This window comes from Neisseria dentiae, from assembly GCF_024580525.1.
Taxonomy (GTDB): domain Bacteria; phylum Pseudomonadota; class Gammaproteobacteria; order Burkholderiales; family Neisseriaceae; genus Neisseria; species Neisseria dentiae_A.
This window is the reverse complement of the sequence record NZ_JANIKQ010000003.1, coordinates 54673-111649: the sequence shown is the minus strand read 5'-3', so window position 1 is coordinate 111649 and position 56977 is coordinate 54673. Positions and strand designations below refer to the sequence as shown.

The following is a 56977-nucleotide window of genomic DNA, read 5'->3' as shown; positions in this document are numbered from 1 at the left end:
GGATTAACAGGTTGTTGTCGCAAGCTGACAGGGTGTAAGCCGCCCCGCTTTTATATAGTACAGGTAAGCGCATTTTAGCTGCAACGGTGGCTTTATCCATGCCGTTCGTGTTTTATTTGTGTATCGCTTTTGAAAAGGAATTGGTATGCCAGCCTACATCAAGAAGCTGAAATCGATAAAGCCGGATAACCCCAGGTTGTGTAACGATGATTTGCTGCCGGCCAAGCAAAATTGGAACTGGTATAACATTTTTGCGTTTTGGATGTCGGATGTGCACAGCGTAGGCGGTTATATTTTCGCCGGCACGCTGTTCGCGTTGGGTTTGACGTCATGGCAGATTTTAATCACGCTCGTTGCCGGCATTTCCATCGTTATGGTGCTTGCCAACTTGCTGGCCAAACCGAGCCAGTCGGCAGGTGTGCCTTACCCCGTGATTGCGCGGATGTCGTTCGGCGTTTACGGTGCCAATATTCCGGCACTGCTGCGCGGTATTATCGCTATTGTTTGGTACGGCATACAGACTTACCTGGCATCGGTTGCCTTAACTATTATTCTGCTTAAGTTTTTCCCGCATTTGGCGGCGTGGCAGGAACCTTTGTTTTTAAATCTTTCCTATTTGGGATGGTTCAGTTTTTTCATTATGTGGACGGCGCAAACGGCTTTGTTTTTAATGAAAATGGAAGCCATCCGGGTGTTTTTGGATTATTCCGGCCCTGCTGTTTACATCGTGATGTTTCTGTTGATGCTGTGGATTGTGTATAAGGCGGGTTGGGAGAACATCAGTTTTTCGCTTTCTTCCGAAAAGCTCGACTTTTGGCGCACCATCGGCGCGATGCTGGTGGGTATGTCGCTGATTGTAAATTATTTTGCCGGGCCGACCTTGAATTTCGGCGACTTTTCGCGTTACTGCCGCAGCATGAAAGATGTGAGAACCGGTAATATATGGGGGCTGCCGGTTAACTTCACTGCTTTTGCACTCACGGTAATCATCACCATAACGGGAACGCCTGTTATTTTCGGCCAAATGATTATCGACCCGCTGGGCATCGTGGCCAAAATGGATAATATCGGCATTGTGCTGTTGCTGGCGTTCACTTTTGTTACTGCAACGGTGGGCACCAATATTGTGGCGAATTTCGTTTCGGCCGCCAATGATATTTCCAACCTTTATCCCGGCCGCATCAGCTGGCGTATCGGGGGAATGATTGCCGCCGTTTTGTCTGTGATCATCACACCGTGGAATCTCTACAACTCGCCCGAAGTTATCCACTACACCATCGACCTTTTGGCCGGTACGCTCGGGCCGATGTACGGCATCATTTTGGTGGATTATTACCTGCTGAGGAAACGGGTGATCCAAGTTGATGATTTATTCGACGACTCGCCCAAAGGCATTTATTGGTATCAAAACGGCTATAACCGTGCAGCGGTTAAATCCATGATTCCTGCGTCATGTCTCAGCATAGGCATCGTGCTGCTTGCCGATTTCGGGCAAGGCAACCCGATAATGCGTGCCATAGGCAGCTTGGCGCCTTTTTCGCTGGTGATCAGCGCCATAGTAGGCGGGATTCTTTATTATCATCTCAGTATAAGAAACATATCTGAATAAAATATATAAACGGGGCCGTCTGAAAATATTTTTCAGACGGCCCCGTTTATATCGGCAGCGGCTTACTGGCGTTGGGCATCTACCGCAGTCAGCGCAATCATGTTGACGATGCGGCGCACGGTGGAAATCGGCGTAACGATATTCACCGGTTTGTTCATGCCCATCAGAATCGGGCCGACGGTGATGCCGTTGGTGGCGTTAACGCGCAGCAGGTTGTAGCTGATGTTGGCTGCCTCCACGTTGGGCATCACCAACAGGTTAGCCGAGCCGGTGAGCGTGGTTTCGGGGAAGATGCTCTTGCGCATTTCTTCGTCCATCGCCACATCGGCCTGCATTTCGCCGTCGATTTCCAGTTCGGGGTCTGCCTGGCGGATAAGCTCGAGCGCGCGCTGCATTTTAACGGCGTCTTTGTCGCGGCGGGAGCCGTAGTTTGAGTTGGAAACCAGCGCGGCTTTGGGTTTGATGCCGAAGCGTTTCATTTCGTTGGCGCACATCAGCGTGCCTTTGGCCAGTTGTTCCGCGTCGGGGTCTTCGTTGATGTAGGTGTCGGCGATGAAGAAGTTGCCTTTGTTGGAAATCAGCGCGTTCATGGCAAAGGCGTGTTTTTCGGGGTTGTTGTAGCCGATAACTTCTTCAAAAATGCCGAAGTGGTCGTAGAAGCGGCCCATGGTGCCGCACAGCATACCGTCGGCATGGCCCAGGCGCACCATCAGCGCGCCGATGAGGGTGCTGTTGGCGCGCACGCGGCGGCGTGCCATTTCTTCGGTAACGCCTTGGCGTTTGCGCAGTTGGTAGTATTCTTTCCAGCTTTCTTCGAAATGCGGGTTGTCTATGATGTCGATAAGCTCGAAATCTTTACCCGGCTGAATCGTCAAACCTTGTGCCTGAATGCGCTCTTCGATGGTTTGGCGGTGGCCGACCAAAATCGGAAAAGCCAGTTTTTGCGACACAACCTGCTGGGCGGCGTGCAAAATGCGCTCGTCTTCGCCTTCGGTGAGCACGATGCGTTTGATCTGTTTGCGTGCCTGGTTAAACACGGGGCGCATAAACAGGCTGGTTTTATACACGAACTGGGTGAGTTTTTCGATATAGGCTTCCATATCGGTAATCGGGCGGGTGGCTACGCCCGAATCCATGGCAGCCTGCGCCACGGCGGGGGCGATTTTGGCAATCAGGCGCGGATCGAAGGGTTTGGGAATCAGGTATTCGGGGCCGAAAGTCAGGTCGGCGTCGCCGTAGGCGCCGGCCACTTCGGCGCTGGATTCGGCCATGGCCAAATCGGCAATCGCGCGCACGCAGGCGAGCTTCATTTCTTCGTTGATGGTGGTGGCACCCACATCAAGCGCGCCGCGGAAGATGAAGGGGAAGCACAATACATTGTTGACTTGGTTGGGGAAGTCGGAGCGACCGGTGCCGATAATGACATCAGGGCGGGCTTCCTTGGCTTCGGGCGGCCAGATTTCGGGGGTGGGGTTGGCCAGGGCGAACACGATGGGGTGTTCGTTCATGGTTTTGAGCATATCGGTGCTCAAAACGTTGGGGCCGGAGAGGCCGAGGAAGATGTCTTTTCCGGGAACGGCATCGCCGAGCACGCGCTGACCGTTGTCTTTAACGGCATAGCGCAGTTTGCTTTCGTCCATGCGTTCGCGGTCTTCGCGGGTGGCGAAAATCACGCCTTTTGAGTCGCACACGGTGATGTTTTCACGCTTCATGCCGAGCGCCACCAGCAAGTCGAGGCAGGCAATCGCGGCGGCGCCGGCGCCGGAGCACACCAGAGAAACTTCGTCGATTTTCTTGCCGGTAACGCGCAGGGCGTTCAACACGGCGGCGGCGGTGATGATGGCGGTGCCGTGTTGGTCGTCGTGGAACACGGGGATATTGCAGCGTTCGCGCAGTTTTTTCTCAATATAGAAGCACTCGGGGGCTTTGATGTCTTCGAGGTTGATGCCGCCGAAAGTAGGCTCGAGCGAAGCGATGATTTCAACCAGTTTGTCGGGGTCGGTTTCGTTGACTTCGATGTCGAACACGTCGATGCCGGCGAATTTTTTAAACAATACGCCTTTGCCTTCCATCACGGGTTTACCCGCCAGCGCGCCGATGTTGCCCAAGCCCAAAACGGCGGTGCCGTTGGAGATAACGGCCACGAGGTTGCCGCGGGCGGTGTATTTGTAGGATGCGAGCGGGTCGTTGTAGATTTCCATACAGGGTGCGGCTACGCCCGGGGAATAGGCCAACGACAGGTCGTATTGGGTGGCCAGCGGTTTGGTGGGGGCGACTTGGATTTTGCCGGGTGTGGGAAATTCGTGGAAATGAAGGGCGGCTTCTTTGATTAGTTCATCCATAATGTATCCTGACTGGGCTTGATAGGCCGTCTGAAAAAGGTTTTGCGGCTTTCAGACGGCCTGTTGTTCGAAAGCGCAATGTTATCATGTTGCCGCGTGTAGTGCACCGTTTGTATAGTTTGCTTTATCCGGTTTTTAACGGCAGCGGGAGCGGATAAAGATAAAGGCCGTCTGAAAGTTCAGACGGCCTTTGTTATAGCGGAAAAACTTATTTTTGCCACAAAGCGGCAAGCCGCAAACAGTACAAATAGTACGGTAAGGCGTAGCAACGCCGTGGCAGACATAAAGTTTTTTCGCTATAAACGCGTTAACCTTTCAATGCTTCGCCAACGGCGCGGTATGCTTGGTCGACAGCGCCGTGCACATAGGGCATCCATGCGGCGTCGGAGCCGGCGATGAAGATGTTGCCCACGCGTTTCTGCATGGTTTCGGTGGCCTTCTCGGCGCTGCTGTCCGAATCGTAGAGGCCGGTTTGCTCGTAGCTGTAACCGTGCGCCCAGCGGTTGAGGGTAACGGCAACCAGCACGTCGTCGAGCTTTTCGCCTGCCACGGCATAAATGCTGCGCAATTGGTCGAGCATTTCTTTTTCGAGTGCTTCGTAGTTTTGGGCAGCCAGATGGCGGCGGCCGGCTTTATACATTTCACGGGCGGTTTTGCCTGCAAAATCGGTTGCGATTTTAACCATGTGGATAATCATGGGTTCGTCGGCGGTTTGCGGGAATTGGTAGCCGCCCATGCTCACGGGGTCATCGAGCTTGATCAAACAGTAGGGCGCATCGGGTGCGTAGAGCGAGTGCACGCCGAGTTTTTGGAATGCCTGCGAGTTTTTTACGGCCGCTTTGCCGTAAATCATCGGCACTTTCACGTTGGTTTTGGCGGCGGTTTTCTGTGCTTCGGGCATTTGCGGAATCACGCGGGCGGCCAGTGCGCTGTGTCCGGCGAAAATAGCCTGTTTGGCCTGAACCTGTTTGAGGCTTTCGCCGCCGTGGGGCATATAGGCCACGGCCACGCCGTCGTTGTTGTTTTCCAGCCGCAGGGCGGTGCTGTTCAGGCGCAGGCGCACTTTGTTTTCGGGCGCATCGAGCTTGCTGTAGTCGAATTTGGCCAAAACGATGTCTTCCATGGTGTTGCCGGCAGCAACGGCGGGAATCATTTTGCGCACGAGCATACGGGCAATCGAGGCGTTGCCGTCGGGAAAGTGGTAGATATACGGCTCTTCTTCGTGGCTGTCTTCTTCCAAGCCCAGATTCTGCACGCCGGGATAGCCGTCGTCTAAGGCTTCCTGCACGGAAATGGCGTTAATCGCATGGCCCCAGTATTCCGAGCTGAGGTTTTTCAGGTATTTGAGCGCGCCTTCGGGTAGTTTGGCGTAGTTTTTCAGAAAATCGTAATAGCTGGTTTCTTCGGCGGTTTCGGTGCGCTGGCGTTTGTTTTTGCCCTTGAAATAATCGGCCGGATCGGTGTAGAGCTTGGTGAGCGCGGCTTTGTCGGCATCGGTGAGCGGAAATTTTGCGATGATTTCCGCGGCGCTTTCTTCACCGGCTTCGGGCAGGCCGGCCACAACGGCATCTTTGCCGAAAGCGGCTTTGCCGAAAAATACGCCTTCTTTCAGTTGGCGGGTTTTTTCGTATAAATCTTGGTGGAAATAAGTTTCGAATTTGGTGTAGTCGATGCCCAAATCTTTCAGCAGCGCGAGTGATTCTTCGGAATATTCGGATTTGGGCGAGTCGATGGATTCGCTGCCTGCATAGGAAATCAGCAGGCGGCCGTCAACGGTGAATTCGTTGCGCTGGGCGTGGCCGCCGAAATCGTCGTGGTTGTCGATTAACAGGATTTTGGCTTCGGGGCGTTGCTTTTGGTAAAGATAGGCGGCAGTCAGTCCGCTAAGGCCGGCGCCGACCACAACCAAATCGTATTGTTCGTCGGCTTTGCCGGGCAGGGTGTAGGTTTTCCCTTGCAGCGCCACGCTGTGGGCGGCAGTTTGCACGCCTTCGGAGTCGCCGCGCAGGCCGAGCAGGGCGGGCGGATAGTAGGCGGCATTGACGGCGCGGCTTGCGGTGGATGCGGATTCGGGAGAAAAAATGCGGTAGATTTTTTCACAGCCGCCGAGCATCAGCGTGGAGGTAACGGCAGCGGATCCGCCGAGAAAGACGCGGCGGGAAATTTTGCGTTTCATAAAAAGTCCTGATTGGTATGGCCGGTGTTGCAGAAAGAACGGTTAAGGCCGTCTGAAAAATGCTGGCGGTTGTTTATTTTCAGACGGCCTAAGCGGCATAATTTATTTGCCAAGCGGTAGTGATTTTATCAAAGTTAATCTTGATTGTGAATAATCTGTAAAAATAGCATTATCTTTGTTAAATGAATGGCATAAAACTGTAAATGCATAATGAGTAGAAAGGCCGCCTGAAAAATATTTTTCAGACGGCCTTTTGGGTGCGGACGAATTTGTTTTGATGCGGGTCGGAGCGGCTGTTTCGGGTTTATTGTGCGGCCGAAGCGGAAAGCAGTTTTTCCATCGGTTTCAGGTTGACGGCGTTGCCTTGGCTCACCAGCCATTTGTCTTCCACGCGCCATTTGCCGCCGGCGTCTTCCACGCGTACATACCAGTGGTGGGTGGCGGGAAGGGGTTTGAAAACGGCGTTGTATTCTGCTTTGTCGCCCGAGAGCACGCCGCCCTGGGCCGGTTGCAGTTTCACGGTTTGGTCATCGGCTTTTTTGGCCGGATGCATCAGCACCAGGTTGAGCGGCTCCTGCGGGTTGAAGTTGCCGCTTACCAATACTTTGGCGGCGTTTTTATCGGGATTAATCAGCACTTGCGCGTGAATATTGCGTTTGAAGGCTTCTTCGTCGCGGTGCAGTTGCAGGTCGATGTGTTTGCCGTCTTTGTAGTAGTCGTCGCTTACCAAGTCGGCCGAATTGCTTTTGGCCAGATAAAAGGTGTAGATGGCGGCGAACACCACAATCACCGGGCCGGCCATCAGGAGCCACGGCCAAGGTTCTTTATACCAAACTTTTGATTTCTGCGGTTGTTGGGGCACTTTGGTTATTCTCCGATAAACGATGCTTTTTCTGTGAGGGTGTGGGTGTCGCCGTTGTTTTCACGGTAGGTGAACTCAAACACGATGGGGTGGCTGCCTTTGTCGGCGTATTCGGGTATGGTCGAAACCTGAACGGGCACGGTGATGGTTTCTTTCGGCGGCACTTTGATGCCGTCTGAAGGCAGGCCGGTGAGGGAGATTTCATCGAAGCCGCTCACTTTGGCGGTTAACACCTGTTCGTTTTCGCTGTCGTTGATGATGCGCAGGTTGTAGGCATTTTCAAGCCAGCCTTGGTTGTTTTCGCGCACCATCACGCCGCGGTCTTTGATGATGTCCACGCTCAGGGTTTCGCGGGTGGATATGCCGGCAATCATGGCAATCACGGCGGCGGACAATACGGCGCCGTAGCCGATAACGCGCGGGCGCAGCAGGCGTTTTTTGATGTCTTTGTCGGCATATTCGTGTGCGAGCACGCTTTCGGTGGTGTAGCGTATCAGGCCGCGCGGGTAGTTCATTTTATCCATGATTTCGTCGCAGGCGTCGATGCAGGCGGCGCAGCCTATACATTGGTATTGCAGGCCGTCGCGGATGTCGATGCCCACGGGGCACACCTGCACGCACATGGTGCAGTTGATGCAGTCGCCGAGGTTGGTTTCTTCTTTGCTGGCGGTTTTCTTGCGGGCGCCGCGCGGTTCGCCGCGTTCGGCGTCGTAAGAGATAATCAGCGTGTCTTTATCGAACATCGCGCTTTGGAAGCGGGCGTAGGGGCACATGTGCAGGCACACTTGTTCGCGCATTTGATGGGCAAACAGCCAAGTCATAAAGCCGTAGAACGCGGCGGCAAACAGCGCGCCGCCGCTTGCGGTGAGGGTGAACACGGCGGGAACCAGCCCGCGTATCGGTGTGAACCAGCCGGCGAAGGTGATGCCCGTCCAGGCGCACACGGCGAAAATCAGCAGGTATTTGGTGGTTTTGATGCGGATTTTGCGGAAGCTCCACGGCTCTTTGTCGAGCTTCAAGCGTTTGTTGCGGTCGCCCTCAACAAGGTGGTCTATCCACAGCATGATTTCGGTGTAAACCGTTTGCGGGCAGGCATAACCGCACCACAAGCGGCCGGCGATGGTGGTCCACCAAAACAGGCCGAAGGCCGAAATAATCAGCAACAGGGCCAGATAAATCAAATCGCCCATGCCAAGCGAAAGGCCGAAAATATAGAAATGGCGCTCGGGTATGTCAAACAAAACGGCTTGGCGGCCGCTCCAGTTGAACCACGGCACTACATAAAACACGAACTGGGTGGCCAGAATCATCAACAGGCGCAAATTGGCAAAACGCCCTTTGGCCATTTTCGGGTGGATGCGTTTCGCACTTTGGTAAAGTTGGATAACTTGTTCTTTGGGTTGGGTTGGGCCTTTGGGTGCGCTCGGCATGGCGGAGTTCCTCAGCTTGGTAATGGCTTGCGTTATTTTCGTTATGGCGCGGCATTATAACAGTTTCCGGTTTTCAGACGGCCTGAAAATAAGGAGAGGCCGTCTGAAAAAACTACCAATAAATGCTTGCCAACTTTCTGAAAATCCTTTAGATTAGTTTGAACTAGAACAAAAAGGATTTTGTATTGTGGAATTAAAACCCAAAGGAAGCACCGCTGTCAATATCGCCCAATCCATTGCGGGGCTTATCCGCGAAGAAGTGTGGCCTGCCGGCTACCGGCTGCCCACCGTGCGCAGCCTCGCGCAAGAATTGGGGGTTAACCCCAACACCGTATCGGCGGCCTACAAACAACTGCGTGATGCAGGCATTATCGACACCGACGGCAGGCGCGGCAGTTTCGTGCCTGAAAAAACCGAAATTCTGCATACCGAAAGCGCCGTTCCCCAAGGTTTGGTGGATTTGGCTTCGGGCAATGTCGACCGCCGCCTGCTGCCCGAACTGCCGCCCGATTTGCTCGATGGTTATCATTTAGCCACCGATGTGGGCAGCCACGGCGACAACCCCGATCTGATGGCGTTTATCCGCAATTGGCTGCGGCAGAACACCGGCATCGAAGCCGACCTCATGCTGCTTTCAGGCAGTTTGGACATCATCGAACGCGCACTCAGCCAGCGTTGTATGCCCGGTGCAAAAGTGTTGGTGGAAACGCCGTGTTGGCTGCCGCTGCTGCCCTTGCTCGCCAGTTTGCGCCTTGAAGCCGTGCCGGCCGAAATGGACGAAGAGGGCGCAAAAATCCCCGAAAATATCGATTTCGGCCAAATTTCCGCTGTTATCCTCACCGCCCGTGCCCACAGCCCCACCGGCATCTGTTACAGCCGCGAACGCTGGCAGGCATGGCAGCGCGCGCTTGCGCCGCATAAAACATTGGTGATTATCGACGATCATTGGGCAGCACTCAGCCTGAAACCGTTTCACGGCATGGAAGGATTTGCCAACGAATGGATATACAGCACATCCACCAGCAAATTTCTCGGCACCGATATGCGCACCGCCATTGTCGCAGGAAACGGCAACACCCTAAAAGCCATGAAAAAACGCTTTTCGCTGGGGCCGCGCTGGATCAGCAAACTATTGCAGCACATCACGCTGCAATTGTGGCAGCGGCTGGGTGAGAGCGGGTTGGCCGACATCGCCGCAAGCTACCAAACCCGCCGCCAAAAGCTGCTTGGCCGTCTGCAACGGCACGGCATCCATGTGCCCGGCCAACACGGCGAAGGCCAGCATATCTGGCTGCCGGTTCACAACGAAGCGCAGGTGATCCAGTTTCTTGCCGCCAAAGGCTGGGCGGTGCAAAGCGGCGCGACTTTCAATTTATCGAAACAAAGCGCGGTCCGGATTACGATAGGCAACCTGAGCGAGCATGATTGCGAAACGCTGGCAGACGACATTGCTGAAACCCTGTCGGCAAGCGGCAAGGCAAGTTATTGAGCGTGAGGTGTCAAAGTGTTGCGAAAGGCAGAGAGTGTAGAAAATTACAGCGTTGTTTACACTTTTCGCTTTTTGCTTGAAGACCCATTTTGGGATTTTTGAGGGTTGTCAAGAATGCCGAAAGGCACGGCGAAGCCGCATCGTTCTTGAGAATGCTCAAAAATCACGAAACCATCATTCCAGCAAAAAACAAAAGTCGTTTAGCATAAAAAGTGTAAACAACCCGACCTTTTCCCACATTTTTCAGACGGCCTTTCGCTGTTTCTACACAGTCATCGCGAAGTGGAAAACAGGTTATTCATCGTCTTCTGGATGGTTGTTGATGCGTATCGCCGTGTGGATGGTGCCGGTAAGTGCGGCGGGCAGGGATTTGTCGGCGGAGAGTTTTTGCAGGTAGGCTTCGTCGATATCGCCGGTGGGATAGCGGCCGCTGAAGCATGAGGTGTCGAACGAAACGATGGCGGGGTTGAGTGATTTCACCACTTGTTCCAGCTCGGCCAAATCTTGGAAAACGCAGCCGTCGGCACCGATTTCGCGGGCGATTTCGTCTTTATCGCGGCCATTGGCTATCAGCTCTTCGCGGGTCGGCATATCGATGCCGTACACGTTGGGATAACGCACTTCGGGGGCAGCCGAGGCGAAATAGACTTTACGGGCGCCGGATGCGCGCACCATTTCGACGATTTCACGGCTGGTGGTGCCGCGCACGATGGAATCATCTACCAGCAGCACGCTTTTGCCTTTGAACTCGGATTCCATCGGGCTGAGTTTCTGACGCACCGATTTTTTGCGGGTAGCCTGGCCGGGCATGATGAAGGTGCGGCCGATGTAACGGTTTTTAATCAGCCCTTCGCGGTAAAGTTTGCCCAAATGATGGGCCAGTTCCATTGCACTGGGGCGGCTGGTGTCGGGAATCGGCATTACCACGTCGATATCGTCGATGGGCAGTTCGCGCTTCACTTTTTCGGCCAGTGTTACGCCCATGCCCAAGCGGGCACGGTAAACGGAAACGTTGTCGATTACCGAATCGGGGCGGGCGAAGTAAACGTATTCGAACAGGCAGGGGCTGAGCTTGGGGTTTTCGGTGCATTGGCGGGAGAAAAACTGCCCGTCCAAAGAAATGAACACGGCTTCGCCGGGGGCGATATCGCGTGCCAAATCAAATTCGATGGCATTAAAGGCAACCGATTCGGAAGCCACGGCATAGGCGGTGCGGCCGTCTGAAGCGGTTTGCGTGCCCAGTACCAGCGGGCGGATGCCGAGCGGATCCCGGAATGCCACCATGCCGTAGCCGGCTATCATGGCCACCACGCCGTATGCGCCGCGCACGCGTTTGTGCAGTTTGGCGACGGCATCAAAAATATTGTCGACGCTGAGCTGCGAAGAGCCGGAATCGGTGACTTCTCTGCGCAGTTCGTGGGCGAATACGTTTAGCAGCACTTCCGAATCGGAGCGGGTGTTGATGTGGCGCAAGTGTTTGTGGCACACGTTTTCATACAGCTCTTCGGTGTTGGTGAGGTTGCCGTTGTGCCCAAGCACGATGCCGAACGGCGAGCTGACGTAAAACGGTTGCGCTTCGGCGGTGCTGTCGGCATTGCCTGCGGTAGGGTAGCGCACATGGGCGATGCCGGCGTTGCCTGTCAGGTCGCGCATATTGCGGGTACGGAATACGTCGCGCACCATGCCTTTGCCTTTGTGCATATGAAAAATGCTGCCTTCCACGGTAACGATGCCGGCGGCATCCTGACCACGGTGTTGCAGCATTTGCAGGCCGTCGTAAAGGCTTTGGTTTACAGGTTGGTAGGCTACCATGCCCAATACGCCACACATTTTTCTCTCCGAACTTTAAAGGGGTTGATACTGTATTTTATCTGCAACGGCACCGGGCAGATAGGGCACGGCAAATTGTGCCAGCGACTCGAAATAGCCGGCGCTGATCGATTGGCGCCAGCCGTCGGTTTGCGGCAGGTCGGTAAACGAGCAGACGATTACCGCCAGCGTAACCAGCAAAATGCCTTTGAGTGCGCCGAATGCGCCGCCGAGCAGGCGGTTGACGCCGCCCAAACCCGTGGCCTGCGCGGCGCCGGTGAGCAGCGAACGTAAAAAACGCTGCACAAGCCATGCAGCGGCAAACAGAACGATAAACGACAAGGCCACAGCCACGGGGCGCGATTCGAACGATCTGAAGGCGATTTCCGAAAACGGCACGGCAAACGTTTTGGCCGCGATAAACGCCACGATCCAAGTGATTAAAGAGGCTACTTCGGCGATCATGCCGCGCATCATCGAAACGATAACGCACAGGCCGATCAGGCTGAAGGCGAGCAGGTCGAAAGTTGCCATCAGGGTTGTCCGATTACGATGCCGTCGGCACTTTTTTTGCGCAGCCGCTCCAAAGCCTTGCCGGCGGTTTCCCGGTCGGGGTAGTGGCCGGTGCGCACGCGGTAAACTTTGCCTTTACTGGTTTCCACTTCGGTGATGTAGGCGCTCACGCCCGCATCGGCCAGTTTCTGCTGCATTTGTTTGGCTTGGTCGCGGTTGCTGTATGCGCCGGCTTGGATAATGGCTTTTTTGGAAGCGGGCTTGCCTTCTAAAATGGTTTTGGGATCGCTTTTTTCAACCGATGCCTGCGCAGATTTGTTGTTTAAGGCGTCTTGTGCGGCTTTGCGGTTGGTTTCCTGCTGTTTTTTCTTGGCGCTTTCGGCAGCGCGTTTTTCGGCTTCGGCCTTGGCACGGGCTTCTTGTTGCGCTTTCAGACGGCCTTTTTCCTGTTCGGCCAAACGTGCCGCTTTCTGGCGTTCGGCTTCTTTGGCTGCGGCCTGTTCGCGCGCTTTGCGCGCTTGTGTTTCCTGTTCGGCTTTTTGTGCCGCCGCTTTTTGCTGCTCTTGCTGTTTCAAGCGTTCGGCCGCTGCTTTTTGCTGTGCCTGCCGTTTCAGGCGCTCGGCTTCGGCCTTTTTGGCGGCGGCTTTGCGTTCGGCTTCGGCATCGGGTTCGACACGGTTGTTAATCACCACCACGGGCGGCGGGGCGGCTTCTTCGGGTTTGGGCTGCGGCTTGGGCTGCGGTTTGGGTTGGGGTTTGGGCGCTTCGGCCTGAACGGGTTTGGCGGCAGGTTTGGCTTCCGCCGCTTTTTTTTCGGCCGCTGCTTTTGCGGCTGCGGTGGCAGCGGCGGTTTGGGCGGCGGATTCGGATACCGTTTGCTCTGCGGGCGCGGGCTGTGCCGGTGTTTGTGCGGGCGGGTTGGCAAGCGGGTTGCTCAGTTCGGTGGTTTGGGTGTCGGCCGGAGCGGGTTCCAATACGGCTGCGGGCGATAAATCGGAAGCATCGTCGGAAGAGGCGGCCTGATTGGCCTGCTCTACCTGCGGCGCAGTTTCCGATGCGGCTGAAGCGGCTTTTTCGATGCTGATGTTTTCGGCGGCTTCGTCTCCGCCGCCCCGGTTCAGAACATTGGCCAGCAGAATGCCTGCAAATATCACCAGCGCGGATGCGCCTACCAAGCGGCGGCGGTTTTTGCGCTTCAGTTTTTCGTATTCGTTCAGTGAATGGAAACGGTTGTTTGACATGAATCTGCCTTGTTACAAAATGGCCATGACTTCGGCAACGGTGTGGAAAGAACCGAAAACGGTAATTCTATCATTTTCCCCGGCCTGCGCCAAAGCGGCTTGATAGGCCGCTTGAATATTTTCAAAGCTTTGCACGGCATCGATGCCGCAGCGGTTGAGTTTTTGCGCTATTTCTTCGGCACTCATGCCGCGGGGCAGGTGCAGCGGGGCGATATACCATTGGTCGAACTGGTCTTTCACAATGTCGATAACGCTGTCTGAATCTTTGTCGGCCAAAATGCTGAATACGGCGGTGCGCTTTTCGGCGAAAGGCAGGGCAATCAGCCCTTGGCGCAGGGCGCGGGCGGCGTGCGGGTTGTGGGCGACGTCGAGAATGGTGAGCGGCCGGCCGGGCAGCACTTGGAAGCGGCCGGGGTTGTGAACCAGCAGCAGCCCGCGCTTGATGGAGCCGATGTCGATGGGCAGGCGCGGGTTGAGGCATTCGATAACGGCCAGCGCACAGGCGGCGTTGCCCAGTTGGTAGGCGCCGCGCAGGGCGGGCACGGGCAGGGCGTTGCGGTTGCGTTTGAGGCCGTCTGAAAGCCCCGATGCGGCAGTGGGGTGGAAGTGGAACGACCATTGCTGCTGTTCCATGCGGCTGAAATCGAAATCGCGTTTGGCCAAGAGCAGGTTGGCGCCTATGCTTTCGGCGTGCCGGCGCAGCGATTCGGGCGGCGGGTTTTGGCCGCAGACGGCGGGTTTGCCGCTGCGGAACACGCCGGCTTTTTCGTAGCCGACCGCTTCGACGGTGTCGCCCAGAAATGATTGGTGGTCGAGATCGATGCTGGTTACGGCGGCGCAGTCGGCATCGAAAACATTTACCGCATCCAAACGCCCGCCGAGGCCGACTTCCAGCACCATCACGTCAACGTTTTCGCGCATAAAGATATCGACGGCGGCCAGCGTGTTGAACTCGAAATAAGTGAGGGAAACACCGCCGCGCGCCGCTTCGATGCGCTCGAACGAGGCCGTAATCGTTTCGTCGCTTACAGGCCCGCCGTTGATACAGATGCGCTCGTTGTATTTGAGCAGGTGCGGGCTGGTGAGCGTGCCGACTTTAAAGCCGGCCTGCTTGTAAATCTGGGTGAGAAACGCGCACACCGAGCCTTTGCCGTTGGTGCCCGCCACCACCACTACGGGGCATTGCGGCTCGAGCCGCATGGTGTTTTTCACTTCGCCCACGCGCGACAAGCCCATGTCAATCAGTCCCGCGCTGTGGGCGGTTTCGAGATGCGATAACCAGTCGTTTAATGTTTTCATTTTGAAAGTGATAAATGTGTGTAGAGGCCGTCTGAAAACGGGGAATGCGGAAACGGTGTTTCAGACGGCCTTGAAAGGAAAGGTTAATCTTTAGGTTGCCCCCAGCGTGCCCAAACCAGCAGGCGGCGGAAGTTTTCGCGCTCCGCCATATCGGGCAGCACAAACTGCCATACCGTGCGGCCGCCCAAATCCCATTTCAAAAACAAGGCATAAGGCGAAACCAAGCTGCCCGGGCACAACACGGCTTCGAAAGCGGTTTGCGGCCTGCCGACAAACACCACCGCCCGCCCCTGCGGGCTGACGGCGATTTTGTGCACGGCATCGGTACGGCGCAGGTTTTGGCTGTGCCACGCCCAGAAAAAAGCGGCCGCCAGCAACAGCAAACCGATGATACGCGCCGCGCCGTGAAACGCGGTAAGGCAGAGATAAGCCGCCCAAAGGTGCAAAAACACCGTTAGGGCTTTGCCGGTGCGCGAAGGTTTGAAGGCCGTCTGAAAAGGGCGCATCTTACATCATATTGTCGAATACGGGGGTGATGTTCAGCTCGGCTTCTTCCATATCAAGCACCATGTCGTGGATTTCCACTTCGAAGTATTCCCAGAAGGCTTTCAGGCTCATATCGGCCGGCCATTGGCTGCGGGGGATGTCCCAGCCGGAAATTTCGGCTTCGAAAATGGTTTGGTAATGCTCGTCGAAATAGGAAACCACCGCTTCGGGTTCGTCGAACTGCGGCACGAGAAACACCGAGCAGTTGCTGCGGATTTGTTCCAGCGTTAAATCGGGCATATTTTCATCGGCCTGTTTGAGCCAGGCGAGAAAGTTTGCGGTGGGTTTCAGCACCACGGCGGTGCGGTCAACAAAATACATGGTGCGTCCTTACGGGTAAATTTCAGACGGCATTGTACTGAATATCGGCGGCAAACCGAAAGGCCGTCTGAAAAAATCTTTTCAGACGGCCTCTTGCGTCGCAGCCGGGCTTACAGCCGCACTTTCTCGATGCCGCCGTTATTGGCTTTTTCAACGAATTCGTTCTGCCAGTTGTCGCCGAGGATATGCTTGGCCATTTCCACTACGATGTAGTCGGCGGGCAGTTGGTTGTCGTCGGTGTAGCGGCTTAAACCTTGCAGGCAGGCGGGGCAGGAGGTGAGCATTTTCACCGGCTCGCCCTGCGGCAGTTGGTTGAGGTTTTTCTCGATTTCTTCCTGTTTGCGGAATTTCACCTGCGTGGTGATGTCGGGCCGTTTGACGGCAAACATGCCGCTCTCGCCGCAGCAGCGGTCGCTCAACACCACTTCTTTGCCCATCAGTTCGCTGGTCATTTTGGTGGCGTTCATGGTTTTGATCGGGCTGTGGCAGGGGTCGTGGTAGAGATATTGCTGACCGCTTACGCCGTCGAGCTTGATGCCTTTTTCGAGCAGAAACTCGTGGATGTCGATGATGCGGCAGCCGGGGAAAATGTCTTCGAAGCGGTATTTTTCGAGCTGGTCGTAGCAGGTGCCGCAGCTTACTACCACGGTTTTGATGTCGAGATAATTCAAGGTGTTGGCCAAACGGTGGAACAGCACGCGGTTTTCGGTGGTCATCTGTTCGGCTTTGGCTTTGTTGCCGCCCGCGTCTTGCGGATAGCCGCAGCAGAGGTAGCCGGGCGGCAGCACGGTTTGCACGCCGGCGTGCCACAGCATGGCTTGGGTGGCCAGCCCCACTTGGCTGAACAGGCGCTCGGAGCCGCAGCCGGGGAAGTAGAACACGGCTTCGGCGTCTTCGCCGGTTTGCGGGTTGCGGATAATCGGCACGGTTTTGGCGTCTTCGATGTTCAGCAGCGCGCGGGCGGTTTTAATCGGCACGTTGCGCGGCAGCGGGCGGTTGATAAAGTGCACCACTTGCTCTTTTATCGGGGCTTTGCCGGTGGTGGCTTTGGGGGCGGCTTTCTGGCGGCCTGCGCCGATGTGGAATTTCTTGCCCCATTGGTAGCCTATGTTTTGCAGTTTGAAGCCGGCTTCCACCACGCCTTTGCGCAGAATATTGATGGTGCGCGGGTCGGTGGCGTTGAGAAAGGCCATGCCTGCGGCCACGGCGGGGTTGAATTTGCGTTTGCCGGATTTGTGCAGGTAGTTGCGGATGGCTACGGTAACGTCGCCGAAGTCAATGTTGACGGGGCAGGGTTTGACACAGCGGTGGCAGACGGTACAATGGTCGCCCACGTCGTTGAGTTCGTCGAAATGTTTGATCGACACGCCGCGGCGGGTTTGTTCTTCGTATAAAAACGCTTCGGTTAACAGGCCGACGCCGAGGATTTTGTTACGCGGGCTGTAGAGCAGGTTGGCGCGGGGAACGTGGGTGCTGCACACGGGTTTGCATTTGCCGCAGCGCAGGCAGTCTTTCACCGATTCGGCGATGGTGCCGAGGGCGGACTGCTCCATAATCAGTGATTCCACGCCCAATAATTCGAACGAAGGCGTGTAGGCGTTGCGTAAATCGGCGCCTTTCATCAATTTGTGGCGGTTGAAGCGGCCTTGCGGGTCGATTTTGGCTTTGTAGTCCCAGAAGGGCTGCATTTCTTCGTCGGTGAGGAACTCGAGCTTGGTGATGCCGATGCCGTGTTCGCCGGAAATCACGCCGTTAAGGCTGCGGGCGATGGCCATGATGCGCTCCACAGCTTTATGGGCCGTCTGAAGCATATCGTAATCGTCTGAATTTACGGGGATATTGGTGTGCACGTTGCCGTCGCCCGCGTGCATGTGCAGCGCCACGAACACGCGCGAGCGCACCACTTTGGCATGGATTTTCGCCAAACCCTGCATGATTTTGGTGTCGGTTTTGCCGCTGAAGATTTCAGACAGGGGTTTCATCACGTCGGCTTTAATCGATACGCGCAGGCGGAAATCGCGGAAGGCGGTAAAGCTGCTTTCGCTGTCGCTCGCTTCGGGCGCGGCGTACACGGCGGCACCGTAGCGCTGTTTATAGCCGGCCAGCGGCGCGTCGAGGTTGGCGAGCAGCCATTGCCAGCGCTCTTGCACGGCCTCTACGTGCGCGAGCGCGTGGTTGGCGCGTTCGCCCAGCAGTTCGCTTTTGGGCAGGTCGGTGCCCATCTGTTCGACCGGCAGGTTGCCTTGCAGGTATTGGATCAGCGCTTCGCAGAGAGCGAGTTTGTTTTTAATCGACAATTCGATGTTGATGCGTTCGATGCCGTCTGAATACTCGCCCAGGCGCTCCAGCGGAATCACCACGTCTTCGTTGATTTTGAAGGCGTTGGTGTGTTTGGCGATGGCAGCGGTGCGGCTGCGGTCGAGCCAGAAGGTTTTGCGCGCTTCGGGGGTAACGGCGATAAAGCCTTCGCCGTCGCGCGCCTGCGCAAGCTTCACGATATGGTCGGCCGCTTCGATAACGGCGGCTTCATCGTCGCTGACGATGTCGGCAATCAGCACCATTTTCGGGCGGCCTTTGCCCGCCGCTTTGGTGGCGTAGCCGACGGCGCGCACATAGCGCCAGTCGAGGTGTTCCAAGCCAGCCAGTTGCACGCTCTCGTGGCCGAGCAGGTAGTCGCGGATTTCCACGATGGAAGGCGTGGCGTTGGCGACGGTGCCGAAAAATTCCAAACAGATGGTGCGGATGTGTTTGGGCATGGTGTGCAGCACGAACGCGCAGCTGGTGATGATGCCGTCGGTGCCTTCTTTCTGCACGCCGGGCAGGCCGCTTAGGAATTTGTCGGTAACGTCTTTGCCGAGGCCGACTTTGCGGAATTTGTGGCCGGGGATTTCCAAACGCTCGGTTTTCACGGTGTTCAGGCCGTCTGAAGTGAGCGTGTGCACGTCGAATATGGCGGTGTCTTCGTCGTGGATTTTGCCGAAGTTGTGGCGAACGCGCTCGATTTTCAGCCATTCGCCCTGCGGGTTGACCATTTTCCAATAGGCGAGGTTGTCCAGCGCCGTGCCCCACAGCACCGCTTTTTTGCCGCCGGCGTTCATCGCCACGTTGCCGCCCACGCAGGAAGCGTCGGCGGAAGTGGGGTCGACCGCAAACACGAGCTTGGCGGCGGATGCGGTTTCTTCCACCCGACGCGTAACCACGCCGGCGCCGCAGTGGATAATCGGGTGCATACCCTCGAGGCCGGGCAGTTCCACATATTGCACGCCGTTGTGTTTGTCGAGTTTTTCGGTGTTGATTACCGCGCTCATCGCATCGAGCGGCACCGCGCCGCCGGTGTAGCCGGTGCCGCCGCCGCGCGGAATAATGGTTAAATCCAGCTCGATTAAGGCGCGTACCAGCGGCGCGATTTCGTCTTCGCTGTCGGGGTTGACCACCACAAACGGATATTCCACGCGCCAGTCGGTGGCGTCGGTAACGTGGCTCACGCGGGCGAGGCCGTCGAACATGATGTTGTGTTTGCGGGTGATTTTGCTCAAACGCGCCAGAATCTGCTCACGCTTTTGGCGGGTGGTTGCAAAACTTTCGTCAAACCGTTTAACCGCCGCTTCGGCCGCCAGCAGCAGCTCGGCCACCTGTTCGTTGTTGTCGCGCCGCTTCTGAATCTCGCCCAAACGGTGGTGCATTTCCTGCACCAGCGCGGCTTGGCGTGCGGGATGTTCGAGCAGGTCGTCAACCAGATAGGGGTTGCGCACCACCACCCAAATGTCGCCGAGCACTTCAAACAGCATGCGCGCCGAACGCCCCGTTCTGCGCTGGCCGCGCAATTCCTGCAACACGTTCCAAGCGCTTTCGCCCAACAGGCGGATAACGATTTCGCGGTCGGAATAAGACGTGTAGTTATACGGGATTTCGCGGATACGTTGGGTGGCGGTGGCAGTCATAAGCGGGCGGTTCCGAAAAATATTGTTGTATGTGTGCGGATTTTTGTTTTCAGACGGCCTCTGTAAAGGCCGCTTGAAAGCATAAAACAAGGGGGCTTAATGTAATGTAATTTCTGCCTTTTTTCAATGGAAAAATATGGGCGTGCAATATGCAGGCCGTTCATGCAGGCGGGCGGTTTTGTTGACAATCATCTTGCTTTTGCCGGCGGCAGGCGCAATTAGCGCTTGGTTTGCGCGGTTAAAGCAGATATAATACGCAGCTTACGGCGGGTCTCCCCGCATGGTAATTCGGAACAACGGGTCAGGGGCGGAAGCCAGCAGCCCACTCTGATGCGCCAGTGCCGGGGGTTTGGCTCGCCGCCCTAAATTTGAAAAACACCGACTGCTGTTGATGCGTCGGTGTTTTTGTTTGCAGGCCGTCTGAAAAATATGCTGTTATATATTTGTTTTCAGACGGCCTTTTACGCCGTAACTTAAATTTGCCGGAAGAACCCATATGTCGGTTAACCACTACGAAAACTTCCCCGTCGGCTCCATCGTGCTGCCGCGCCGTTTGCGCAAGCCCACCCACGCCGTTTACGCCTTTGCCCGCACCGCCGACGATATTGCCGACGAAGGCGGCGCAACCGATGCCGAACGCTTGCAGGGTTTGGCCGATTTGCGTGCCGAGTTAGACAGAATCGGCCGCGGCGAAGCACCGCAAACCGCATTGATGCAGCGTTTGCAGACCGAAGCGCTGCAACCGTTCGGCCTGCCTTTGCAGCCGTTTTACGACCTGCTTTCCGCATTCGGGCAGGATGTGCAGCAAAAGCGTTATCAGAATTTCGGCGAGCTGGTGGACTATTGCCGCCGTTCCGCCAACCCCGTGGGCCGTATCATGCTCCACCTTTACGGCGAACACGATCCTTTAAGCACGGCGCAGAGCGACGGCATCTGCACCGCGTTGCAGCTGGTTAATTTCTGGCAGGACGTGGCCGTGGACTGGCAGAAAGGGCGCGTGTATATCCCGCAAGACGATTTGCAGAAGTTCGGCGTGAGCGAGGCACAGATTGCCGAGGGCAGGGCGGATTTTGCCTTTCAGCGGCTGATGGCCTATGAATGCGAACGCGCCCATAAAATGCTCAAAGCCGGCTCGCCGCTGGCCAAAACGCTCAAAGGCCGCATGGGGCTGGAGCTGCGCATGATTGTTCTGGGCGCGCAGCAGATTCTGCACAAACTCGAAGCCAACCGCTACGACGTGTTCAACCGCCGTCCCGTGCTGGAAGCCAAAGACTGGTGGGTGGTGGTGAAACGGGCGGTGTTGAAGAAGTGAAGTTGGGGGAATGAAAAAAGGGAACGGCGGGCGTTCCCTTTTTGATTTTCGTATGGGGCTTTGGCAAAGGTATCAAACCGTTTAGGCCGTCTGAAAATATCTGCCTACGATTATCAATTTAATATGATGCTTTTTAATTTTGCGGTGGTTCTAAACATCATTCGTCCGGTGCGGTTTTGGTTAATCAGCCTTGCGTTTGCAGCAGGGGGATGTTTTTGGGGGCGTAGGTGCTGCTGTAATAGCGGGAGAATTTTTCGCGGTAGGGAAATTTTTCGCGCGCTTCGCCGAAAGCGGTCATGGTGCGTTCGTATTGCTCGAGGCCGTCTGAAAGGGTTTGTTCTTCGGGATAGCGGTTTTCGGCGTAAACGGTGTTTTCGGGCAGGCGCGGTTTGAGCTGCATTTCGATATCGGGCGTGCCGATGCAGAGTCCGAAAACGGGGAAGGTGTTTTCGGGCAGACCGAGCAGGGCAACCAACTCGGCGGCGATGTTGCGGATGCCGCCGGTGTAGCAGGTGGCGTAACCCAGGCTTTCGGCGGCCACTGCGGCGTTTTGGGCGGCCAGGGCGGTGTCGGTAACGGCGGTAATCAGGCTGTCGGGTTCGCCTGCGGCGCTGAACGTGCCGTTATAGGCGCGGCTGCACAAGCCGGCGCGGTGCAGGTCGGCCACGAAAACCAGATAGGTGCTGCATGTGCCGATTTGCGGGTTGGCCGGTTGCAGGGCGGTAATCCCGGCGCGCAATTCGGGCGAGGTGATGTTGATGATGGTGTAGTGCTGGCCGTTCATCCACGAAGGGGCTTGGCGGGCGCAGTTAATAATGGTTTGCAGGTGTTCCGGCGGCAGGGTGAGGCCGGTTTTGAAATGGCGGTAGGTGCGGTGGTTCAATAGGGTGGCAATGGCGTGGTTCATGGCGGTTTCCTGTGTGGGGAGTGGGGGGATTGTATGCGCGGCTGCGGGAAACGTCCACTCTGTGGCAGGGTTGCGGCAGGGCGGGGCGCAATCAGAAAATGGGCTGGATAAGCAAGGCTGCTTTGTTATAAAATGTAGTGGAACTCAGGTAAGCAAGAAATTGCTTGTTTTTTAATTTGTATGTTAAGAGGAAAACGAAATGTTCCCCGAATACCGCGATTTGATTTCTAAATTAAAACAAGAAGATGCCCACTTCGCCCGTTTGTTTGACGAGCATAACGAGCTGGACGACAAAATCACCGGCTTAACCAATAACCCGGTAACCGAAGGCTTGAACGAAATCGAAGAGCTGAAAAAACAGAAGCTGCATCTGAAAGACCAACTGTATGCGATTTTGCTGAAAGCCGATAAAGAAGCGAAATAAACCGTTATCAAACGAGGCCGTCTGAAATATGTTTTTCAGACGGCCTTTTGCCGTTTGAGACCTTTGCAAAACCGCCATCTGCGGCGTATTTCTGCGTTGTGCGCTTATGCCCTTTAGGGTACTGCCCGCTCGCTTAGCCTTGTATTTGATATGTCTGCGCTCGCTGCGCTGCTACGCCTTGAACTGCATCCGTATCTGACGGTTTTGCAAAGGTCTCCGTTTATTTACAGGCAGCAGCTGCCGAAACGCAGTTTTTTGCTGAACACCAGTTCGTGTGTGAGTTGTTTCACCACCAGAATGTTGGTGTGGTTTTCGAGCGCGCGGATGCTGTGGGCCTCGTGCGGCTCCAAACGCACCACCTGAAGCCCGCGGGTGTCGATGGTTTCTTTTTCGGTGGTGATTTGCGCGCTGCCGTTGAGCACAATCAGAAGCACGATGGCGTCGGTTTCGTAAACGGGAATTTCGTTGTCGCGTTGCAGCGAAAGCTGCACGAGCTGTTGGTCGTTGTCTTCGGCGATTACGCCGCCGATAAGGGCTTGGGGGTCTAGAGTATATTGTTTCATGGCGTAAGTTCTCTGTGAAATTTAATTACGCCGCCCATTATAAAACCGCCGCAAACGGCGGGCGTGTTTTTTCAGACGGCCTTTTGATATAAGGCAAAGGCACGGCTTTGCAGTATTAGTAAATCCACTTAATTTCCATTACGGCGTTGCTGCGCCTTGCCGTACTATTTGTACTGTCTTCGGCTTGCTGCCTTGTACTGAAAATTAATTGGATTCACTATACAATACGCGCCATATTCAAAAACACCGAACCACACCGATAACCATGCCGAAAAAAATCCTGATTATTTCCCCCAGCTGGATAGGTGACTGCGTGATGACGCAGCCGCTCTACCGCCGTCTGCACGAGCTGCACCCCGGCGCCACCATCGACGTGTTCGCCCCCAAATGGTCGATGGCCGTGTTCGAGCGTATGCCCGAAATCAACGAAATCATCGAAAACCCGTTCGGCCACGGCGCGCTGGCGCTGAAGAAACGCTGGCAGACGGGGCGGCAGTTGGGGCGGCGCGGGTACGATCAGGTTATCGTGCTGCCCGGCTCGCTTAAATCAGCTCTGATTGCGGCGGCCACCGGCATCAAACAGCGCACGGGCTATGTGGGCGAATCGCGCTATCTGCTGCTCAACGACATCCGCAAACTCGATAAGGCCGCGCTGCCGCTGATGGTTGACCGCTATACCGCGCTGGCCTATCCCTCGCAAGCTGAATTCAACGGGCGTTCGGGTAATCCGTTGTTCAAAATCGATGCAGACAGCAAAGTGGCCGCGCTGGCCAAACACGGCTTGGACACCGCCAAGCCCGTTTTGGCTTTTTGCCCGGGAGCCGAATACGGCCCCGCCAAACGCTGGCCCGCCCGCCACTTTGCCGAGCTGGCCCGCCGCTATGCCCGCTCGGGCTGGCAGATTTGGCTGTTCGGCTCGCAAAAAGACTTTGAAACCGCAGAAGAAATCAACACGCTTTCAGACGGCCTCTGCATTAATTTGTGCGGCAAAACCAATTTGGCGGAAGCCATCGATTTATTGGCCTGTGCCGAAGCCGTGGTCTGCAACGACAGCGGCCTGATGCATCTGGCTGCCGCTTTGGGGCGCAAATTGGTGGCGGTGTACGGCTCGTCCAGCGCCGACCACACACCGCCGTTAAGCGACCGCGCCGCCATTGTGAGCCTGAATTTGGACTGCTCGCCCTGTTTCAAACGCGAATGCCCGTTGGGGCACACCGATTGTTTGAACAAACTCACGCCTGATTTGGTGGAGCAGGCGGTAAAGTCGCTGGGGTAGGCCGGTTTTTTGTACGCTTCGTCATAATCTGGCCTGGCCCGAGTATCTTGAGTTTCAGAAATGTGAGATATTCGGGTCAAGCCCGAGTATGATTTATGTGCTTTTTGTTAAGTTGATTCGCTTTAACGGTTTGAATCTGCAATGAAGGTTTGAGACCTTTGCAAAAAACCAATTCAAACCTGACAGCATTTGTGTCCCGTCATTAGCTTCGCAAGTCCGCTGCACTGCCCCCGTGCAGCGGACTTGCGAAGCTAATGACGAAATCAAACATTTCAGACGGCCTGAGACCTTTGCAAAACTCCCTGAAAAACCACTGTGCAAAGAATCGACGTCATTCCCGCGCAGGCGGGAACCCATTTTTGAATGGCAAACTATTGAATAAAATAAGTTTATAAAATTTTAAGATGGATTTCCGCCTGCGCGGGAATGACGGCTGTTGGTGTTCATGAGGTTTTGCAAAGGTCTCGATTTGATAACAAATGAGGCCGTCTGAAAACTTTCAGACGGCCTCATGGTTATTTGCGAGAAACCTCAGGCGGCGATTTCTTCCAGCCGCAAACAGGCCACTTTGCGGCCCTGCCATTCGCGCAATTCGGGTACTTCCTGTGCGCAGCGCGCTTGGGCGTGCGGGCAGCGTTGGTGCAGTGCGCAACCGCTGGGCGGGTTGAGCGGGCTGGGCAGTTCGCCGGCAAGTTTGAGCTGTACTTTCTGCTCTTTCAAGCTTGGTGCGGCGGAAAGCAGCGCTTGGGTATAAGGGTGCAACGGCTTGGCGAATACGGTTTCGCTGTTGCCGTGTTCCACCACGCGGCCGAGATACATCACCATGATGTCGTCGGCCACATGTTCGACCACCGATAAATTATGCGAGATAAACACATAAGCCGTGCCGTATTGTTCCTGCAAATCCATAAACAGGTTGAGCACCTGCGCCTGAATGGAAACGTCGAGCGCGGAAGTCGGCTCGTCGGCCACCACGATTTTGGGGTTGAGCATCATGGCGCGGGCAAGGGCGATGCGCTGGCGCTGGCCGCCTGAAAACATATGCGGATAGCGCGAGGAATGCTCGGGGCGCAGGCCGACGGTTTTCATCATTTCCACCGCCCGCTCGTAACGCTCTTTTTTGCTCAGTTTGGTGTGGATGGCAAGCGGCTCCGTGAGCTGGAAGGCGATGGTTTGGCGCGGATTCAGACTGGCATAGGGGTTTTGGAACACCATTTGGATTTCGGTGCGCATTGCTTTCAGACGGCCTGAACCCAGTTTGGCGGTTTCGGTGCCGTTGATGGCCAGGCTGCCGGAAGTGGGCGTTTCAATCAGGGTGAGCTGGCGGGCCAGCGTGGATTTGCCGCAACCGGATTCGCCCACCACCGCCAGCGTTTTGCCTGCCTGAAGCTCGAACGATACGCCGTTTAAGGCTTTCACCACTTTTTTCTCTTTGCCCAAGCCGCCGCTAACCGGATAGTGGCGGGTTAAATCGCGGGCTTCCAGAACGGTTTTTGCTTCAACGGTTTTTACTTCACTCATTAGGCGGCTCCCTTGGTTTGCAGTTCGGTTAAGTTGCTGCTGATGCAGCGCACTTTTCCGTAGCGGCTGTTTAACACGGGCGGCGGCGTTTGGCAGGCTTCGCGCGCATAGGGGCAACGCGGCGAGAGCAGGCAGCCGGCCGGGCGGTCGTATTGGCTGGGCACCACGCCGGGCAGTGATTTCAGACGGCCTTTTCCGTGCGAAAACTCGGGAATGGACTGCAATAAGGCTTCGGTATAAGGATGGGCGGGTGTTTCGAATATATGCGGCACGCTGCTTTGCTCGACCACCTGGCCGGCATACATTACCGCCACATGCTCGGCGTGTTGCGCCACCAAGCCCAGATCGTGGGTAATCAGAATCATCGCCATCTCGCGCTCTTGTTGCAGGCGGTGGAGCAGATCCATGATTTGCGCCTGCACGGTAACATCAAGCGCAGTGGTCGGCTCGTCGGCAATCAACAGTTTCGGCTCGCAGGCCAGCGCCATCGCAATCATCACGCGCTGGCTCATACCGCCCGACAATTGGTGCGGATAGGCTTTCAGACGGCCTTTGGCATCGGGGATTTCCACCAACTCGAGCAACTCGACCGCCCGCGCCTTGGCCGCCGCGCCTTTCAGCCCCAAGTGCGCCTTGAGCACTTCGGTAATCTGCATTTCGACGGTGAAGCTCGGGTTGAGGCTGGTCATCGCGTCTTGGAAAATCATTGAAATATCTTTGCCGATGATTTTGCGCTTTTCTTTGGCGGAAAGTTTCAGCATGTCTTTGCCGTCGAACAGCATTTTGTCTGCCCGGATGGCGGCGGTATTCGGCAGCAGCCCCATCAGCGCCATCATCGACACCGATTTGCCGGAGCCGGATTCGCCCACCACCGCCAGCACTTCGCCCGACGATACTTCTAGGCTCACCGAATCGACCGCGCGAAAAGCGCGCGCGCCCTGCCCGAAAACCACTTGCAGGTTTTCAATGCTTAATAAAGGTTGTTTCGCTTCCATCACGACACCTGCTTCAGTTTCGGGTCGAGCGCGTCGCGCAAGCCGTCGCCCGTAAGGTTAATCGACAAGGCGGCGATGAAAATCGCCAAACCGGGGAACACGGCCATCCACACATTGCTTTGGATATATTGCCGCGCGTTGCCCAACATCGCGCCCCATTCGGCGGAAGGCGGTTGCACGCCCAAGCCCAAAAAGCCGATGGCGCCCGCTTCGAGAATGGCGGTGGAAAAAATCATGGTGGCCTGCACGATCAGCGGCCCCATGCAGTTGGGCAGCACGGTAATCAGCATCAAGCGCGGCAGGCCGGCGCCCATCACGCGGGCGGCGGTAACGTAGTCTTTTTGCAACTCCACCAGCGCGGTGGCGCGGGTGATGCGGATAAACGGCGGCATACACACCAGTGAAATCGCCAACACGGTGTTGGTCATCGAGGGGCCGAGAATGGCGGCGATGATGATTGCCAGCAGCAGGCCGGGGTAGGACATCAAAATATCGTTAACGAGCATAATCACTTTGCCCAACGTTTTCGGCCAAAATGCCGCCATCAGCCCCAAAGCCACGCCGCATACCATGGCGGTGAGGGTGGAGGCCAGGCCGATCAGCAGCGAATAGCGGCTGCCGTGCAAAATGCGCGACAAGGTATCGCGCCCCGCATCGTCGGTGCCGAAAATAAATTCGGAAGTGCCGCCGAAGAGAAGGGGCGGAAGCTGTTCTTTACCCGAATGCAGGATATTGGGATCATAAGGGGAAATCCACGGTGCCAGCGCGGAAGCGAGCACCATCAGAACCAGAATCAGCAGCCCGGCCGTTGCGCCCTTGTTTTTTAAAAAGGCAGAAACAAACTGCTGCCATTCGGAGGGCGGCGTAACCTGTGCGGCAGCGGCGGTGGAAGTGGTTTGCGGAGACATAGCTATCTTTCTTCTTTTATTTTTATTCATGATTAGGCATGGCGGATTCGCGGGTTAATCAGGCCATAGGTAATATCAACCAGCAGGCTGATAAACATCAGCATGGTGGCCACCAGCAGAATGCCGTTTTGCACAATCGGGTAATCGCGGCTGAAAAAGCCGTCGAGCAGCCAGGTGCCGACACCCGGCCAGCTGAAGATGGTTTCGGTGAGAATCGCACCGGCCATCAGCGTGGCCATTTGCAGGCCGACCACGGTAACCACGGTAATCATGGTGTTGCGCAAAACGTGAACGAAGATGATGCGGGCGGGCGACAAGCCTTTGGCCTTGGCGGTGCGCACATAATCTTCGCCCAACACTTCGAGCATGGCTGAGCGCGTCATGCGGGCGATCATGGCCAGCGGAATGGTGGAAAGCGCAACGGAGGGCAAAATGAAATGTTTGATTACGTCCCACAGGGCGGCGGAGTTGCCGGACAATAACGCACCCAACAGCCATGATCTGCCTACCGGCTGCACGTCGATAAATTTAATCACGTTGATCACGCCCGAAACCGGCAGCCAGCCCAGATAGTGGGCGAAAATGCCGGTGAGAATCGGGCCGAGCAGATAAATCGGCATCGAATAACCGGCCAGTGCGCCGCTCATCAGAATGTAGTCAAGCCAGGTGCCGCGCCTGAGGGCGGCGATAATGCCGAGCGACACGCCGACCACGGTGGCAATCACCATCGCGCAGAACGCCAGCTCCAGCGTGGGAACAAAGTGGGAAAAGAAGTCTTGCAGCACCGGCGTGCGGGTGCGGAAAGTTTCGCCGAAATCGCCGCTGAGCACTTTGGTCAGATAATCCCAATACTGCACGATAATCGGTTTATCCAAACCCAGCCGCTGCATCATGGCTTCGCGCACGGCCGGATCAACCGAACGCTCGCCCATCATCACGGTAACCACGTCGCCGGGCACCAGCCGTATCAGGGTGAATGTGGAAATCGTCAAACCGATATAGATCGGTATCATCAATAAAATACGTCGCAGAATATAAGAAAGCATCGGTGTTGCTCTTGGTTGGGTTGGTGTTCGGGCGTTTTATAGTGGCTTAAATTTAACACGTACAGCGTTGCCTCGCCTTAGCTCAAAGAGAACGATTTTGTAAGCCGCTGAAGCGGCAACAGAATCGGTTCCGTACTACTTGTACTGTCTGCGGCTTCGTCGCCTTGTCCGTGTTAAATTTAAGCCACTATATTTTTTGGAGTGTTTTCTTTTCAGACGGCCCCGTATTTCACGAAAGGCCGTCTGAAAAGAAAACACCGCTTGGCCTGCGGGCAGACCGAACGGTGTTTTTTGCGCTTATTCCACGCTCACGCCTTCGAAGCGGGTGCTGCCCAAAGGCTCGAGCACATAACCTTTCACGTTTTTCGCCAACAGCGCATCGGTAATCGAGTGGGCGATAAACACGGCCGGTTTTTTCTCTGTCAGCAGTTTTTGCGACTGCATATAAATGGCGGTGCGTTTTTCTTTATCGGTAATAGCGCGGCCTTCGGCAACGGTTTTGTCGAACTCTTTATCGCAGAATCCGCCGTAGTTGCTGCCGCCTACCGCCGCACAGCTGAAGAGGTTGCCGAACCAGTTGTCGGGGTCGCCGTTATCGCCGGTCCAACCGATCAGCATGCTGTCGGCTTCGCCTTTTTTACCGCGGCTGAGGTATTCGCCCCATTCGTAGGTAACGAGTTTGGCTTTGATGCCCGCTTTGGCCCAGTCGGCCTGAATCATTTCGGCCATCAGCTTGGCATTGGGGTTATACGGGCGTTGAACCGGCATATACCACAGGGCGATTTCTTTGTTTTCCGCACCGGCTTCTTTCAGCAGCGCTTTGGCTTTTTCGGGATCATAGGCCGAGGGTTTGAGATTGGTGTCCACGCCCCATTGGCTCGGCGGCAGCAGGCCGGCGGCGCGTTTGCCGGAGCCGGCGAACACGGCTTTGATGATAGCGTCTTTATCGATGGCCAAATCCAGCGCTTCGCGCACTTTCGGGTCGGCACCCAATTTGCCCTCGCGTGTGTTAAAGGCCAGATAGCCGGTGTTGTAGCCTTCGCGCGATTCCACGTTCACTTTGCCGGATTTTTTGGCGGCTTCCACTTCGGCCACTTTGTTATAGCGCGACAGGCTGCATTCGCCCGCTTCCACTTTCTGCGCGCGCACGCCGGAATCTTTGGTGATGGCGAAAATCAGGTTGTCGATTTTCACGTTGCCTTTGTTCCAATATTCGGGGTGTTTGGCATAGCGGATCTGTTGGTCTTTTTGGTAAGACTTCAACACAAACGGGCCGGTGCCGACGGGTTTGGTGTTGATGTCGGCCTGTTTACCCGCTTTTTCCAGTTGGGCGGCGTATTCTGCCGAAAGAATATAGGCAAAAGGCATACCCAGGTTTTGCAGGAAGGGCGCGTTGATGTTTTTCAGGGTGATTTTAACGGTGGAGTCGTCGACTTTTTCAACCGATGCCACGTCTTCGGTCAAACCCATATCGGAAGCATAGGGAAATTCGGCGGGATAAGCTTTGTTATAGGGGAAGTCTTTGTTCAGCATACGCTGGAAGGTGAGCACAACGTCGTCGGCATTGAAATCGCGGGTGGGGGTGAAATAATCGGTGGTGTGGAATTTCACGCCTTTGCGAAGGTGGAAGGTGTAGGTTTTGCCGTCTTCGGAAACATCCCATTTTTCGGCCAGTGCAGGCTCGATATCGGTGGTGCCGATTTTAAATTGAACCAGGCCGTTGTAGAGGGTGTGGGCGGAGGCGTCGAAAGTGGCGCCGTCGGTGTATTGGCCGGGGTCGAAGCCGCCGGGGCTGCCTTCCGAGCAATATACGAGGGTGGCATTGCCGCCACCGCTATCGGCGGAACCGCCTGATTTGTTCTCGGAACCGCAGGCTGCCAGCCCTAAAGCGAGTGCGGCCAGCGCAGTCAGCTTGAATAACGGTTTCTGCATAATGTGTCCTTTCATCCTTTGGAAATAAACGCGCCGGCGGCAGGTTGCCGCTGCATAACAAAACAGTACATTTGTTAACAAAACAAACGCTTTGGAATATAGCCATGAACTATTGTTTAGGCAAGTATTTTTTATTAAGAGAGAGCGGAGGCTCCAAACGGCGGCGGGGATATGGTTAACCAACTTAAAGAAAAGTACATGCGTCATACTCGGGCTTGCCCCGGGTATCTTGAGTTTCAGCAACATGAGATACTCGGGCCAAGCCCGAGTATGACGAAATGGTTACTTAAAGTAAGCGGTTTAACTATAAAAAAAGTTTGAGGCCGTCTGAAAAGGATTTCAGACGGCCTCAACGTTATTCGTCCTGCGCTTTTTGCGGTTGCAGGTTTTCGTAGATTTCGGGCAGCGAGCCGATCAGCCAGTCGGGTTTGGTGGCAGGCTCTTGCGAGAGCAGGGGCATGTCGCCGTAGCCGAAGGTTACGCCCACGCTCAGGCAGCCGGCGGCTTTGGCGGCGAGAATGTCGTTGGCGGAGTCGCCCACCATCAGCATATCGGCGGGGGCGATGCCGAGCACTTCGGCGGCATGCAGCAGCGGCAGCGGGCTGGGTTTTTTCTCGGGCAGGCTGTCGCCGCCGAGTATCAGGCTGAAATAGTCGGCCAAGTGCAGCTGTTTCAGCAGCTCGGCGGCCAGCACTTCGTTTTTGTTGGTAATCACCACCAGCGGAATGCCCAGCGATTTGAGCAGGCCCAAGCCGGCTTCGGTTTCGGGATAGGGGCGGGTGAACACGCTCAGGTGTTCGCGGTAGTAGCGGATGAAAAAGGTAAATGCCTGCTCCCAGCGGTTTTGGTCTACTTGGCCGTCGCGGCTGTCGGTGAGCACGCGGTGGACGAGGTTGGCGAGGCCGTCGCCGACATAGCTTTCCACGGTGTGTTCGGGCAGCGGCGGCAGCCCCATGTGTTCGCGGGTGGCGTTGGCGGCGGCGGCGAGGTCTTGCACGGAATCGCAGAGCGTGCCGTCCAAATCAAAGGCAACGGCTTGAACGTGTTCGATGGCGGGTGTGGTCATGGCGGTTTGCGGTGGAGTGGAAAAGGGAATGGAATTGTAGCACAGGGCGGGTAGGGCGGAACGGCTGCGGGCGGGGTTGTTTTTGAAAGGCGGCAGGCCGTCTGAAAATGGTTTTCAGACGGCCTGCATGGTTTGTAGAACTTCTATTTATGTAGGAAACTGATCTGTCATACTCGGGTCAAGCCCGGGTATGACGGCAAATAAATATGATAAAAATACAATGAATTAGGAGCAAGCGTTTATTCGATATTCTGCACCTGTTCGCGCATCTGCTCGATAAGCACTTTCAATTCCACCGATGCCTGCGTGCATTCGGCGGCGATGGCCTTGCTGCCCAGCGTGTTGGCTTCGCGGTTGAGTTCCTGCATCAGAAAATCCAAACGTTTGCCCACGCTGCCTTTGGCGGTGGTAACAATGCGGCGCACTTCGCCGATGTGGGTGCGCAGGCGGCTGAATTCTTCGTCGACGTCGGACTTCTGCATAAACAGGGTGAATTCCTGTTGCAGGCGGTCGTTGTCGATGGTTTCCACCGCTTCTTTCAGACGGCTCCTCACTTTTTCCATATGCGCTTCGAGCAGGCCGGGGAAAATACCGCTTAGGTTGTTGATGATATTTTCCATTTCGTCTAGGCGGCTCAGCAGGTGCTGCGCCAGTTTTTCGCCTTCGCGCGCCCGGGCGGCGGCAAAATCGGTTAAGGCTTGGTTTAACAGTTGCTGCACGGTTTGGGCGAAGGCTTCTTCGTCTTCGTTTTGGCTGGCGAGCACGCCGGGAAATTTCAGAATGTCGGCCACGGTGAGTTTGCCCAAACCTTCGTGTTTTTTGCGCCATTTTTTGTTGATCTCGGCCAGTTGCGCCACCAAATCCTGATTCACGTTCAGGCTTTGCGCGCCAGAGGCGATGTCTTGAATCTGGATGCGGCACTCGAGTTTGCCCCGGGCGGCGCGGGCGGCGATGCTTTCGCGCAGGCTGCTTTCGAGATGGCGCAAATCGTCGGGCATACGGAACTGCACGTCGAGATAGCGGTGGTTGACGGCGCGCACTTCCAAGTTGATGCGTTTGGCGCCGCATTCGCCTGCGGCGTTGGCAAAGCCGGTCATGCTGTGGATGGTCATGGTGTTTTACTCCGTGTGGTGTTTGCGAGTGAAATCGGCCGAAATATACCATATCTGTGCGTGTTATAATCCGCGCATATCGAATTTGAGGAATAAAACCGATGACTGCCTACACCCGCACTTCGCGCGCTGCCGATGCTTTGCGCGAAATCCGCATCACGCCCGATTTTCTGCCCCATGCCGACGGCTCGGTGCTAATCGAATGCGGCAACACCAAAGTAATCTGCACCGCATCGGTTGACGAAAACGTGCCGCCGTTTCTGCGCGGCAAAGGGCAGGGCTGGGTAACGGCGGAATACGGCATGCTGCCCGCATCCACCGCTTCGCGTATGCGCCGCGAGGCTGCGGCGGGCAAACAGAGCGGGCGCACTCAGGAAATCCAGCGCCTGATCGGCCGCTCGCTGCGCGCGGTGGTGGATTTGGAAAGCCTGGGCGAGCGGCAGATTTTAATCGACTGCGATGTTATCCAAGCCGACGGCGGCACGCGCACCGCCAGCATCACGGGCGCATTTGTGGCTTTGCAGATGGCGGTGGATAAATTATTGGCGGCGGGTATGCTGCTGCACAACCCCGTGCGCGAAGCCGTGGCGGCGGTGTCGGCCGGCGTGGTCGGCGGCGTGCCGCTGCTGGATTTGGATTACCCCGAAGATTCCGGCTGCGAGAGCGATGTCAATATGGTGATGACCGCCTCGGGCAAAATCATCGAAATACAGGGCACGGCGGAAGGCGCGCCGTTCAGCGTGGCGGAGCTGGGCGAACTGATCAGATTGGGGCAGAAAGGCGTGGCAGAGCTGGTGCGCCACCAGCAGCAGGCGCTGAAGTCCGCCGCCGTTTCCAAACGATAAGGCCGTCTGAAAAGCGCAGGCCGTGTTTTCAGACGGCCTTTCACACCCAAACAAAATTGATTATGAGCAAACACATCCTACTCGGCATCAGCGGCGGCATTGCCGCCTATAAATCGTGCGAACTCGTGCGCCTATTGAAAAAGCAGGGTCACAGCGTAACCGTGGCGATGAGCCGCGCCGCAACAGAATTCGTTTCGCCGCTCACCTTTCAAGCCTTAAGCGGCAACCCCGTGCTGGCCGAAACACACAGCGGCGGGGCCGACGGCAACGGTATGGCGCACATCAACCTCACCCGCGAGGCCGACGTGTTTCTGATTGCGCCGGCCAGTGCCAATACCATCGCCAAAATCGCGTGCGGCATCGCCGACAACCTGCTTACCAATCTGGCCGCCGCGCGCAAATGCCCGCTGGCCGTGGCACCCGCCATGAATGTGGAAATGTGGTTCAACCCCGCCAACCAACGCAATATCGCACAGCTGCTTGCAGACGGCATCACCGTGTTCCAGCCCGCCGAAGGCGAGCAGGCTTGCGGCGAAACCGGCGTGGGCCGTATGCCCGAAGCCGCCGAGCTGGCCGACCTGTTGCCCGATATGTGGGTCGGCAAATTATTGCAGGGCAAAAAAGTGCTGATAACGGCAGGCGCAACGTTTGAAGCCATCGACCCCGTACGCGGCATCACCAATATTTCCAGCGGCCAAATGGGCATGGCGCTCGCCCGCGCCTGCCGTGCCGCCGGAGCGGAAGTCAGCCTGGTTTACGGCCAGATTCAAACAGGCATACCCGCCGGTTTGGCGCACACCGAGCAGGCCGTGAGCGCCGAAGCCATGTACCGCGCGGTGATGAACCGCATCGGCGGCCAAGACATTTTCATTTCGGTGGCCGCCGTGGCCGACTACAAAGTGAAAAACAGCAGCGCGCAAAAGCTGAAGAAAAACCCCGCCGGTGCGCCGCCCGTTATCGAGCTGGCCGAAAACCCCGATATTCTCGCCGCCGTGGCCAAGCTGGCCGATGCGCCGTTTTGCGTGGGCTTTGCCGCCGAAAGCGAAAACGTGCTCGAACACGCCCGCGCCAAGCGGCTGAAGAAAGGCATCCCCATGCTGGTGGCCAATGATGTGGCCACTGCGATGGGCAAAGCCGTCAACCGCATCACCATCATCACTGAAACAGGTGAAACCGCCTTCCCCGAAACCGATAAAAGCCAAGCGGCCGCGGAGATTGTGAAGAAACTGGCGGAATGTGTTTGATTCGGCAGGTAGACAATCTGAGACCTTTGCAAAATTCTTTGAGGCCGTCTGAAACATCCAGTTATCGTCATTCCCGCGTAGGCGGGAATCCAGATGGAAGTATTGAATTATTGGTTAAACAAATACTTGAATACCAAGCGTCTGGATTCCCGCCTACGCGGGAATGACGGAAATCAGGTTTTTCAGGTGTTGAATTTTGCAAAGGCCTCAATCTTTACAAAAGCCCGGGCCGTCTGAAAAACTTTTCAGACGGCCCGGGCTTTTTTAACGTCGGTTCGCTCCTAAAAATATCTGTATCCCGTCAATACCCGGGCTTGACGTAGAGGTTTTAAAAGGCTGAAAGGAATTCTGTAAAGGCCCCGGCCTGAAGCCATTGCAAAATTCAAAAATATCGCCACAACTTCTTTTCGTCATTCCCGCAATGCCGCCACTAACGCTTTGAGCAGCGGCGAATTCATGCGGCGGTTGGGGTAATAGAGATAATAGCCGTCGTAGCGCATCGCCCAATCGTCGAGCACGCTCACCAGTTCGCCGTTGTCGAGTTCCTGCCGCACGATGTCGTCGAACACGCATACCAAGCCCAAGCCGGAGAGCGCGATTTGTTTGAGCAGTTCGCTGCTGTTGTTGGCAAGCAGGCGCGCCTGCGGGTGGAACAGCAGGGTTTCGCCGCTTTCGGGATGGCGGAAATCCCACGGCCACACGCCGCCCGAAGACGGCAGCCGCGAAGAATGGCAGGCATGCGCGGAAAGGTCGGCGGGTGTCTGCGGCGTGCCGTGCCGCGCCAGATAATCGGGGCTGCCGACCACGCGCACGGTTAACGGCGGCGAAATGCGCACGGCCACCATATCCTGCGCCACATGCCTGCCCAAGCGGATGCCCGCGTCGAAGCGTTCGGCGACGATATCGACAAAACGGGTTTCGCTACTCAATTCCAACTGCACTTCGGGATAATCGCGGACAAAGCTTTCCAGTTTGTGCCACAGCACATAGCGGAAGGCGTGCTGGTTGCCGTTGATGCGCAGGCTGCCGCGCAGGGTGTTGCGGAAGCTGCCCAGATTGTCGATGCTGGCATCGACGGCTTCAAACAGCGGCGAAAGCTCGGCATAAAGCTGCTCGCCCGCTTCGGTAAGCGAAATGCTGCGCGTGGTGCGGTGAAAGAGTTTGATTTGCAGGCGCTCTTCAATCGCGCGGATGGCATGGCTTAACGCCGAGGCGGAAACGCCCATCTGCGCGCCCGCTTTGGTGAAGCTGCCGGTTTGCGCCACCATCAAAAAGGCGCGCAGGTCGTTGAGGTTTTCTTTCATGGTAGGGGAATTACTGAAAAAAATTCACAAGGCTTTGCGATTTTACCCCGCTAATCAACGCCGGAAAACAGGCTTACAATATCATCTGTTTTGAACAGAAAGGATAAGCCCATGAAAACCGCAACCCTCAACAACGGCATCACCATGCCCATGCTGGGCTTCGGCGTATACCAAATTGCGCCCGAGCAAACCGAAGCGGCGGTAATCGGTGCATTGCAAAACGGCTACCGCCTGATCGACACCGCGGCGGCCTATATGAACGAAGAAGCGGTCGGCCGCGCCGTCAAGCAAAGCGGTGTGTCGCGCGATGACGTGTTCATCACCACCAAGCTGTGGGTGCAGGATGCCGGTGAGGCCGCCGCCGCGAAAGCGCTCGATGTTTCGCTGCAAAAACTCGGTTTGGATTATGTGGATTTGTATTTAATCCACCAACCGTACGGCGACATTCACGGTGCATGGCGGGCGATGGAAGCAGCGCTGAAAGCGGGTAAAATCCGCGCCATCGGTGTGAGTAATTTCCATCCCGACCGCGTGGCCGATTTGATTGCCCATCACGACACCGTGCCCGCCGTCAACCAAATTGAGCTGCACCCGTTTTACCAGCGCGAAACTGAAGTGGCCTTCCACCGCGAGTACGGTATCCTGACCCAATCTTGGGCATCGTTTGCCGAAGGGCAGAATGATATTTTCAAACATCCCGTGCTGTCCGCCATTGCCGCCGAACACGGCAAGAGCGTGGCGCAGGTGATTCTGCGCTGGCTCAACCAGCGCGGCGTGGCGGTGATTCCCAAATCCGTTACCCTCGCGCGCGTGATTGAAAACGCACAGATTTTCGATTTCGAGCTGAACGCGCAGGAGATGGCGCAGATTGCCGCGCTTGATACCGGCAAAAGCCTGTTTTTCGACCACCGCGACCCCGAGCGGGTGAAATGGTTGAGCGGCTGGAAGATTCATGATTAAGCGCATCAACCTTTCAGACGGCCTGGAGCGGTTTGAGGCCGTCTGAAAAAATGCCGAACAATGATGAGGTTGAAATGAACATGAAAGCCTTATTGATGATTGCGCTGGCAGCGGTTGGCGCAGCCGCCCCGGCTGCCGTGGCCGCCGAAGCGACGGAAAAACCGCTGATTGTGTATTTAAGCCGCACGCAAAACACCGCCGCCGTTGCCCGCATGATTCAGCAGCAAACCGGCGGCGACTTGGCGGAATTGGACACGCAAACGCCGTATCCGCAAAACTACCGTGCAACAGTCGAACAAGTGCGGCGCGAAAACGAACGGGGCTACCTGCCGCCGCTCAAACCGCTGGCACGCGATGTGCGCGCTTACCGCACCATTTATCTCGGCTTCCCCACTGGGGCATGCAGTTGCCGCCGCCGGTGAAAAGCTGGCTCTCGCGCACCGATTTGCGCGGCAAAACCGTGATGCCGTTCAATACCTACGGCGGTTACGGCGTCGGCAGCGGTTTTGACGATGTAAAACGCTTATGCACAGGCTGCACCGTGTTAACGGGGCTGTCGGTTAAAGGCGGCAGCGAGCGCGACGGTGTCAAACTGGCGATTCGGGGCGCGCAGGCGCAAACGGTTAACCGGCAAGTACGCGCTTGGCTGGCTGGTTTGCCGCGTTGAGGGTTTGCTCCGTATCGTGAAACTGCTTAATTTTATGAACAGTTTTGTCATGCTCGGGCTTGCTCTGCATCTTTCCAGACGGCCTTATGAATGCCTGTCTGAAAAAACGGCTTGAGAGCTTTGCAAGCTACCCATCTGCGGCGCATTGAAAACGAAAAACACCGTCTAAACATCATATTAGACGGTGTTTCCATTTCATTAAAAATCATAACCTCGGATAATCGATATAGCTCTGATTGCCGCCGCCGAAAAATGTATTTCTATCTGCTTGGTTCAACGGGGCGTTCAACTCAAACCGTTCCGGCAAATCGGGGTTGGCGATAAATGCCGTGCCATACGCCACCAAATCGGCAATACCTTTTTCTAATTCCGCTTCGCCGGTTTCACGCCCATAGCCGGTGCCGGCGATCAAAGTGTGCTTGATTTTCGAGCCGAATAATTCGATTTCGTCATCTTGCGGATAATGCGGCAGCAAAGGAAACATCGGGCTGCGTTTCATCAGCTCCACAAAGGCAAAATCCAGCTTATTCAATTCGTTGATCAAATAATCGTAACTCGCAACCGGATCATCAAAGGCAATATCGGCGTAAGGGTGCAGCGGCGAGATTTTAATGCCGACTTTGTCTCCGCCAACGGCGTCAATCAAACCCTGCATCACTTCCAAGGTAAAACGGGCTTTGTTGGCGATGCTGCCGCCGTATTCGTCATCACGCAGATTGCTGCTGTCGGCAAAAAACTGTTGCGGTAAATAGCCGTTTGCCATGTGTAACTCCACCCCGTCGAAGCCTGCGGCAATGGCATTTTTGGCTGCCTGAATATAGTCCGCATGCGTTTGTTTGATTTCAGACAGGCTCAACGCGCGCGGCGTTTCAAAGTCTTTTACGCCCTGCGATGTGAAGTGCTGCATGCTCTTGATGGCAACGGCCGACGGTGCGGCGGGCAGATGGCCATGACGGTCAACGGAATGCCCGACACGCCCGGTATGCCATAACTGCGCCACCATCACGCCGCCTTTGTCGTGCACCGCTTGGGTGACTTTTTGCCATGCTTGAATGTGCCCGTCGTTGTACAAACCTGGCGTAAACGGGCTGCCGATTGCATCGGGCGAAATATTGATGGCTTCCGACAAAATCAAACCCGCGCCGGCACGTTGTGCATAATATTCCGCCACATTATCGCCCACTATGCCGTCAATGCCGGCACGGCTGCGCGTCATGGGCGCCATGACCATGCGGTTTTTAAGTGAAAAACGGGAAAATTGAATGGGGCTGAGTAGTTTCATGATGATTCAAACCTTATGGTGTTTTGGTGATGAGTGGCATTCTATTTGCCATTAAAAAATAAATAAACGTGCTAAAATTAAAAATACTATTCGATTAAATGGATAATCAGCATGAATTCGCTCGACGATATGCAATTATTTGTCGAAGTGGTGAAGAACAAAAGTTTTGCCAAAACCGCCGAACGTTTGAATTTGGCCACTTCCACCGTGTCTTTGCGCATTCAGAAATTGGAACGGCGCATCGGTTTGCGCCTACTGAACCGCACCACACGCAAAATTGAACTCACCGAAGCGGGCAGCCTTTATTTTGCCAAAGCGGTGCAAATCGTTCAGGAAGCCGAAACCATCCATGAAACCTTAACCGGAATGCTGTCCGAACCGTCGGGCACGGTGCGGGTTTCCATGCCGGTGGATTTTGCCTATCAGGCATTTGTACCGCTTGCCCCTTTGTTTTATCAGCAATTTCCAAAAATTACATTGGACATAGACACCAGCCCGCGGGTAGTGGATTTAATCGGCGAGCCGTTCGACGTGGCTTTACGCATGGGTGAGCCGAAAGACATCAACTTGATTGCCCGCAAACTGGCGACTTATCACACCCATCTGTATGCCTCGCCCGATTATTTGGCGGCACACGGCACGCCCCGATCGTTTGATGAGTTGGCACAACATCAATGCCTGGCGTTTCGGCAGGAACAATGGCGGCTGTTTTGCGGTAATGAAGAAAAAACCGTTGCGTTTCATGCCATTTTGATCGGGCAAAGCTTAGGTTTGTTGGAGCGTTTGGCAAAACAAGGCATGGGCATTGCGCTCTTGCCCGATATCGTGGTGAGAAACCATGAGCTGCAACGTATATTACCCGAATGGTCGGGCTTGTCTTCGCCCTTGTATGCGGTTACCAGCACCCGTTTGCTGCCGAAAAAAGTGCAGGTGTTTATTGATTTTTTACGGCAGTATTTAGGTGGTGAAGCGGAATAGGCAAAAGCATAATAGGCCGTCTGAAAGTTTTCAGACGGCCTATTATGCTTTTGAAAACTACCCGATGATGTAGCGTGCAGGAATCCGAACGGTAATGCCTGTCTGAAAAAACGCTTTGCCTGCCGTATGCGGATTATTGAAAAAATTTCACAAGGTTATGCACTTTTTTCCGGCTAATCAACAGCAAACAAATTGGGTATGATGGTTCCGTTTGCACACAATACAGAAATCGGAAATGACCGCCTCAACCACCCCCGCCGCCGCCTCGCAACAGCTCTGGCAATGCCTGCTTGCAGGCGATACCGATGCCGCCGCCGCGCTGATAGACGATGCCGCGGTATTCGTCCATATGGGCGCCACGCTGGATAAACAGCAGGAACTGGATGCCTTGCGTAATCAGTTGATTGTTTTGAAAAACAGAGAACTTCAGGAAACTTCCGCCCGCATCATCGGCGCAACGGGCATCGTGCTGAATAAAATCAGACTGACCGCCGCCGTTAAAGGGCAGCAATGTGCGGGTTATCCGCTTGTTGCAAACTTGGGCGAAACGCCACACCTGCACGCCGGCGCAATTCGCTCTGGCATGGTTGCAGGCGCAGGCACCGTTTGTGGTGCCGATTCCGGGCACCACCAAAACCCGCCATTTATTGGATAATCTGGGCGCGGACGATGTGAAACTCAATGCAAACGAATGGGCGCAGTTCCGCAGGGAATTGGAAAAAATTCAAGTGCAAGGTTTCAGGCTGCCTGAAGCGGTATTGAAATTTTCAGGTGTGGAAGCGCGCCGCAAATAAGATAATGCAGGCCGTCTGAAAACCGTCCTGCACCAACCCTTTATCCGACCAAGGAAACCGATATGACCATCCCGAACCAGCAAGCCGAACGCCAAGCCCTGAAAGACTTGGTGGACACTTTCTCCAATCTGGCCGACGAAAAACGCGTGGCCGAGCAAATGGCCTTGTTCACCCCCGATGCCCAAGTCAACACCTATATCGGCGGCAAACTGTTTGCCGAAGCCAAGGGCACGGCGGAAATCGAACAGGTGTTCAGCAGCTTTCTGGCGCAGTTTCACAGTGTTTACCACCTCAACGGCCAACACACCGTAACCTTCCGCAGCGAAACCGAGGCCGAGGCCATCAACTATTGCGCCGTGAAACTGGTGGGCGAGCAAGACGGCAAGCAGGTTTTGCAAGACCACAGCGTGCGCTATCAGGACACTTACATCAAGCAAGGCGGCAAATGGCTGATCAGCCGACGCATCGCCAATTTCATGATCAGCGAAACCCGCATCATCGGCTGACCGTCTCAATACCGTTAGGAGAGCGCCATGAAACCCGTTAACGTTATTATCGGCAGCGGTGCGATTGCGCAAGCCATTGCCCGCCGCATCAGCATCGGCAAACATATCCTGCTGGCCGACATCAGGCCGGAAACTGCCGAACAGGCCGCCAGAACCTTGCGCGAAGCGGGTTTTGAATGCAGCACCGCCGCAGTGAATGTGGCCGAGCGCGAATCGGTGGCCGCCTTGGCGCAAACCGCCCAAGCCTTGGGCGAAGTGGCGGGCGTGGTGCATACGGCGGGGCTGTCGCCTTCGCAAGCCGCCCCGCAAGATATTTTGCGTGTGGATTTGTATGGCGCGGCGCTGGTGTTCGAGTATTTCGGCAACATCATCGCGCCGCAAGGCGCCGCCGTTGTGATTGGTTCGCAATCTTCCCACCGTTTGAAGATTGACGAACTCACGCAACAGCAGGCCGATGATTTGGCCTTGCTGCCTGCCGAAGAGTTATTGAATCTGCCCTTTGTGCGCGCTATTGACGACAGCTTGCGCGCCTACCAAATCGCCAAGCGCGGCAATGCCCTGCGCGTGCAGGCCGAAGCCGTGCGTTGGGGCAAACGCGGCGCGCGCATCAACTGCATCAGCGCCGGCATTGTGTTTACGCCATTGGCCTATGACGAACTCACCAGCCCCGAGCGCGGCGCGTTTTACCGCGACATGCTGGCCAAATCCCCCGCCGGACGCGGCGGCACGCCCGACGAAATCGCCGCCTTGGCGGAATTACTGTTCAGCCACAACGGCGGCTACATCACCGGCAGCGACATTCTCATCGACGGCGGCGCAACCGCGTTTTACAAATACGGCGGACAATAAAACCGCAGTTTAGGCCGTCTGAACAACCTGCAAAGGAAGAAAATCCATGAAAAAAACCTTATTGCTTACCACCTTATCCCTCGCGCTGGGCGCTTGCGCCCAAAGCGGCAACGGCCGCCTCACGCTGGCCGAACAAGGCAGCTTTGCCGTCGGCGGCACCGTAAAAACCAGCGAAGGCCGCTACGACGCCAACCCCGCCGCCTTAAAAGGCAACAACAACGACTTCTGGAACGTCTATCAGGCATCCACCCAAGCCGGCGGCCAAACCCTGCACGGCGACCATGCCGCCGTGTTCTACCAAATCCCCGAACGCGCCCGCAGCCTGCCGCTGGTGTTCCTGCACGGCTACGGCGGCTCCATGCGCGCTTGGCAGACCACGCCCGACGGCCGCGAAGGCTTCCAAAACATCTTCCTGCGCAAACGCTACCCCGTGTATCTGGTTGACCAGCCGCGCCGCGGGCAAGCCGGTCGCAGCACAGTTGGTTCTGAAATCAAAGCCACCCCCGACGACCAATTCTGGTTCGCCCAGTTCCGCATCGGCAGCTACCCGAACTTCAACCAAGGTGTAGCGTTTCCGCAAGATCAAGCCGCGCTGCAACAATTCTTCCGCACCATCACCCCCGACACCGGCCCCACCGATGCCGCCGCGATCACCGGCAGCATGGGCGCGCTGTTCGATAAAATCGGCGGCGGCATTCTGGTTACCCACTCCGCCGGCGGCGCGTTCGGCTGGCTGATTGCCGGCCAAAACCCCAACGTCAAAGCCGTGGTGGCCTACGAGCCGGGCAACTTCCCCTTCCCCGAAGGCGAAGTGCCGCCGGTGATGGAAAACCGCTTCGGCAACATCGCCCCGATGAAAACCGACGCCGACACCTTCCGCCGCCTCACGCAAATCCCGATTGTGATCTACTTCGGCGACTTTATCCCCGACGCGCCAAACGGCACCCAAGGCGGCGACCAATGGTATATGCGCATGAAACTGGCGCAGGACTGGGTAAACACCGTCAACAAACACGGCGGCAAAGCCACGCTGGTGCACCTGCCCAAAGTGGGCATCAAAGGCAACACCCATTTTCCGTTCAGCGATTTGAACAACCAACAAGTGGCCGAAGAAATGGCAAAATGGTTGTCTGAAAATGGTTTTGACCGCTAAGATTGTTTAAAAATCGCTTACCCAATCAATCGGAGAAAAATACATGAAATTTAAAGCCATCATACTGCCCCTTGCCCTTGCCTTATCTGCGTGCACCTCCATGTCCGATGACAAGGCCGGGCTAATCGGTGTTCAGGCAGGCAAAAACATTGCCGTGGCCACCGTACAAAATGCCCAAATCCAAGGTTTTATCCAAGATGGCGTGATGGTTTACAAAGGCGTGCCTTATGCCAAGGCCGAGCGTTTTATGCCGCCCGTTTTGCAAAGCCCGCAAAACCAGCTGGCGTTAAGAAACGGCAACATCTGTCCGCAGGGCAATGTCAACCCGATGGATACTTTTTTGTTTTCAGGCGGTAAATTCACTCAAAGCGATGATTGTTTGAATCTAAACATCTGGACACCTGCCACGCAAAAAACAAGCCCCGATAAGCAAAAACGACCCGTGATGGTGTGGCTGCACGGTGGTGGTTTTATGGCGGGATCATCTTTAGAATCGGATGCTTATGACGGCGCGAATCTGGCCAAAAGTCAGGATGTAGTGGTAGTGTCGGTCAACCACCGTTTGAACGCCATGGGTTATCTGGATTTATCGCATTTGGGTGGGAAATACGCCCAGTCGGTTAATTTGGGTGTGCAGGATTTGGTGGCATCGCTTGAATGGATTCAACAACATATCGACCAGTTCGGCGGCGATCCGAACAATGTCACTATTTTCGGCGAGTCCGGCGGCGGAGCGAAAGTGATGACCCTGATGGGCACACCGTCGGCCAAAGGCTTGTTCCATAAAGCCATTGTGCAAAGCGCTTTGGTGGGCGACGATATGATACAGTTGCTGAAGCCCGAAATCAGCCGCCACGTAACCGAGCTGACCTTAAAAAATCTGGGCATTCAAAATAATAAGTTGGACAAATTAAACGATCTGCCGTTCGAGCAAATCTTGGAAGCCGGCAATCAAGCACTTGCCCAAGTCGCCCAAGAGTTTGATTTCAGAAATCCTTTAAACCCAAGTCAAGTGGCTTTGTCTTGGCGGCCGATTCAAGACGGCAACATCGTTCCCCAGCACCCTAAAGACAGCGACTTGTCAGGTGGCATTCCGCTGCTCATCGGCAATAATTTTGCCGAATGGACAAGTTTTCCGCTGCAAGTCGATTTTGCCAAATCTTTGAACGACAACAAAAACACTTGGACGGACGAACAGCTGCAAACCAAACTGAACGAACGTTTCGGTCGTCAAAAAGAAGCAGTAGTACAGGCTTTCAGACAGGCCTACCCAAACCGCCCCGTTGCCGACGTGTTGTACGCCGCCGCTTCGTTTCGTGTTCCCACCATTCAAATGTCCAACATTCATGCACGAAAAGCCCCAGTTTATCAGTATCTGTTTGCATGGGACACGCCCGTAATGGACGGCATTCCGATGAGTTACCATACTGCCGAAATCGCCTTTGTGATGAACAATATCGGCAAAGCGCAAAAAGCCACCGGTGGCACGCGCGAAGCTTACGCCTTGGCGGAAAAAATGAGCCGCGCATGGGGCAATTTTGCCAAAACCAGCAACCCCAACGCCCGAGGCTTGCCAAAATGGCCGGCTTATACGCCGCAAAACGGCGCAACCATGATTTTCGACAACCAAAGCGAAGTCAAACAACACCACGACAGGGAACTGATGAAGCTGCTTAATCCGAATGCGGTGTTTTAAGTTTTGTAGCGGATTAATTTATGACATTGCTGCCTTGTATCGAAAACTAATTCAATCCACTATTAAAGGCCGCCTGAAAAACGCAAAAAATATGTTTTTCAGACGGCCTTTTTCAGACAGGCATTTTGTTTTTAACCGCCGGAAAATAGCGCTGCAATATCTGTGTTAATAAATCGAACACCAGCAACACCCGTTGCGGCGTGATGCTGTGGTAGGGGCGGTAAAGATACAGTTGCCAAGTTTGGCGGGGAATGTCGGGCAGCAGCTCGATCAGCTTGCCGGCGGTTAATTCGCTCTGGCAGATGCCGTCTAAAATAAACGCGCACACCCTGCCCGATAAGGCGGCGGCCAGCTCGCTGTAACCGTCGGTGGCGGCCAAGGCGGGGCGGCGGGGGATGAAGTTTTGCTGCTCGTTGAAATACCAGCCCCAAGGGCGGCCGGTTTCCTGATTGATTTGGCTGCTCAAAGGATAGCGCCGCTGCAAATCTTCCAGATTTTCAGGTAGCCCACAGCGTGCGGCCAATTCGGGCGCGGCAACGATGCGCTGGCGCATTTCGGTAATCGGGCGCACCACCCAATCGGGTTCGGGCGAGAGGCCGACGCGCACGCCCATGTCAATCTGGTGTTCCGTGAGCTTTAGGCGCGCGCTGTCGGCATACCATTCCAGCACGATGTCGGGATAATCGCGCAATTGTTGGCAGAGTTCGCCCAAAATTTCCGCGTAAAAAGGCAGCCTCGGCAGGGTGATGCGCACCACGCCCGCCAAATGGCCGTCGTTGCGGGCATGGTCGGTAAACAGCAGCTCGGCATCTTCCAGCAATTGTTTCGCCCGCGGCAGAAACTGTTCGCCAAACGCCGTTAAACGGATGGTGCGCGAATTGCGTTTGAACAGCACTTCGCCGACGGCGCTTTCCAATTCGGCAATCATGCGCGACACCACTTGCGGCGAAACCGATAAGCGCATGGCTGTTTCGCGGAAATTCAGCGTTTCGGCGGCGACGCAGAAATGGCGTAGCGCTTCCAATTTATTTAACATTATCATTCCTGTTTTTGGAATGTTGCATTCCTTAATCGTTCATTGTATCAGAACGAACAGGGGGCTAGAATGACCCTATCTTTTTTACAACCGTAGGAAACCCCATCATGAATTTCGCCAAATTGTCTTCATCTTTCGTTTTTGCCGCCGCCCTTGCGGGCGTTTCAGGCAGCGTGGCCGCCGCCGATTACCGCAACAACCCGTTTACCTTGGTGTACGACGGCGCCATCCGCCAAAACGAAGCGGGCAAGGTCAATATCCGCCCCGTTTCCTACACCGTCAACGGTATCAAAATCGCCGCCAATGTGTACACGCCGGCCAATTTCGATCCGAATAAACAGTATCCTGCGATTGTGGTCGCCCACCCCAACGGCGGCGTGAAAGAGCAGGTGGCGGGTTTGTATGCGCAAAAACTGGCCGAGCAAGGCTATATTACGATTGCCGCCGATGCGGCTTATCAAGGTGCGAGCGGCGGCGAGCCTCGCCAAACAGACAAACCGTTTAATCGCATTAACGATGTTCACGGCATGGTGGATTTTATTAGCCAATTCAAAGGCGTAGATACCAAGCGTATCGGCGCATTGGGCATTTGCGGCGGCGGCGGTTACACTTTTGCCACCGCGCAAAGCGACAAACGCATTAAAAGCGTGGCAACAGTGAGCCTGTTCAATACGGGTTTAATCCGCCGTAACGGCATGAATGACAGCGCGGTTGCGACCATTCAAGAGCGTTTGAAACAGGCATCCGAAGCGCGTAGTTTGGAAAGCAAAGGCGATGTGCAATACAGTGCCAATGCCGATTTAACCAAAATCACCGATGAAGAAATCGCCAAAATGCCCGCAGGTTTGTATCGCGAAGGTTTTGAATATTATGGCAAAACCCATTTCCACCCCAATTCAACGCCGCGCTACACCACCAGCAGTCTTTTGGATTTGATGACATGGGACGCAACCGACCAAGCCGAATTGATTGACCAACCGTTGTTGATGATTGCAGGTTCGGCAGCTGATACGCGCTATATGACGGAACAAGCTTTTGCCAAAGCCACCGGTACGCAAAACAAAGAGTTGGTTTTGATTGACGGCGCCAGCCATATCGAAACCTATTGGAAGCCTGAATATGTGAAACAAATCAGCGCGAAATTAACGCAATTCTTCGGCAGGAATCTCTAAACAGTTAATAAAACCGATGGTTTCAGACGGCCTTGTCTTGATGCCTGTCTGAAAAAGATGCGGCGGATTTTGTTTTAACCGCTTGGTTTGATGTGCCGCCACCGCCTCGGCGGCGGGCAAACCGTTACCCCGCAGCTGTAGGTCGGGCATTTATGCCCGACACAATACACCGTCATCATGTCGGGCATAAATGCCCGACCTACGAGAAATCATTTTTTATCGTGTATTGAAAAGCAGCCTGAAATAAAAAACGAGCCATCATTATGAACAAAACTTCGCTATTTTCTACCGCGATTGCGTTGTCATTGGCACATGCGCCTGTTTTCGCGGAGCAAATCATCACGCCGGCCGCGCAACATTCATGGCAAAACGCACCGCGCGAACATTTTTCAGGCGAAGCGCGCTTTGCCAGACTGCCTGAAATCCCGAATAGTCCAAATGCTTCAGCGATTGTAGAGTTTGAAGCAGGCGCCATCACCGATTGGCACACCCATTCGCACGGGCAGTATTTAATCGTTACCGAAGGCGAAGGGCGCACGCAGGAATGGGGCAAACCGGTTCAAATCATCAAAAAAGGCGATGTGGTGTGGTGTCCGCCCAATGTCAAACACTGGCACGGCGCGGGTGAACACACCGCCATGAGCCATATTGCCATCAGCCCGCAGGCTGCTGACAACAAACCTGTTTGGCTGGAGCGCGTGCAACTGCCGCCCACCGCGCCCGATATGGCAAAACACCGCCAAACCGCGCCGCTTTCCGCCAAACAGCTCGCCATCGTGCCGATTGCCGCCCTGTCTGCCGCAGGCGATAGCGGCCGTCTGAAAACCGCCATCGAACGCGGTTTGGAGCAGGGGCTGACGGTGAACGAAATTCAGGAAATCTTCACCCACCAATCCGCCTACGCCGGTTTTCCGCGCGCGCTCAACGGCATGAATACGCTGCAAGCCGTGCTCAAAGAGCGGCAGGCGCGCGGCATCCGCGACCCGCAGGGCAAAGCCGCCACACCGCCCGACAGCACCGACTATTACGCACTTGGCCGGCAAACCCTGCAAACCTTGGGTTCGCCCGCCGCCGACAGCGTGATTGCCAATCACGAAGGCATAGACCGCGCCCTCAAAGCGCATTTGTTCGGCTACCTGTTCGCCCGCGACAATCTGAATTACGTTAACCGCGAGCTGGTTACCGTTTCCACCATCGCCGCGCTGGGCAAAGCCGACGCCCAACTGCGCTCGCATTTGGGCATCACCCAACGCTTGGGCGTGAACGATCAACAATTGCAGCGCGTGTTTGATGTGTTGGCCAAAGAATACGACCCGCAGGCGGCCGAACAGGCGCGGCGGGTGTGGGCGGAGCGTGCAAAATAAAAAAGCGGCGCGAAAGATTAGGCCGTCTGAAAGTTAGGGTTGCTTTCAGACGGCCTGATACCTTTGCGAAATTCAAATTACCATCACAAAAATTTTATTTTCGAGACTTTGCAAATTGTTTAGGCAGAGATCTTTGCAAGCCGCCCCGACCGTCTGAAAATATAGGGCAAAAAAAAGGGGTGGCACGCAGCCACACCCAAACACACACACATCAAGAGGAAAGAGATAAAAAATGAAAACTACTGCTTTTCGGGGCTTTTGCCTGCTTGGCGTTTCACCCAAAAAAATAAAACCGTGGCGATAACCATCACAAAAACAATGGTGAGCAAAGATAAAATGCCGACAGGCGATTTAAACAGTTCGCTGATGAGTTCCATTGTTTGCGTTCCCGTGAGTTTGGTTTGTGGTTATCAGTTTAGAAGCGATTATAGGTGAAAACGGTTATCAGGTTTTGATACAGGTCAAGCTTCTCAAGATTGATGCGGGAAATCTGCTTTGCCGGGGGCGGATAACTGGCGGGGAGGGCGGGGCGGATTCGGTTATAATCGCGTCTTTTGCATAGATTCGCTGTGCCGGCCTTAGGGAGTGTCGTCGATCGCGTTGCGGCGGTACTTTTGGTTAAAATCCGCATCTGCTGCGTTAGGTAGCGTAGCGGACTTGCGAAGCTAAAAATGCTCGCAAGATGTCCAATCTTGCTGTGCTTTTTGCCTTGCGAAGCGGATTTTTTTCTTCAAAACCCCACTTTGCAAGCCTTCTGACTACATTCCCTAGCGCATGGCCGTCTGAAACCGATGGATATTTATGAACAGCCTGATTACCCTGATTTCGATTTTGGTGCCGCTTTTTCTCGGTTTTTTCATCAGTTTGCCGAAACCTTATATGAAAGTGGTGGATAAGGTTTTGGTTTGGTTGGTGTATATCATTTTGCTGTTAATCGGCGTGTCGCTCTCGCAGGTGGAAAATCTGGGCGCACAGATCGACACCATCATCGGTGCCACCGTTTTGCTGTTTGCGTGCATTATCGGCCTGAACCTTGCTGTGTTGATGTGGTTCGACCGCCGCCATCCGTGGCAGACCGCCGGCGGGGGCAAAAAGGCGCGGGTGAGCATTGCCGGCAGCATCAAGCAGGTGGGCTGCGTGGTGTTGGGTTTTTTGGCCGGCGAAGCCTTGCAGGAGGGCTGGCTGCCGCCGGAAAGTTCGGGTACTTATTGCCTGATGCTGCTGGTGTTGCTGGTGGGCATACAGTTGCGCGGCAGCGGCATCACGCTACGCCAGGTGCTGATTAACCGCCGCGGCGTGCAAACCAGCCTGTTGGTTACAGCGTCTTCGCTGCTGGGCGGGCTGCTGTTTGCCGCATTGATGCCCGAAGTGTCGTGGAGCAAAGGTTTGGCGCTTTCGTCTGCTTTCGGCTGGTATTCGCTGTCGGGCATTGTGATGACCGAAGCTTACGGCCCCGTGTGGGGCAGCATTGCGCTGCTGAACGATTTGGCGCGCGAGTTTTTCGCGCTGGTGTTTATTCCCGCGCTGATGCGCCGCCACCCCAGCGCGGCGGTGGGCGTGGGCGGTGCCACCAGCCTTGATTTCACGCTGCCGGTGATTCAAAGTTCGGGCGGTTTGCAGGTTGTGCCGCTGGCCATCAGTTTCGGTTTTATTATCAATGTTATCGCCCCGTTTCTGATGGTGGTTTTTTCGAGTATGCGCTTTTAGGGCGTGCCGGCTTGCCGCTGTGTATTTAATTTGGCACAATGCGGCGGATAAGTTTTAACGGTAACAGATATTTAGAATTCCAACATTATAAAGAACACACCATGCCGCCACGCATCCAACGACACGAAAAAATCATCGCCCTTGTGCGCGAACACAGTTTCATGCCGATCGAACAGCTTGCCCGCGAACTCGACGTTACCCCGCAAACCATACGCCGCGACATCAACCAGCTTTGCGAAGAAAACCTGCTGCGGCGTTATCATGGCGGCGCCACTTTGGGCGACAGCCTAGAAAACGAAGATTTCAACACCCAAAAAGCCAAACTGCAAAGCGAAAAAGCCCATATCGCCGATTTGATTGCCGAGCATATTCCCGACAACGCTTCACTGTTTTTGAGCATAGGCTCCACCATCGAAGCCGTGGCGATGGCGTTGGTGAAAAAACGCAAAGGCTTGTGCATCATCACCAACAATATCCATGTGGCCGCCATCGTGTCGGGGCGCAGCGACTACACCGTGATTATCACTTCCGGCGTGGTTCGCCCGATAGACGGCGGCGTAACCGGCGTGGCCACGGTGGATTTCATCAACCAGTTTAAAACCGACTACGCCGTGTTGAGCGCATCGGGCGTTGATGCCGACAGTTCGCTGCTCGATTTCGACTATAAAGAAGTGAGCGTGATGCAGGCCATGATGGAAAACGCCCGGATGCGCTATTTGGGCGTGGACCACAGCAAATTCGGGCGCAATGCTTTGGTGCGCATGGGCAGCATCGGCGAATTCGACGCCGTATTCACCGACCGCGAGCCGGACGAAGCGATGTGCAAACGGCTGGAAGAAGCGGGCGTGAAATGCCTGATTGCCGATAACGGAAAATAATGCAAAGGCCGTCTGAAAACTTTATATTGTTCTTCAGACGGCCTTTTTGATTTGCATATCGAAATAAACGTTCCCGACTACTGCAGAAAGGAAGCAAAATGAAACTTTGGTATTCCACCACCAGCCCCTATGTACGCAAAGTACGCGCCGTGGCCGCACACCATGATTTGGGCGGGCAAATTGAGCTGCTGAAAGTAACCTCGTCGTTCGACGCCGCCTCGCCGCACAATCAAAACAACCCGCTCGGCCGCATTCCCGTGCTGCAAACCGACGGCGGCGAATGGCTGCTCAACAGCAACGTGATCGCCGAATATCTCGACACGCTGGGGCAGGGGCAGAAACTGTATCCGCAAGATAACAACCGCTGGGAAGTGTTAAACCTGCACGCGCTTGCCGAAGGCATTTTGGAAAACACCGTGGCGATGATTGCCGAAAAAATGCTGCGCCCCGAAAACGAATGGTGGACGGCGCGCCACGCGCAAATTAAAGCGCGCAACGAAAGCGCGCTCAAACTGCTGGCCGAGCGGGTGCAATCCTACGGCACGGCTTTGAACATCGGCACCCTTTATGCTGCGTGTACGGTGGATTTTTTATTGTTCCGCAACAACTTAACCGAAGCGGAAACCGCAATCGCCGCCGCCGGCCTCGACGGTTGGGCGGCAGAAATGAACCGCGCCCATGCTTGTTTGGCCGAAACCAAACCGTATGTTTCGGCATAAATGCGCCGCCATATGCCGGCACGCAAGGCCGTCTGAAAATAATGCCGAAATAAGGTACAATCACACCTTTGCCAACGCATTATTTTCAGACGGCCTTGTGATTATCCGGCCGCCTCCCCCGTAAAGCACGACACCATGATGAACAAAGACCAATTCGCCGACAACCACTTTATCCGCACCATTATCGAAGACGATTTGCAAAGCGGCAAACACGAAGCCATCCACACCCGCTTTCCGCCCGAGCCGAACGGCTACCTGCACATCGGCCACGCCAAATCCATCTGCCTGAACTTCGGGTTGGCCTATGTTTACGACGGCCTGTGCAACCTGCGTTTCGACGACACCAACCCCGAAAAAGAAAATCAGGAATACGTTGATTCGATTAAAGAAGACGTTCACTGGCTGGGGTTTGAGTGGGACGGTGAGCCGCGCTATGCCTCCGACTATTTCGACCAACTCTTCGATTACGCCGTCGGCCTGATTAAAGACGGCAAAGCCTATGTCGATGATTTGACTGCCGAAGAAATGCGCGAATACCGCGGCACGCTCACCGAGCCGGGCAAAAACAGCCCCTACCGCGACCGTAGCGTCGAAGAAAACCTCGATTTGTTCTACAAAATGCGTGACGGCGCCTTCCCCGACGGCAGCAAAACCCTGCGCTTGAAAATCGACATGACCTCGGGCAACGTGAATATGCGCGACCCTGTGATTTACCGCATCCGCCGCGCCCACCACCACAACACCGGCGACAAATGGTGCATCTACCCGATGTACGACTACACGCACTGCATTTCCGACGCCATCGAAGGCATCACCCATTCGCTGTGCACGCTCGAATTCGAAGCCCACCGGCCGCTCTACGACTGGGTGCTCGACAACATCCCCGCGCCGCACCCGACCCGTCCGCGCCAATACGAATTTTCACGCTTGGAACTGCTGTATTCCATTACTTCCAAACGCAAACTCAACCAACTGGTGAGCGAAGGCCATGTTTCCGGCTGGGACGATCCGCGCATGCCCACCATTTCCGGTATGCGCCGCCGCGGCTACACGCCCGAAGGGTTGCGCCTGTTTGCCAAGCGCGCGGGCATTTCCAAATCGGAAAACGTGGTCGATATGAGCGTGCTTGAAGGCGCAATCCGCGAAGAGCTGGAAAATTCCGCCCCGCGCCTGATGGCCGTGCTGAACCCGATTAAAGTAACACTCACCAATTTTTCAGACGGCCTCACCCAAAGCCGCAGCGCACCGTTCCACCCGCATCACGAAGAAATGGGCGAGCGCGAAGTACCGATTGCGCCGACCATCTATATCGAAGCCGACGATTTCAGCGAAAACCCGCCCGCCGGCTGGCAGCGTTTGACTTTGGGCGGCGAAGTGCGTCTGCGTTACAGCTATGTGATTAAGTGCGACGAAGTGGTGAAAGACGGCAACGGCAACATCGTCGAACTCAAATGCAGCATTGACCACGACACCTTGGGTAAAAAGCCCGAAGGCCGCAAAGTGAAAGGCGTGATCCATTGGGTTTCCGCCGAACACGCCGCCGAAATCAAGGTGCGCCTTTACGACCGCCTGTTCACCGTCGAACGCCCCGACGCCGTGCGCGGCGAAGACGGCGCCTACCTGCCGTTTACCGATTTTCTCAACCCCGAATCGGCGAAAGAAATCACCGCCTACGCCGAAGCCGCCGCCGGCAACCTGCCCGCCGAAAGCCGCTGGCAGTTCGAGCGCTTGGGCTATTTCGTTACCGACCGCCGCGACCATAGGCCGGATGCGCCGGTATTCAACCGCACCGTGGGTTTGAAAGATACCTGGCAGAAATAAGCATGAGGCCGTCTGAAAGCTTTTTCAGACGGCCTAAAACGGATTTTGAACGGGCAGGGCGGCCGCTTGAACACAAAGCGCATAAATCCATTTGACACCGCCGGGTTAACTCCCTAAAATTCAACTCCGACAAACACCTTGTCATTCTTTCTGCCGCATCGGCAATCGAATCCCTAAAATATCTTTAGCATTCAGACGGCATGCCGCCGCCTGCCTGATTTCCGTTCTTACCAATCCACTTAATACACTATTCTATTATTTATGCACGTTTCCGAACTACAAACCCAACACATTTCCCAACTGGTGGAAATGGCCGAGCAGCACGGCATTGAAAATGCCAACCGCTTCCGCAAACAAGACCTGGTTTTTGCCATTGTGCGCCAAATGATGAAACAGGGCGAATCGTTTACCTGCTCGGGCACGCTCGAAATCCTGCCCGACGGTTTCGGCTTTTTGCGCAGCGCCGACACTTCCTATCTGGCCGGGCCCGACGATATTTATGTGTCGCCCAGCCAAATCCGCCGTTTCAACCTGCACACCGGCGACACCATCGAAGGCAGCGTGCGCGTGCCGAAAGACAACGAGCGCTATTTTGCGCTGGTGCGTTTGGACAGCATCAACGGCGACAACCCCGAAGCGTGCAAACACAAAATCCTGTTTGAAAACCTCACTCCGCTTTTTCCCACCAAACAATTCAAACTCGAGCGCGACATCAAGGCCGAAGAAAACATCACCAGCCGCGCCATCGATTTGGTTTCGCCCATCGGCTTCGGCCAGCGCGCGTTGTTGGTGGCACCGCCGAAAACCGGTAAAACCGTGATGCTGCAAAACATCGCCCACGCCATCACCGCCAATTATCCCGAGGTGGAGCTGATTGTTTTGCTGATTGACGAGCGCCCCGAAGAAGTAACCGAAATGTCGCGCAGCGTGCGCGGCGAAGTGGTGGCTTCCACCTTCGACGAACCGGCGCAGCGCCATGTGCAGGTGGCCGAAATGGTGATTGAGAAGGCCAAGCGTATGGTCGAGCACAAGAAAGACGTGGTGATTCTGCTCGATTCCATCACCCGCCTGGCGCGTGCTTACAACACCGTGGTGCCGGCCTCTGGCAAAATCCTCACCGGCGGCGTGGACGCCAACGCGCTGCACCGCCCGAAACGCTTTTTCGGCGCGGCGCGCAATGTGGAAGAGGGCGGTTCGCTCACCATCATCGCCACCGCACTGGTGGACACCGGCAGCCGCATGGACGACGTGATTTTTGAAGAATTCAAAGGCACGGGCAATATGGAGCTTAACCTCGACCGCCGCATCGCCGAAAAACGCGTGTTCCCCGCCATCAACATCAACAAATCCGGCACGCGCCGCGAAGAGCTGCTGGTGCCCAACGACCAGCTCCAGCGTATGTGGCTGTTGCGCAAGTTCCTGCATCCGATGGACGAAATCGAAGCCACCGAGTTTTTGGTGGGCAAGCTCAAAGATTCCAAAGACAACAACGAATTTTTTGAATTGATGCGTGGCAAATAAAATAACCATACAGGCCGTCTGAAAACTTTCAGACGGCCTTCTGACAACAAAGGCTCGATGGCTTATGCAAAAAATGAACTGGCAGCAACTGCTTTCCACCCAGCGCTTCCGTTTGAAAGACGGCGGAATCGTGCCCACGGTTACGCCCTCTACCCAAGAAGGTGCCGACGCGCTGCGCACCGATTTTCATATCGACTACGACCGCGTGGTGTTTTCGGGCGCATTCCGCCGTTTGGGGCGCAAAACGCAGGTGCATCCGTTTGCCGAACACGACCACACCCACAACCGCCTCACCCACAGCGTAGAAGTGGCGAGCGTGGGCCGCAGCTTGGGCAACCGCGTCGGCGTGATGTTGCAGGCCGGCGGTTTTCTGCCGCAGGGCAACACCCCGGGCGACATCGGCGCGGTGGTGCAGGTGGCGTGTTTGGCGCATGATTTGGGTAATCCGCCGTTCGGCCACACCGGCGAAGACGCGCTGCGCGACTGGTTCCGCCACCCCGCCCACAGCCGTTATCTCGACACTTTGAGCAAAGCCGAACGCAACGATGTGCAAACTTATGAGGGCAACGCCCACAGCCTGCGCATTCTGGCGAGTTTGGAAATGTATCGCGGCAAAGGCGGTATGCGGCTGACGGCGGCCACCATCGGCGCACTGCTGAAATACCCGTGGACCACGCTCGATCCCAACGGCCGCAAAAAATTCAATATCTACCAAACCGAACTGCCGTTTATCCGCCGCGTGGCCGACGAATTGGGATTAATCGGGCAGGGCGGCGACCGCTGGGCGCGCCATCCGCTGTCTTACCTGATGGAAGCCGCCGACGACATCTGCTATGCCTTGCTTGATTTGGAAGACGCGGTCGAAATCGGCCTGCTCGGCGATGCCGAAGTGGAAAGCATTTTGGCCGAACTCACCTTCACCGAAACCGCCGGCGCATGGCAGGCGCAAAGCAGCCTGCAACGCTGCGCCATGCTGCGCGGCATGGCCATCGGGCGGGCGATTGAAGACGTGGCGCAAACCTTTATGACGCACCAGCAGGATTTGCTGTCCAACCGTTTCCAAGGCAGGGATTTGCTCGCCCTGTGCAGCCCCGAAGTGCAGAATACGCTCGAAAAAGCCAAAGAGCTGGCGCGCACGCGCATTTTCCGCCACCAAAGCAAGCTGATGACCGAAATCGCTGCCTTCCCCTGTTTGGGTTCTATTCTCGACCTGCTCGTGCCCGCCGCTTATGCGCTGATTACGCAGGGGCAGGTAAGCGCGCGCCAGTCGCTCGCATTGGAACTGCTGAAAAACGGCGACCCCGTTACCCGCGACGACAGCCTGTATGAAGCCTATATGAAGATTCTCGATTTCGTCGGCGGTATGACCGATAACGCCGCCGCCAAAATGGCGCGGGAAGTGTCGGGCATCGGCATGGTGTAGCGTGTTTTCAGACGGCCTTAGTTAATCAACTTAATAAAAGTACATGCGTCATACTCGGGCTTGGCCCGAGTATCTTTTTGTTTCAAAGCAATAAAAGATACCCGGGTCAAGCCCGAGTATGACAGAACCGTTACTAAGTAAGTAGTCTGACTATATTCAGGCCAATACGCCCAAAATCACGCTGCCGGCTTTGAATATTGCGGTTGCTTTTTGGCCGGGGCGCAGATCAAGCTGCTCGGTGCTCTGCATGGTGATGCCCGCCGTTATCAGCGTGCCGCCGCCGACATCAAGCGCTACTACCGAGTTCACCGCACCGCGTTCGATGTCGCTGATGATGCCGTTTAATTGGTTGCGGGCGGAAAGTTTGATGTGGTCCAAATCGGTGGCGATAACGATGTGGGTGGATTTAATCAAGGCG

The 56977-nt window shown here is 55.5% G+C and carries 50 protein-coding genes, 1 other RNA gene and 1 pseudogene (2 of these 52 running past the window's edge); 26 read left to right on the top strand and 26 right to left on the bottom strand.

What is annotated here, in order from left to right; genetic code table 11:
• On the bottom strand, nt 1–100 hold the beginning of the coding sequence (locus NQ012_RS03350) for a hypothetical protein (RefSeq protein WP_257066154.1). Its footprint begins 107 nt before the window's first position; only the first 100 of its 207 coding nucleotides appear in the window; it begins with the start codon at nt 98–100; its stop codon lies beyond the left edge, outside the window.
• A gap of 45 nt (nt 101–145) precedes the next feature.
• Between NQ012_RS03350 and NQ012_RS03345 the strand changes: the two genes are divergently transcribed.
• Nucleotides 146–1609 (top strand): NCS1 family nucleobase:cation symporter-1, encoded by a 1464-nt coding sequence (locus NQ012_RS03345; RefSeq protein ID WP_257066152.1) that lies wholly within the window; start codon nt 146–148, stop codon nt 1607–1609.
• Nucleotides 1610–1671: 62 nt separating this feature from the next.
• Here NQ012_RS03345 and NQ012_RS03340 read toward each other — a convergent pair whose 3' ends face one another.
• From NQ012_RS03340 to ccoG, 4 genes are all read right to left on the bottom strand, one after another.
• Entirely contained in the window at nt 1672–3951 is a 2280-nt protein-coding gene (locus NQ012_RS03340) for an NADP-dependent malic enzyme (protein WP_257066151.1), read from the bottom strand.
• A 307-nt stretch (nt 3952–4258) separates the two neighbouring features.
• Nucleotides 4259–6127 (bottom strand): NAD(P)-binding protein, encoded by a 1869-nt coding sequence (locus NQ012_RS03335; RefSeq protein ID WP_257066150.1) that lies wholly within the window; start codon nt 6125–6127, stop codon nt 4259–4261.
• Between the two features lie 304 nt (nt 6128–6431).
• The gene (locus tag NQ012_RS03330; protein ID WP_257066149.1) at nt 6432–6989 is read right to left on the bottom strand and encodes a FixH family protein; all 558 of its coding nucleotides are present in this window, start codon (nt 6987–6989) and stop codon (nt 6432–6434) included.
• Nucleotides 6990–6994: 5 nt separating this feature from the next.
• Nucleotides 6995–8419, bottom strand: a complete 1425-nt coding sequence (gene ccoG / locus NQ012_RS03325; RefSeq protein WP_257066148.1) for a cytochrome c oxidase accessory protein CcoG — start codon at nt 8417–8419, stop codon at nt 6995–6997.
• Nucleotides 8420–8606: 187 nt separating this feature from the next.
• On the opposite strand from ccoG, the gene NQ012_RS03320 reads away from it, so the two are divergent.
• The gene (locus NQ012_RS03320) at nt 8607–9908 is read left to right on the top strand and encodes an aminotransferase class I/II-fold pyridoxal phosphate-dependent enzyme (protein WP_257066147.1); all 1302 of its coding nucleotides are present in this window, start codon (nt 8607–8609) and stop codon (nt 9906–9908) included.
• A 294-nt stretch (nt 9909–10202) separates the two neighbouring features.
• Here the strand turns inward: NQ012_RS03320 and purF are convergent, their stop codons facing one another.
• From purF to NQ012_RS03280, 7 genes are all read right to left on the bottom strand, one after another.
• Nucleotides 10203–11738 (bottom strand): amidophosphoribosyltransferase, encoded by a 1536-nt coding sequence (gene purF, locus NQ012_RS03315; RefSeq protein ID WP_257066145.1) that lies wholly within the window; start codon nt 11736–11738, stop codon nt 10203–10205.
• Between the two features lie 15 nt (nt 11739–11753).
• Nucleotides 11754–12251 carry a CvpA family protein gene (locus NQ012_RS03310; protein WP_257066143.1) on the bottom strand — a complete coding sequence of 166 codons (498 nt, stop codon included), beginning with the start codon at nt 12249–12251 and terminating at the stop codon, nt 11754–11756.
• Nucleotides 12251–13471 (bottom strand): SPOR domain-containing protein, encoded by a 1221-nt coding sequence (locus tag NQ012_RS13045; protein ID WP_306440787.1) that lies wholly within the window; start codon nt 13469–13471, stop codon nt 12251–12253. The genes NQ012_RS03310 and NQ012_RS13045 overlap by 1 nt, the downstream gene beginning before the upstream one ends.
• 12 nt (nt 13472–13483) lie before the next feature.
• The gene (folC, locus tag NQ012_RS03295; RefSeq protein WP_257066141.1) at nt 13484–14770 is read right to left on the bottom strand and encodes a bifunctional tetrahydrofolate synthase/dihydrofolate synthase; all 1287 of its coding nucleotides are present in this window, start codon (nt 14768–14770) and stop codon (nt 13484–13486) included.
• Nucleotides 14771–14853: 83 nt separating this feature from the next.
• Nucleotides 14854–15276, bottom strand: a complete 423-nt coding sequence (locus NQ012_RS03290) for a protein YgfX (protein ID WP_257066140.1) — start codon at nt 15274–15276, stop codon at nt 14854–14856.
• 1 nt (nt 15277) lies between these two features.
• A complete protein-coding gene (locus tag NQ012_RS03285; RefSeq protein ID WP_257066139.1) occupies nt 15278–15637 on the bottom strand; it encodes a hypothetical protein in 360 nt (119 codons plus the stop codon).
• A gap of 110 nt (nt 15638–15747) precedes the next feature.
• Nucleotides 15748–19578 (bottom strand): FAD/FMN-binding oxidoreductase, encoded by a 3831-nt coding sequence (locus NQ012_RS03280; protein WP_257066138.1) that lies wholly within the window; start codon nt 19576–19578, stop codon nt 15748–15750.
• 265 nt (nt 19579–19843) lie between these two features.
• On the opposite strand from NQ012_RS03280, the gene ffs reads away from it, so the two are divergent.
• Both ffs and hpnC read left to right on the top strand, forming a co-directional pair.
• Nucleotides 19844–19940: signal recognition particle sRNA small type (ffs, locus tag NQ012_RS03275), an RNA gene on the top strand.
• A 134-nt stretch (nt 19941–20074) separates the two neighbouring features.
• On the top strand, nt 20075–20890 hold the full coding sequence (gene hpnC / locus NQ012_RS03270; protein WP_257066137.1) for a squalene synthase HpnC: 816 nt from the start codon (nt 20075–20077) through the stop codon (nt 20888–20890).
• Nucleotides 20891–21074: 184 nt separating this feature from the next.
• On the opposite strand, the gene NQ012_RS03265 is transcribed toward hpnC, so the two are convergent.
• Nucleotides 21075–21797 carry a nitroreductase family protein gene (locus NQ012_RS03265; protein WP_257066136.1) on the bottom strand — a complete coding sequence of 241 codons (723 nt, stop codon included), beginning with the start codon at nt 21795–21797 and terminating at the stop codon, nt 21075–21077.
• Nucleotides 21798–21996: 199 nt separating this feature from the next.
• Here NQ012_RS03265 and NQ012_RS03260 point away from each other — a divergent pair, with 199 nt between their 5' ends.
• Complete coding sequence (locus NQ012_RS03260; protein ID WP_257066135.1) at nt 21997–22221, top strand: YdcH family protein; 225 nt, start codon at nt 21997–21999, stop codon at nt 22219–22221.
• A 224-nt stretch (nt 22222–22445) separates the two neighbouring features.
• Here the strand turns inward: NQ012_RS03260 and NQ012_RS03255 are convergent, their stop codons facing one another.
• The gene (locus NQ012_RS03255) at nt 22446–22784 is read right to left on the bottom strand and encodes a hypothetical protein (protein ID WP_085365503.1); all 339 of its coding nucleotides are present in this window, start codon (nt 22782–22784) and stop codon (nt 22446–22448) included.
• A 265-nt stretch (nt 22785–23049) separates the two neighbouring features.
• Here NQ012_RS03255 and waaF point away from each other — a divergent pair, with 265 nt between their 5' ends.
• The gene (gene waaF, locus NQ012_RS03250; protein ID WP_257066209.1) at nt 23050–24060 is read left to right on the top strand and encodes a lipopolysaccharide heptosyltransferase II; all 1011 of its coding nucleotides are present in this window, start codon (nt 23050–23052) and stop codon (nt 24058–24060) included.
• 531 nt (nt 24061–24591) lie between these two features.
• Here the strand turns inward: waaF and NQ012_RS03245 are convergent.
• From NQ012_RS03245 to NQ012_RS03215, 7 genes are all read right to left on the bottom strand, one after another.
• Entirely contained in the window at nt 24592–25581 is a 990-nt protein-coding gene (locus NQ012_RS03245) for a peptide ABC transporter ATP-binding protein (RefSeq protein WP_257066132.1), read from the bottom strand.
• Complete coding sequence (locus NQ012_RS03240) at nt 25581–26576, bottom strand: ABC transporter ATP-binding protein (RefSeq protein ID WP_257066130.1); 996 nt, start codon at nt 26574–26576, stop codon at nt 25581–25583. The genes NQ012_RS03245 and NQ012_RS03240 overlap by 1 nt, the downstream gene beginning before the upstream one ends.
• Nucleotides 26576–27484 (bottom strand): ABC transporter permease, encoded by a 909-nt coding sequence (locus tag NQ012_RS03235; protein ID WP_257066128.1) that lies wholly within the window; start codon nt 27482–27484, stop codon nt 26576–26578. Before NQ012_RS03235 ends, NQ012_RS03240 begins: the two co-directional genes overlap by 1 nt.
• Before the next feature lie 32 nt (nt 27485–27516).
• Nucleotides 27517–28530 carry an ABC transporter permease gene (locus tag NQ012_RS03230; protein ID WP_257066127.1) on the bottom strand — a complete coding sequence of 338 codons (1014 nt, stop codon included), beginning with the start codon at nt 28528–28530 and terminating at the stop codon, nt 27517–27519.
• 297 nt (nt 28531–28827) lie between these two features.
• Complete coding sequence (locus NQ012_RS03225; protein ID WP_257066126.1) at nt 28828–30462, bottom strand: ABC transporter substrate-binding protein; 1635 nt, start codon at nt 30460–30462, stop codon at nt 28828–28830.
• Between the two features lie 355 nt (nt 30463–30817).
• Nucleotides 30818–31528 carry a phosphoglycolate phosphatase gene (locus NQ012_RS03220; protein WP_257066124.1) on the bottom strand — a complete coding sequence of 237 codons (711 nt, stop codon included), beginning with the start codon at nt 31526–31528 and terminating at the stop codon, nt 30818–30820.
• Between the two features lie 239 nt (nt 31529–31767).
• Entirely contained in the window at nt 31768–32640 is an 873-nt protein-coding gene (locus NQ012_RS03215) for a YicC/YloC family endoribonuclease (protein WP_257066122.1), read from the bottom strand.
• Between the two features lie 101 nt (nt 32641–32741).
• Between NQ012_RS03215 and rph the strand changes: the two genes are divergently transcribed.
• Nucleotides 32742–33485, top strand: coding sequence for a ribonuclease PH (gene rph / locus NQ012_RS03210; RefSeq protein WP_257066121.1), 744 nt, complete (start codon nt 32742–32744; stop codon nt 33483–33485).
• Between the two features lie 62 nt (nt 33486–33547).
• Nucleotides 33548–34729, top strand: a complete 1182-nt coding sequence (gene coaBC / locus NQ012_RS03205; RefSeq protein ID WP_257066120.1) for a bifunctional phosphopantothenoylcysteine decarboxylase/phosphopantothenate--cysteine ligase CoaBC — start codon at nt 33548–33550, stop codon at nt 34727–34729.
• 410 nt (nt 34730–35139) lie between these two features.
• Here coaBC and NQ012_RS03200 read toward each other — a convergent pair whose 3' ends face one another.
• Nucleotides 35140–36033 carry a LysR family transcriptional regulator gene (locus NQ012_RS03200; RefSeq protein WP_257066119.1) on the bottom strand — a complete coding sequence of 298 codons (894 nt, stop codon included), beginning with the start codon at nt 36031–36033 and terminating at the stop codon, nt 35140–35142.
• Nucleotides 36034–36144: 111 nt separating this feature from the next.
• Here NQ012_RS03200 and NQ012_RS03195 point away from each other — a divergent pair, with 111 nt between their 5' ends.
• The 3 genes from NQ012_RS03195 (at nt 36145) to NQ012_RS03185 (ending at nt 37660) form a co-directional block, all read left to right on the top strand.
• Nucleotides 36145–36993, top strand: a complete 849-nt coding sequence (locus NQ012_RS03195; protein WP_257066117.1) for an aldo/keto reductase — start codon at nt 36145–36147, stop codon at nt 36991–36993.
• Nucleotides 36994–37067: 74 nt separating this feature from the next.
• A complete protein-coding gene (locus tag NQ012_RS03190) occupies nt 37068–37415 on the top strand; it encodes a hypothetical protein (RefSeq protein ID WP_257066115.1) in 348 nt (115 codons plus the stop codon).
• A complete protein-coding gene (locus tag NQ012_RS03185; protein WP_257066113.1) occupies nt 37394–37660 on the top strand; it encodes a flavodoxin family protein in 267 nt (88 codons plus the stop codon). The genes NQ012_RS03190 and NQ012_RS03185 overlap by 22 nt, the downstream gene beginning before the upstream one ends.
• Nucleotides 37661–37865: 205 nt before the next feature.
• Here NQ012_RS03185 and NQ012_RS03180 read toward each other — a convergent pair whose 3' ends face one another.
• A complete protein-coding gene (locus NQ012_RS03180; RefSeq protein ID WP_257066111.1) occupies nt 37866–38942 on the bottom strand; it encodes an alkene reductase in 1077 nt (358 codons plus the stop codon).
• A gap of 111 nt (nt 38943–39053) precedes the next feature.
• Here NQ012_RS03180 and NQ012_RS03175 point away from each other — a divergent pair, with 111 nt between their 5' ends.
• From NQ012_RS03175 to NQ012_RS03145, 7 genes and pseudogenes are all read left to right on the top strand, one after another.
• Nucleotides 39054–39920: a LysR family transcriptional regulator gene (locus NQ012_RS03175; protein WP_257066110.1), complete on the top strand. Its 867-nt coding sequence runs from the start codon at nt 39054–39056 to the stop codon at nt 39918–39920.
• A 235-nt stretch (nt 39921–40155) separates the two neighbouring features.
• Nucleotides 40156–40368, top strand: a pseudogene (locus NQ012_RS13135) (DUF4440 domain-containing protein); the annotation flags it as partial.
• Nucleotides 40369–40432: 64 nt separating this feature from the next.
• Nucleotides 40433–40714 (top strand): aldo/keto reductase, encoded by a 282-nt coding sequence (locus NQ012_RS03165; RefSeq protein ID WP_257066107.1) that lies wholly within the window; start codon nt 40433–40435, stop codon nt 40712–40714.
• Nucleotides 40715–40776: 62 nt separating this feature from the next.
• Nucleotides 40777–41220, top strand: coding sequence for a nuclear transport factor 2 family protein (locus NQ012_RS03160; protein ID WP_257066106.1), 444 nt, complete (start codon nt 40777–40779; stop codon nt 41218–41220).
• Nucleotides 41221–41247: 27 nt separating this feature from the next.
• The gene (locus NQ012_RS03155; protein WP_257066104.1) at nt 41248–42069 is read left to right on the top strand and encodes an SDR family oxidoreductase; all 822 of its coding nucleotides are present in this window, start codon (nt 41248–41250) and stop codon (nt 42067–42069) included.
• A gap of 46 nt (nt 42070–42115) precedes the next feature.
• Nucleotides 42116–43222, top strand: coding sequence for an alpha/beta hydrolase (locus tag NQ012_RS03150; protein WP_257066103.1), 1107 nt, complete (start codon nt 42116–42118; stop codon nt 43220–43222).
• A 43-nt stretch (nt 43223–43265) separates the two neighbouring features.
• Nucleotides 43266–44918, top strand: coding sequence for a carboxylesterase/lipase family protein (locus tag NQ012_RS03145; RefSeq protein WP_257066102.1), 1653 nt, complete (start codon nt 43266–43268; stop codon nt 44916–44918).
• Nucleotides 44919–45030: 112 nt separating this feature from the next.
• Here the strand turns inward: NQ012_RS03145 and NQ012_RS03140 are convergent, their stop codons facing one another.
• Nucleotides 45031–45954 carry a LysR family transcriptional regulator gene (locus tag NQ012_RS03140; RefSeq protein ID WP_257066101.1) on the bottom strand — a complete coding sequence of 308 codons (924 nt, stop codon included), beginning with the start codon at nt 45952–45954 and terminating at the stop codon, nt 45031–45033.
• Nucleotides 45955–46061: 107 nt separating this feature from the next.
• Between NQ012_RS03140 and NQ012_RS03135 the strand changes: the two genes are divergently transcribed.
• Both NQ012_RS03135 and NQ012_RS03130 read left to right on the top strand, forming a co-directional pair.
• A complete protein-coding gene (locus tag NQ012_RS03135) occupies nt 46062–47126 on the top strand; it encodes an alpha/beta hydrolase (protein ID WP_257066099.1) in 1065 nt (354 codons plus the stop codon).
• 263 nt (nt 47127–47389) lie between these two features.
• Entirely contained in the window at nt 47390–48490 is a 1101-nt protein-coding gene (locus NQ012_RS03130) for a cupin domain-containing carboxymuconolactone decarboxylase family protein (protein ID WP_257066098.1), read from the top strand.
• Nucleotides 48491–48729: 239 nt separating this feature from the next.
• Here the strand turns inward: NQ012_RS03130 and NQ012_RS03125 are convergent, their stop codons facing one another.
• Complete coding sequence (locus NQ012_RS03125) at nt 48730–48867, bottom strand: DUF3149 domain-containing protein (RefSeq protein ID WP_257066097.1); 138 nt, start codon at nt 48865–48867, stop codon at nt 48730–48732.
• A gap of 424 nt (nt 48868–49291) precedes the next feature.
• On the opposite strand from NQ012_RS03125, the gene NQ012_RS03120 reads away from it, so the two are divergent.
• From NQ012_RS03120 to NQ012_RS03095, 6 genes are all read left to right on the top strand, one after another.
• Nucleotides 49292–50197, top strand: a complete 906-nt coding sequence (locus NQ012_RS03120) for a lysine exporter LysO family protein (protein WP_257066096.1) — start codon at nt 49292–49294, stop codon at nt 50195–50197.
• 101 nt (nt 50198–50298) lie between these two features.
• Nucleotides 50299–51075, top strand: coding sequence for a DeoR/GlpR family DNA-binding transcription regulator (locus tag NQ012_RS03115; protein WP_257066095.1), 777 nt, complete (start codon nt 50299–50301; stop codon nt 51073–51075).
• A gap of 98 nt (nt 51076–51173) precedes the next feature.
• Nucleotides 51174–51794, top strand: a complete 621-nt coding sequence (locus NQ012_RS03110; protein ID WP_257066094.1) for a glutathione S-transferase — start codon at nt 51174–51176, stop codon at nt 51792–51794.
• A 135-nt stretch (nt 51795–51929) separates the two neighbouring features.
• On the top strand, nt 51930–53615 hold the full coding sequence (locus NQ012_RS03105; RefSeq protein ID WP_257066093.1) for a glutamine--tRNA ligase/YqeY domain fusion protein: 1686 nt from the start codon (nt 51930–51932) through the stop codon (nt 53613–53615).
• 261 nt (nt 53616–53876) lie between these two features.
• Entirely contained in the window at nt 53877–55136 is a 1260-nt protein-coding gene (rho, locus tag NQ012_RS03100; RefSeq protein ID WP_257066092.1) for a transcription termination factor Rho, read from the top strand.
• A 73-nt stretch (nt 55137–55209) separates the two neighbouring features.
• The gene (locus tag NQ012_RS03095) at nt 55210–56559 is read left to right on the top strand and encodes a deoxyguanosinetriphosphate triphosphohydrolase (RefSeq protein ID WP_257066208.1); all 1350 of its coding nucleotides are present in this window, start codon (nt 55210–55212) and stop codon (nt 56557–56559) included.
• Between the two features lie 156 nt (nt 56560–56715).
• On the opposite strand, the gene NQ012_RS03090 is transcribed toward NQ012_RS03095, so the two are convergent.
• On the bottom strand, nt 56716–56977 hold the 3' portion of the coding sequence (locus tag NQ012_RS03090) for a TOBE domain-containing protein (RefSeq protein WP_257066091.1). The gene runs 167 nt beyond the window's last position; only the last 262 of its 429 coding nucleotides appear in the window; its start codon lies beyond the right edge, outside the window; it ends in the stop codon at nt 56716–56718.

What these genes read in the sequence shown, in the direction of transcription:
- NQ012_RS03285 (WP_257066139.1), bottom strand. Translation starts at nt 15,637, where the DNA reads ATGTATTTTGTTGACCGCACCGCCGTGGTGCTGAAACCCACCGCAAAC.
- NQ012_RS03260 (WP_257066135.1), top strand. Translation starts at nt 21,997, where the DNA reads ATGTTCCCCGAATACCGCGATTTGATTTCTAAATTAAAACAAGAAGAT.
- coaBC (WP_257066120.1), top strand. Translation starts at nt 33,548, where the DNA reads ATGAGCAAACACATCCTACTCGGCATCAGCGGCGGCATTGCCGCCTAT.
- NQ012_RS03150 (WP_257066103.1), top strand. Translation starts at nt 42,116, where the DNA reads ATGAAAAAAACCTTATTGCTTACCACCTTATCCCTCGCGCTGGGCGCT.
- NQ012_RS03280 (WP_257066138.1), bottom strand. Translation starts at nt 19,578, where the DNA reads ATGACTGCCACCGCCACCCAACGTATCCGCGAAATCCCGTATAACTAC.
- NQ012_RS03195 (WP_257066117.1), top strand. Translation starts at nt 36,145, where the DNA reads ATGAAAACCGCAACCCTCAACAACGGCATCACCATGCCCATGCTGGGC.
- NQ012_RS03235 (WP_257066128.1), bottom strand. Translation starts at nt 27,484, where the DNA reads ATGTCTCCGCAAACCACTTCCACCGCCGCTGCCGCACAGGTTACGCCG.
- NQ012_RS03160 (WP_257066106.1), top strand. Translation starts at nt 40,777, where the DNA reads ATGACCATCCCGAACCAGCAAGCCGAACGCCAAGCCCTGAAAGACTTG.
- NQ012_RS03140 (WP_257066101.1), bottom strand. Translation starts at nt 45,954, where the DNA reads ATGTTAAATAAATTGGAAGCGCTACGCCATTTCTGCGTCGCCGCCGAA.
- waaF (WP_257066209.1), top strand. Translation starts at nt 23,050, where the DNA reads ATGCCGAAAAAAATCCTGATTATTTCCCCCAGCTGGATAGGTGACTGC.
- NQ012_RS03220 (WP_257066124.1), bottom strand. Translation starts at nt 31,528, where the DNA reads ATGACCACACCCGCCATCGAACACGTTCAAGCCGTTGCCTTTGATTTG.
- purF (WP_257066145.1), bottom strand. Translation starts at nt 11,738, where the DNA reads ATGTGTGGCGTATTGGGCATGGTAGCCTACCAACCTGTAAACCAAAGC.
- NQ012_RS03145 (WP_257066102.1), top strand. Translation starts at nt 43,266, where the DNA reads ATGAAATTTAAAGCCATCATACTGCCCCTTGCCCTTGCCTTATCTGCG.
- NQ012_RS03255 (WP_085365503.1), bottom strand. Translation starts at nt 22,784, where the DNA reads ATGAAACAATATACTCTAGACCCCCAAGCCCTTATCGGCGGCGTAATC.
- NQ012_RS03290 (WP_257066140.1), bottom strand. Translation starts at nt 15,276, where the DNA reads ATGCGCCCTTTTCAGACGGCCTTCAAACCTTCGCGCACCGGCAAAGCC.
- NQ012_RS03310 (WP_257066143.1), bottom strand. Translation starts at nt 12,251, where the DNA reads ATGGCAACTTTCGACCTGCTCGCCTTCAGCCTGATCGGCCTGTGCGTT.
- NQ012_RS03230 (WP_257066127.1), bottom strand. Translation starts at nt 28,530, where the DNA reads ATGCTTTCTTATATTCTGCGACGTATTTTATTGATGATACCGATCTAT.
- ccoG (WP_257066148.1), bottom strand. Translation starts at nt 8,419, where the DNA reads ATGCCGAGCGCACCCAAAGGCCCAACCCAACCCAAAGAACAAGTTATC.
- NQ012_RS03335 (WP_257066150.1), bottom strand. Translation starts at nt 6,127, where the DNA reads ATGAAACGCAAAATTTCCCGCCGCGTCTTTCTCGGCGGATCCGCTGCC.
- NQ012_RS03130 (WP_257066098.1), top strand. Translation starts at nt 47,390, where the DNA reads ATGAACAAAACTTCGCTATTTTCTACCGCGATTGCGTTGTCATTGGCA.
- NQ012_RS03155 (WP_257066104.1), top strand. Translation starts at nt 41,248, where the DNA reads ATGAAACCCGTTAACGTTATTATCGGCAGCGGTGCGATTGCGCAAGCC.
- NQ012_RS03185 (WP_257066113.1), top strand. Translation starts at nt 37,394, where the DNA reads ATGCAGTTGCCGCCGCCGGTGAAAAGCTGGCTCTCGCGCACCGATTTG.
- NQ012_RS03245 (WP_257066132.1), bottom strand. Translation starts at nt 25,581, where the DNA reads ATGAGTGAAGTAAAAACCGTTGAAGCAAAAACCGTTCTGGAAGCCCGC.
- NQ012_RS03110 (WP_257066094.1), top strand. Translation starts at nt 51,174, where the DNA reads ATGAAACTTTGGTATTCCACCACCAGCCCCTATGTACGCAAAGTACGC.
- hpnC (WP_257066137.1), top strand. Translation starts at nt 20,075, where the DNA reads ATGTCGGTTAACCACTACGAAAACTTCCCCGTCGGCTCCATCGTGCTG.
- NQ012_RS03265 (WP_257066136.1), bottom strand. Translation starts at nt 21,797, where the DNA reads ATGAACCACGCCATTGCCACCCTATTGAACCACCGCACCTACCGCCAT.
- NQ012_RS03225 (WP_257066126.1), bottom strand. Translation starts at nt 30,462, where the DNA reads ATGCAGAAACCGTTATTCAAGCTGACTGCGCTGGCCGCACTCGCTTTA.
- NQ012_RS03175 (WP_257066110.1), top strand. Translation starts at nt 39,054, where the DNA reads ATGAATTCGCTCGACGATATGCAATTATTTGTCGAAGTGGTGAAGAAC.
- rho (WP_257066092.1), top strand. Translation starts at nt 53,877, where the DNA reads ATGCACGTTTCCGAACTACAAACCCAACACATTTCCCAACTGGTGGAA.
- NQ012_RS03180 (WP_257066111.1), bottom strand. Translation starts at nt 38,942, where the DNA reads ATGAAACTACTCAGCCCCATTCAATTTTCCCGTTTTTCACTTAAAAAC.
- folC (WP_257066141.1), bottom strand. Translation starts at nt 14,770, where the DNA reads ATGAAAACATTAAACGACTGGTTATCGCATCTCGAAACCGCCCACAGC.
- NQ012_RS03135 (WP_257066099.1), top strand. Translation starts at nt 46,062, where the DNA reads ATGAATTTCGCCAAATTGTCTTCATCTTTCGTTTTTGCCGCCGCCCTT.
- NQ012_RS13045 (WP_306440787.1), bottom strand. Translation starts at nt 13,471, where the DNA reads ATGTCAAACAACCGTTTCCATTCACTGAACGAATACGAAAAACTGAAG.
- NQ012_RS03345 (WP_257066152.1), top strand. Translation starts at nt 146, where the DNA reads ATGCCAGCCTACATCAAGAAGCTGAAATCGATAAAGCCGGATAACCCC.
- NQ012_RS03240 (WP_257066130.1), bottom strand. Translation starts at nt 26,576, where the DNA reads ATGGAAGCGAAACAACCTTTATTAAGCATTGAAAACCTGCAAGTGGTT.
- rph (WP_257066121.1), top strand. Translation starts at nt 32,742, where the DNA reads ATGACTGCCTACACCCGCACTTCGCGCGCTGCCGATGCTTTGCGCGAA.
- NQ012_RS03115 (WP_257066095.1), top strand. Translation starts at nt 50,299, where the DNA reads ATGCCGCCACGCATCCAACGACACGAAAAAATCATCGCCCTTGTGCGC.
- NQ012_RS03095 (WP_257066208.1), top strand. Translation starts at nt 55,210, where the DNA reads ATGAACTGGCAGCAACTGCTTTCCACCCAGCGCTTCCGTTTGAAAGAC.
- NQ012_RS03190 (WP_257066115.1), top strand. Translation starts at nt 37,068, where the DNA reads ATGAACATGAAAGCCTTATTGATGATTGCGCTGGCAGCGGTTGGCGCA.
- NQ012_RS03215 (WP_257066122.1), bottom strand. Translation starts at nt 32,640, where the DNA reads ATGACCATCCACAGCATGACCGGCTTTGCCAACGCCGCAGGCGAATGC.
- NQ012_RS03105 (WP_257066093.1), top strand. Translation starts at nt 51,930, where the DNA reads ATGATGAACAAAGACCAATTCGCCGACAACCACTTTATCCGCACCATT.
- NQ012_RS03340 (WP_257066151.1), bottom strand. Translation starts at nt 3,951, where the DNA reads ATGGATGAACTAATCAAAGAAGCCGCCCTTCATTTCCACGAATTTCCC.
- NQ012_RS03120 (WP_257066096.1), top strand. Translation starts at nt 49,292, where the DNA reads ATGAACAGCCTGATTACCCTGATTTCGATTTTGGTGCCGCTTTTTCTC.
- NQ012_RS03200 (WP_257066119.1), bottom strand. Translation starts at nt 36,033, where the DNA reads ATGAAAGAAAACCTCAACGACCTGCGCGCCTTTTTGATGGTGGCGCAA.
- NQ012_RS03125 (WP_257066097.1), bottom strand. Translation starts at nt 48,867, where the DNA reads ATGGAACTCATCAGCGAACTGTTTAAATCGCCTGTCGGCATTTTATCT.